Annotated in this window: 44 protein-coding genes and 1 pseudogene (1 of these 45 running past the window's edge); 34 read left to right on the top strand and 11 right to left on the bottom strand. The window is 62.7% G+C overall.

What is annotated here, in order from left to right:
* A protein-coding gene (locus tag KUW17_RS21590) for a hypothetical protein (RefSeq protein ID WP_222482379.1) crosses the window boundary here: on the top strand, positions 1 to 407 show its final stretch. It extends 4,360 nt beyond the left edge of the window; the window shows 407 of its 4,767 coding nt (coding positions 4,361-4,767); the start codon falls outside the window, past its left edge; its stop codon occupies positions 405 to 407.
* A gap of 43 nt (positions 408 to 450) precedes the next feature.
* A complete protein-coding gene (locus KUW17_RS21585) occupies positions 451 to 1,512 on the top strand; it encodes a hypothetical protein (RefSeq protein WP_222482378.1) in 1,062 nt (353 codons plus the stop codon).
* Positions 1,513 to 2,671: 1,159 nt separating this feature from the next.
* Here the strand turns inward: KUW17_RS21585 and KUW17_RS21580 are convergent.
* The gene (locus tag KUW17_RS21580) at positions 2,672 to 3,355 is read right to left on the bottom strand and encodes a GntR family transcriptional regulator (RefSeq protein WP_261397345.1); all 684 of its coding nucleotides are present in this window, start codon (positions 3,353 to 3,355) and stop codon (positions 2,672 to 2,674) included.
* A gap of 96 nt (positions 3,356 to 3,451) precedes the next feature.
* Entirely contained in the window at positions 3,452 to 4,177 is a 726-nt protein-coding gene (locus KUW17_RS21575) for an arylmalonate decarboxylase (protein WP_222482376.1), read from the bottom strand.
* Positions 4,178 to 4,341: 164 nt separating this feature from the next.
* Here KUW17_RS21575 and dctP point away from each other — a divergent pair, with 164 nt between their 5' ends.
* The 5 genes from dctP to KUW17_RS21550 all read left to right on the top strand — a co-directional run bounded on the left by dctP (position 4,342) and on the right by KUW17_RS21550 (position 9,310).
* Positions 4,342 to 5,346, top strand: a complete 1,005-nt coding sequence (gene dctP / locus KUW17_RS21570; RefSeq protein ID WP_222482375.1) for a TRAP transporter substrate-binding protein DctP — start codon at positions 4,342 to 4,344, stop codon at positions 5,344 to 5,346.
* A 62-nt stretch (positions 5,347 to 5,408) separates the two neighbouring features.
* Positions 5,409 to 6,014 carry a TRAP transporter small permease gene (locus tag KUW17_RS21565; RefSeq protein WP_222482374.1) on the top strand — a complete coding sequence of 202 codons (606 nt, stop codon included), beginning with the start codon at positions 5,409 to 5,411 and terminating at the stop codon, positions 6,012 to 6,014.
* 4 nt (positions 6,015 to 6,018) lie between these two features.
* On the top strand, positions 6,019 to 7,314 hold the full coding sequence (locus tag KUW17_RS21560; RefSeq protein ID WP_222482373.1) for a TRAP transporter large permease: 1,296 nt from the start codon (positions 6,019 to 6,021) through the stop codon (positions 7,312 to 7,314).
* A 49-nt stretch (positions 7,315 to 7,363) separates the two neighbouring features.
* The gene (locus KUW17_RS21555; protein WP_222482372.1) at positions 7,364 to 8,521 is read left to right on the top strand and encodes a M24 family metallopeptidase; all 1,158 of its coding nucleotides are present in this window, start codon (positions 7,364 to 7,366) and stop codon (positions 8,519 to 8,521) included.
* A gap of 3 nt (positions 8,522 to 8,524) precedes the next feature.
* Positions 8,525 to 9,310, top strand: coding sequence for a carbon-nitrogen hydrolase family protein (locus KUW17_RS21550; protein ID WP_222482371.1), 786 nt, complete (start codon positions 8,525 to 8,527; stop codon positions 9,308 to 9,310).
* A 90-nt stretch (positions 9,311 to 9,400) separates the two neighbouring features.
* Here the strand turns inward: KUW17_RS21550 and KUW17_RS21545 are convergent, their stop codons facing one another.
* The gene (locus KUW17_RS21545; RefSeq protein WP_261397344.1) at positions 9,401 to 10,321 is read right to left on the bottom strand and encodes a LysR family transcriptional regulator; all 921 of its coding nucleotides are present in this window, start codon (positions 10,319 to 10,321) and stop codon (positions 9,401 to 9,403) included.
* Between the two features lie 182 nt (positions 10,322 to 10,503).
* Between KUW17_RS21545 and KUW17_RS21540 the strand changes: the two genes are divergently transcribed.
* The 3 genes from KUW17_RS21540 to aguB all read left to right on the top strand — a co-directional run bounded on the left by KUW17_RS21540 (position 10,504) and on the right by aguB (position 13,667).
* Entirely contained in the window at positions 10,504 to 11,631 is a 1,128-nt protein-coding gene (locus KUW17_RS21540; protein ID WP_222482369.1) for an extracellular solute-binding protein, read from the top strand.
* A 98-nt stretch (positions 11,632 to 11,729) separates the two neighbouring features.
* Positions 11,730 to 12,773 (top strand): agmatine/peptidylarginine deiminase, encoded by a 1,044-nt coding sequence (locus tag KUW17_RS21535; protein WP_222482368.1) that lies wholly within the window; start codon positions 11,730 to 11,732, stop codon positions 12,771 to 12,773.
* 3 nt (positions 12,774 to 12,776) lie between these two features.
* Positions 12,777 to 13,667, top strand: coding sequence for an N-carbamoylputrescine amidase (gene aguB, locus KUW17_RS21530; protein WP_222482367.1), 891 nt, complete (start codon positions 12,777 to 12,779; stop codon positions 13,665 to 13,667).
* A 206-nt stretch (positions 13,668 to 13,873) separates the two neighbouring features.
* Here aguB and KUW17_RS21525 read toward each other — a convergent pair.
* Together KUW17_RS21525 and KUW17_RS21520 are read right to left on the bottom strand one after the other, a co-directional pair.
* Positions 13,874 to 14,419, bottom strand: a pseudogene (locus KUW17_RS21525) (tyrosine-type recombinase/integrase).
* Positions 14,420 to 14,823: 404 nt separating this feature from the next.
* Positions 14,824 to 15,714, bottom strand: a complete 891-nt coding sequence (locus KUW17_RS21520; RefSeq protein ID WP_222482366.1) for a LysR substrate-binding domain-containing protein — start codon at positions 15,712 to 15,714, stop codon at positions 14,824 to 14,826.
* 105 nt (positions 15,715 to 15,819) lie between these two features.
* Here KUW17_RS21520 and KUW17_RS21515 point away from each other — a divergent pair, with 105 nt between their 5' ends.
* The 8 genes from KUW17_RS21515 to KUW17_RS21480 all read left to right on the top strand — a co-directional run bounded on the left by KUW17_RS21515 (position 15,820) and on the right by KUW17_RS21480 (position 32,135).
* A complete protein-coding gene (locus KUW17_RS21515) occupies positions 15,820 to 17,367 on the top strand; it encodes a trimethylamine methyltransferase family protein (RefSeq protein WP_222482365.1) in 1,548 nt (515 codons plus the stop codon).
* Positions 17,364 to 18,653 (top strand): aspartate aminotransferase family protein, encoded by a 1,290-nt coding sequence (locus KUW17_RS21510; RefSeq protein WP_222482364.1) that lies wholly within the window; start codon positions 17,364 to 17,366, stop codon positions 18,651 to 18,653. The genes KUW17_RS21515 and KUW17_RS21510 overlap by 4 nt, the downstream gene beginning before the upstream one ends.
* Positions 18,650 to 21,130, top strand: a complete 2,481-nt coding sequence (locus tag KUW17_RS21505) for an FAD-dependent oxidoreductase (protein ID WP_222482363.1) — start codon at positions 18,650 to 18,652, stop codon at positions 21,128 to 21,130. The genes KUW17_RS21510 and KUW17_RS21505 overlap by 4 nt, the downstream gene beginning before the upstream one ends.
* A complete protein-coding gene (locus tag KUW17_RS21500) occupies positions 21,123 to 23,534 on the top strand; it encodes an FAD-dependent oxidoreductase (RefSeq protein ID WP_222482362.1) in 2,412 nt (803 codons plus the stop codon). Before KUW17_RS21505 ends, KUW17_RS21500 begins: the two co-directional genes overlap by 8 nt.
* Positions 23,535 to 23,538: 4 nt before the next feature.
* Positions 23,539 to 25,221: a thiamine pyrophosphate-binding protein gene (locus KUW17_RS21495; protein WP_222482361.1), complete on the top strand. Its 1,683-nt coding sequence runs from the start codon at positions 23,539 to 23,541 to the stop codon at positions 25,219 to 25,221.
* Positions 25,222 to 25,226: 5 nt separating this feature from the next.
* A complete protein-coding gene (tcuA, locus tag KUW17_RS21490; protein WP_222482360.1) occupies positions 25,227 to 26,702 on the top strand; it encodes an FAD-dependent tricarballylate dehydrogenase TcuA in 1,476 nt (491 codons plus the stop codon).
* Between the two features lie 802 nt (positions 26,703 to 27,504).
* Positions 27,505 to 30,924, top strand: a complete 3,420-nt coding sequence (locus KUW17_RS21485) for a Calx-beta domain-containing protein (RefSeq protein ID WP_222482359.1) — start codon at positions 27,505 to 27,507, stop codon at positions 30,922 to 30,924.
* A 431-nt stretch (positions 30,925 to 31,355) separates the two neighbouring features.
* On the top strand, positions 31,356 to 32,135 hold the full coding sequence (locus KUW17_RS21480) for a DUF2189 domain-containing protein (RefSeq protein ID WP_222482358.1): 780 nt from the start codon (positions 31,356 to 31,358) through the stop codon (positions 32,133 to 32,135).
* A gap of 272 nt (positions 32,136 to 32,407) precedes the next feature.
* Here KUW17_RS21480 and KUW17_RS21475 read toward each other — a convergent pair whose 3' ends face one another.
* The 4 genes from KUW17_RS21475 to KUW17_RS21460 are packed head-to-tail and all read right to left on the bottom strand — an operon-like array spanning position 32,408 to position 35,137.
* Complete coding sequence (locus KUW17_RS21475) at positions 32,408 to 32,830, bottom strand: nuclear transport factor 2 family protein (RefSeq protein ID WP_222482357.1); 423 nt, start codon at positions 32,828 to 32,830, stop codon at positions 32,408 to 32,410.
* A 51-nt stretch (positions 32,831 to 32,881) separates the two neighbouring features.
* Positions 32,882 to 33,475, bottom strand: coding sequence for a hypothetical protein (locus tag KUW17_RS21470; RefSeq protein WP_222482356.1), 594 nt, complete (start codon positions 33,473 to 33,475; stop codon positions 32,882 to 32,884).
* Positions 33,476 to 33,495: 20 nt separating this feature from the next.
* Positions 33,496 to 34,104 carry a glutathione S-transferase family protein gene (locus KUW17_RS21465; RefSeq protein ID WP_222482355.1) on the bottom strand — a complete coding sequence of 203 codons (609 nt, stop codon included), beginning with the start codon at positions 34,102 to 34,104 and terminating at the stop codon, positions 33,496 to 33,498.
* The gene (locus tag KUW17_RS21460; protein ID WP_222482354.1) at positions 34,097 to 35,137 is read right to left on the bottom strand and encodes a PhzF family phenazine biosynthesis protein; all 1,041 of its coding nucleotides are present in this window, start codon (positions 35,135 to 35,137) and stop codon (positions 34,097 to 34,099) included. The genes KUW17_RS21465 and KUW17_RS21460 overlap by 8 nt, the downstream gene beginning before the upstream one ends.
* An 83-nt stretch (positions 35,138 to 35,220) precedes the next feature.
* Between KUW17_RS21460 and KUW17_RS21455 the strand changes: the two genes are divergently transcribed.
* From KUW17_RS21455 to KUW17_RS21435, 5 genes are all read left to right on the top strand, one after another.
* Positions 35,221 to 36,159: a LysR family transcriptional regulator gene (locus KUW17_RS21455; protein WP_222482353.1), complete on the top strand. Its 939-nt coding sequence runs from the start codon at positions 35,221 to 35,223 to the stop codon at positions 36,157 to 36,159.
* Positions 36,160 to 36,259: 100 nt separating this feature from the next.
* Positions 36,260 to 37,126, top strand: a complete 867-nt coding sequence (locus tag KUW17_RS21450) for a PhzF family phenazine biosynthesis protein (protein ID WP_222482352.1) — start codon at positions 36,260 to 36,262, stop codon at positions 37,124 to 37,126.
* Entirely contained in the window at positions 37,123 to 38,118 is a 996-nt protein-coding gene (locus KUW17_RS21445) for an ornithine cyclodeaminase family protein (RefSeq protein ID WP_222482351.1), read from the top strand. Before KUW17_RS21450 ends, KUW17_RS21445 begins: the two co-directional genes overlap by 4 nt.
* A 91-nt stretch (positions 38,119 to 38,209) precedes the next feature.
* Positions 38,210 to 38,632 carry a hypothetical protein gene (locus KUW17_RS21440; RefSeq protein WP_222482350.1) on the top strand — a complete coding sequence of 141 codons (423 nt, stop codon included), beginning with the start codon at positions 38,210 to 38,212 and terminating at the stop codon, positions 38,630 to 38,632.
* Positions 38,633 to 38,634: 2 nt separating this feature from the next.
* A complete protein-coding gene (locus KUW17_RS21435) occupies positions 38,635 to 39,375 on the top strand; it encodes an SDR family NAD(P)-dependent oxidoreductase (RefSeq protein ID WP_222482349.1) in 741 nt (246 codons plus the stop codon).
* Positions 39,376 to 39,465: 90 nt separating this feature from the next.
* Here KUW17_RS21435 and KUW17_RS21430 read toward each other — a convergent pair whose 3' ends face one another.
* Positions 39,466 to 40,284, bottom strand: coding sequence for a DeoR/GlpR family DNA-binding transcription regulator (locus tag KUW17_RS21430; RefSeq protein ID WP_222482348.1), 819 nt, complete (start codon positions 40,282 to 40,284; stop codon positions 39,466 to 39,468).
* A 218-nt stretch (positions 40,285 to 40,502) separates the two neighbouring features.
* Between KUW17_RS21430 and KUW17_RS21425 the strand changes: the two genes are divergently transcribed.
* From KUW17_RS21425 to KUW17_RS21395, 7 genes are all read left to right on the top strand, one after another.
* On the top strand, positions 40,503 to 41,450 hold the full coding sequence (locus KUW17_RS21425; protein WP_222482347.1) for an ABC transporter substrate-binding protein: 948 nt from the start codon (positions 40,503 to 40,505) through the stop codon (positions 41,448 to 41,450).
* Between the two features lie 106 nt (positions 41,451 to 41,556).
* Positions 41,557 to 42,579 (top strand): glycine betaine/L-proline ABC transporter ATP-binding protein, encoded by a 1,023-nt coding sequence (locus KUW17_RS21420; protein WP_222482346.1) that lies wholly within the window; start codon positions 41,557 to 41,559, stop codon positions 42,577 to 42,579.
* Positions 42,576 to 44,576 (top strand): ABC transporter permease, encoded by a 2,001-nt coding sequence (locus tag KUW17_RS21415; RefSeq protein ID WP_222482345.1) that lies wholly within the window; start codon positions 42,576 to 42,578, stop codon positions 44,574 to 44,576. The genes KUW17_RS21420 and KUW17_RS21415 overlap by 4 nt, the downstream gene beginning before the upstream one ends.
* Positions 44,573 to 45,454 (top strand): phosphotransferase, encoded by an 882-nt coding sequence (locus KUW17_RS21410; protein WP_222482344.1) that lies wholly within the window; start codon positions 44,573 to 44,575, stop codon positions 45,452 to 45,454. Before KUW17_RS21415 ends, KUW17_RS21410 begins: the two co-directional genes overlap by 4 nt.
* A gap of 8 nt (positions 45,455 to 45,462) precedes the next feature.
* Positions 45,463 to 47,910, top strand: a complete 2,448-nt coding sequence (locus tag KUW17_RS21405) for an FAD-dependent oxidoreductase (protein ID WP_222482343.1) — start codon at positions 45,463 to 45,465, stop codon at positions 47,908 to 47,910.
* Between the two features lie 475 nt (positions 47,911 to 48,385).
* Positions 48,386 to 50,440: a putative bifunctional diguanylate cyclase/phosphodiesterase gene (locus KUW17_RS21400; protein ID WP_222482342.1), complete on the top strand. Its 2,055-nt coding sequence runs from the start codon at positions 48,386 to 48,388 to the stop codon at positions 50,438 to 50,440.
* A 128-nt stretch (positions 50,441 to 50,568) separates the two neighbouring features.
* The gene (locus KUW17_RS21395) at positions 50,569 to 51,210 is read left to right on the top strand and encodes an alpha/beta family hydrolase (protein ID WP_222482341.1); all 642 of its coding nucleotides are present in this window, start codon (positions 50,569 to 50,571) and stop codon (positions 51,208 to 51,210) included.
* Positions 51,211 to 51,255: 45 nt separating this feature from the next.
* On the opposite strand, the gene KUW17_RS21390 is transcribed toward KUW17_RS21395, so the two are convergent.
* The gene (locus tag KUW17_RS21390) at positions 51,256 to 52,734 is read right to left on the bottom strand and encodes a sensor histidine kinase (protein ID WP_222482340.1); all 1,479 of its coding nucleotides are present in this window, start codon (positions 52,732 to 52,734) and stop codon (positions 51,256 to 51,258) included.
* Between the two features lie 303 nt (positions 52,735 to 53,037).
* Between KUW17_RS21390 and KUW17_RS21385 the strand changes: the two genes are divergently transcribed.
* The 4 genes from KUW17_RS21385 (at position 53,038) to KUW17_RS21370 (ending at position 57,099) form a co-directional block, all read left to right on the top strand.
* Complete coding sequence (locus KUW17_RS21385; RefSeq protein WP_222482339.1) at positions 53,038 to 54,447, top strand: methyl-accepting chemotaxis protein; 1,410 nt, start codon at positions 53,038 to 53,040, stop codon at positions 54,445 to 54,447.
* A gap of 101 nt (positions 54,448 to 54,548) precedes the next feature.
* A complete protein-coding gene (locus KUW17_RS21380) occupies positions 54,549 to 55,301 on the top strand; it encodes a 5-oxoprolinase subunit B family protein (RefSeq protein WP_222482338.1) in 753 nt (250 codons plus the stop codon).
* Positions 55,298 to 56,329 carry a biotin-dependent carboxyltransferase family protein gene (locus KUW17_RS21375; RefSeq protein WP_222482337.1) on the top strand — a complete coding sequence of 344 codons (1,032 nt, stop codon included), beginning with the start codon at positions 55,298 to 55,300 and terminating at the stop codon, positions 56,327 to 56,329. Before KUW17_RS21380 ends, KUW17_RS21375 begins: the two co-directional genes overlap by 4 nt.
* Positions 56,326 to 57,099 (top strand): LamB/YcsF family protein, encoded by a 774-nt coding sequence (locus KUW17_RS21370; RefSeq protein WP_222482336.1) that lies wholly within the window; start codon positions 56,326 to 56,328, stop codon positions 57,097 to 57,099. Before KUW17_RS21375 ends, KUW17_RS21370 begins: the two co-directional genes overlap by 4 nt.
* Positions 57,100 to 57,671: the final 572 nt, after the last annotated feature.

Raw genomic sequence — 57,671 nt, 5'->3', positions numbered from 1 at the left:
TCGTCGAAGCCGCACCAAATGCCACCAAGCTGGAAGGCGTCAAGAAATTCGGCGACGGGCTGGTTGAATACACGCCGCCGAAATCCACCAAAAAAGCCCGCCCCGGAAGCCGGAAGGCTGCATCCCCAGGCCCCAAGAAAGGCGGCACCTATCTGGCAGAGGACAAAAGCAGTCTTGGCGCTTTCGATGAGGATCAGCTCAAAGCCTACCTGAAGAAGATGGGGCCCAAAGGAGACGACCTGATAAACGCCAATGGTGATCCGTTGAGCGGCGTTATCTATTTTCTGCCCGACATTGACACAGCCCGGAAAGTGCTGCGGAAAATTGAAAAAGTATGTTCAGGAAAACTTCCTCCAAACATGCACCTGGGGTATTTGCAGGATGGGAAAATGGTATGGTTGCAATAGGTGTTGCAGTGATTGTTGAAACCAGAAAGGTAAGGACTTTTCAATGACCTCTACTTATCCTTCAGCAGTACTTTGCAATGTGATTGCCGACCCTTCGGTGCCGGTTGAGACACTGCTTCATGCTGTGCTGGACATTCTGGCCGAACGCGATGGCTTTGCGCCGCTCAGCTGGACCTGCCTGGCAGAGGCGGTGGCAACTTCAACTGATCAGGCCGAACGCCCTGGCTTGCCGCCGCGTGATGCAGTTGCTCAATTTGGCGAGGCTGCCTTCGCCCAAGGATTTGCTATCGATGGCAAGGCTGATGATGGGCTTATCGTAAAGCCCCTGTCTGGAGATCCGGACGCCGAAGCAGTCACCATGCGCGAAATCCACGAAGGCTGGTGGTTGTTTGATCGGCTCTGGGTGGACTCAACAGCCACCGACGCCGGGTTCGTGCAAGGTGTAGGCCAGCTGTGCCAAATGGTGCGCAAGCTGGCGCAGCAGATGCCGCTGCTGGGGGCCGAGGTGCGGCGGCAAACCGAGAGCTACCTGGGGCCGATCCCGCCCCATGCAGACCCGGATCTGGTGATGGCCTGCGTCCAGACCGATGACATCAGCCGCGATTACGCGGATCCCGACGCCTATTGGGAATCCTGGGACGAAGTCCAGTACATTGGCAACGGGCTGGCGCTGGTCACTCGCGGCGAAGGGATCGCCGATGAGACGGAATTCAAGGAGCGGGTGATGAATGCCGCCTTCACAATGGGTCGCGCTGCCTTGCCCGGGCTGACGCAGTACTACCAGGCAGAGCCTTCCAAGGAAGAAGCGGCAATGCTGCAGGCCTTTCCGCGCTATCTGCAGCAGGTCGGCTATGATGCGGCTGCCAAGACGCTCGAATTTACGGCCCTGGTTCCTGAAGATGACCGTCTGACCCCGGCAGATATCTTTACGGTATTGGACTTTCAATGCAATGGCACCGCGTCAGGCGGTGAAGTGGATGAAGTCATCGTGACCTTTCCGAGCCGCTCAATGGCTGAACAAGAAGCTGCTCCATTGCGCGACATTGGAGATGTGCGCATCCAGTATCTGCAACCTGACGGCAGCTGGGCCGCGCTGGAAAACTGAAGGCTTCGAAGTTTGAGAAAGTGTCGCCGCCGGGCCCCCACCTACGTCCTTCATGTGACCGACTAGAAGGGAGTAAAAAATTTGAGTCTCACCTTGCAGCCATCGCCGCGCCGCACAGATTCAGCAAGCGAAAAAGGCCGACTACCGCGCAAAGCCGCCGTATTGGGAAAGATAGATTGCGACTGCAGCGAATGTCCGCTCGGTCCGGCGAAGTGTGAGTTTGGGTTGCTCTTGAATTTGCGCTCGCAGCGAATGGCCGGATCGCGGGCTGCAACCGCAGCATCAGGGTGCTTTTACCAAGGCCGGAAACCGGAAAGGAACTGCACACAATCGCATATGCCTGCCAGCGCGGTGCTGGGACAACGCTCAACTTGGTCTACGGAATACTGTCAGGTGAAACCGCGGCGTGGCGCCGGGACACGCCACCAGGATTGTCGCAAGTTCTGGTATCTCTGACAGATGCTGTCGGTGCCAGATAGCAAATAGCTAAATCAGGATTTGCCGTTTCGAGGGTCCGCTTTGCGGGCCCTTTTCTTTTTCGGACGCAGTGGCTTCGGTGGTAACTCGTGCCAATACTGGTGGAAACTCGCGCCGGACGGAGAATGGGTGATCGCATAAGTATTTGATTTTTAATCAGTAAATTTAGAGTCGGTGGAAACTCGATCAAGATTTCCAGAGTTTATTAATCTTCCACGAGTTCCCACCGTTTCGGCACGAGGTCTCAGCGGGATCTGCATATAGGGCGCCCAGCGGGCGCCTTTTATATTTCTGGATTTGGACGGGAACTGCCCCCAGAGTGTGCCCTTATGGTCCTTGGTCGAGTTTGCAGAAAATCTGTTGGACTGAACTGCTCGACCCGATCGAAAATGGCGCCAGGACCGACCGCTCAGTGCGGGTCGATCACCGGCAGCCTTTAAATAGCATTTGTCTTTGGCCAGCGTACGATAGGCCTTCGTGCCGAAGGGTTGAAAGCGGTAATTTGCCGTAGCAGCAAAACTGATAGCTACGTCCCGCAATACCCGGCCTTCAAGGCGGCAAGAACTCGACGCATGTTTGCGTTAGAAGTGAACTGGCCATTTGGGTAATGCAAGCCGGTGTTTCGGGGTAAATTGGCGTTTCCCGGAAGGGCTGGCTGCATGTCTTTAACCGAGCGAACACGTTAGGTCTGCTCAGTGGTTTCCTTGAACAGGTACTTCTTGATGCGGGCATACCCGTAACCAATGTGGATCCGCTGCACGAAGCCGACAGCCTGAATGTCCTGCTCAGCCAAAGCCGTTTCGAGGTCCACAAGTTCAGCAACCAGGGCATCGGCAACTTCCGGTCCGGCACCGTCCACGACCCTGTGCCACGTGCTGGCGGCCTGGTAATAGGCCTGCGTCCAGAACGAGCGCAGGACTGAGTTTCCGATCAAATCGCTGATGAGAGTGTTGAGCTGATCATTCACGACGACATACTGCCGTGAATCGACTTGCCCGCTGAGCTGATGCGCCTGGGCCAACAGACCGCGGGCGCGCTCGAGATGGCTCCCCTCGATTTGCGCAGGTGCTGTTGCCCCGATCAATCCCGCCAGATGCAGGCGCATGTCATAGACGTGAGTGATCTTCTCCGGCGGCAGTTCCATGACCACATTGCCGACACCGTTGATGGTTTCCACCAGCCCCAGGTGGTTAATCCGGCTGATGGCGTCGCGGACAGGCGTGCGGCTGACGCCGAACTCGTCAGCCAGTTCCGCCTCTTTCAACCGGTCGCCGGGCGTGTAATCCAGAAAGCAGATCCGTTTCAGGATCAGGTGCTGAATATCCTCAACACCCGGTTTGCGGCCGCCCCATCCGGGAGGGGTCATAGATGTCTCACCAGATGCCAAGAAAACTCCCCTTACGGCGCGGCTGCGGTTGCCGGAGTCATATCAAGGCAGCCTGCGGCGCAGAAGGACATAATTTCAGTGATCCCGTAATAGCTGCCCGTATCCGGAAATGCGGTCCTGGATGCCGGCCAGACGCAGAACGTGCCACATCATCACCTGGTTGGAGCAGATCACCGGCTTGCCCAGTTCTTGCTCCAGTTGGCTGGCGATCTCTAATGACCGCAACGCACCGCAGCTGATGAACAGAGCATCGCTGTCTGGCGTGTCTGCCTCTTTGGCAAACTCGGCCAGATACTTGGGGCTGACGCGGATCATGTCACTGTCCTTTTCCAACTGCAGCCCTTGGATCTGCGTCACCTGAAATCCTGCCCTTTTCAGGTATTGGACTTCCTGATCGTTGATCTCGTCCAGGTAGGGCGTGGCAACCGCAACCCGTTTGGCGCCGACAGCGCGCAGCGCCTCAAGGACGGCGGTGATCAGGCTGGTGGCCTTGGCTCGCGGCGCGCCCTTGTTCAGTTCCGCAGCAACCCGGTCTTCTCCGATAACCAGACTGCCGGAAGTGCAGCCATAGCAGATCACATCGAGGCTGCCATCCGGCAGCAGTGTTGAGGCAGCGCGGGCCAGATCCCCGGCATGGCGGCTGAGGCTGTCGACCGTGATGCTGTCCCCGATCCAGGCGCGGGCGAAATGCACTCCAACCCCGTCGGGGCGCAGGAGGAACATGTCGTCCTCAATCGTCTGTTCCGTGGCCAGCAGGACAAAGCCGATTTTGGCCCGGTGGTGGCGGCCTTTATCAAACATTTTCTCTCCGTGACTTGAGGGTGGTGCATGCAGCATGTCAATTTGGAGGCGCAATTTTGGAAAAAATCAAGTATTGACGCAATAGCTGTACACAGCTTAGCAAAATGCAAGGCTGGAGTTTCGATTCGAGCCGCGACTGAAACACGAACAGGGAGGAAACCTTCGTGGGGATCGCAACATTGATAAAAGCGGGTGCCGCGGCGGCTGGCGTTCTGGCTGCCACGCTGCCTGCGGCGCGGGCTGAAGACATCATTCTGGGTCATGTGATGGACACCCAGCACATCTTCCATCAGGTATCCGAACGCTTCTCAGCGCGGCTGGAGGAACTGTCCGGCGGCACGCTGAACGTTGACTACCATCCAGGCGGCGACCTGGGGGATTGGACCTCGATCGTCGAGCAGGTGTCGCAGGGCGCGGTGCAGATGACCATGTCCTGGAACCATTCCGAGCTGGATCCGCGCTGGGATGTGTCGGTGCTGGGCTATGTCGCCAGCGACTGGGAAACCGGGCGCGAGGTCTATGGCCCGGGTTCGGTGATGAACGGGGTCTATGACGGCATCATGAACGATCTGGGCATGGTGCTGCTGGGCACGATCCCGACCGATTTCACCGGCTTTGTGGTGCGCAAGGGCGTTGAGGTGCCCACCAGCTTCCCGGAAGAGGCAGAAGGCTTCAAGATGCGGGTGCCGGGCATGCCAATGGCGATCGAGCGCTACAAGGCAACCGGCTTTGCCCCGGTCCCTATGGCCTTCAGCGAGGTGCATACAGCCCTGCAGACCGGTGCCATCGACGGCCGCGCCTATTCACCGCCGTCCGAGGTGCTGCTGTTCAAGGATGTGGTCAGCGCCTATGTCTTCACCCGCGAGAACTTCGAGCACACTTTCTGGACCGCCAACAAGCGCTGGTTCGACAGCCTGGGCGAAGAGCAGCAGGGCTGGATCCGCACCGCCGCGGATGAAGCGGTGACTTGGGCCTGGGAAAACGCCGAGGCCGAAAGCCCCAATTGGTTTGCCCAGATGAAGGAGGCCGGCATTGAGATTGTCGAGCTGACACCTGAGCAGCTGGAGGCCTACCGCCAGCAAGTGACCGCAGTGGAATACCCCTACATGGAGCAGATCATCGGCGCCGAAGTGATGGGCCAGATCAAGGCTGCCGCGGGCGCCAACTGATCCCCACTTTCCCGTGCCCGGGGGGCTGCCCCGGGCACTGCACCGGCTGAGGAGGACGGCGCATGACCAAAGAACTTTTGCACACAGACAGCCTGGACAACGTCCTGACACCTGAGCCGATCATGCCGGCAGGCAGCGATGCTGCGGCACCGGTTTACCGCGGGCTCGGCGTTTTCTATGCGGCTGAAGACAGGGTTGCCCTGTTGATGCGGGTGATGCTGTTCGGTGCGATGATCTCGCTGGGGCTGTTGATGGCGGCGCAGGTGTTCATGCGGTACGTGATCTCCTCCCCGTTTCTGGGGATCGAGGAACTGGCGCCGATGCTGGCCTTGTGGATCTACTTCATCGGCATGGCCTATTGCACCCGCGAGCGCGATCATATCGAGGGCGGCGTGCTGACCCTGCTGACGCAGAACCGCAAGACCCTGCTGGCGGTGCGCCTGTTCGGCACCCTGGCCTGCCTGGTGACGGTTGCGGTTTTCGCCTGGTTTGCCTGGGACTTTGCCGCCTACAACCTCTCTTTGAACCGCAAGAGCACCTACATGCGGCTGCCCAAGTACATCTGGGATTTCAGCATGGTTTCCGGCTTTGCGCTGATGATCCTCTACCTGGCGCTGCAATTCTTCCTGGAAGCGCGCGCACTGCTGACCGGACAGGGCGGAGACTGACGTCATGACCTTCTTCCTCATTGCCTTTCTGGCCATCATCTTCCTGCTTCTGATCGAGGTTCCGGTTGGCTTTGCCTTCGGCGCCGGGGCGCTTGGCTACGGGCTGATGTCCGGCACCAATATCTCCTTCCATGCCGGCTACGGCTATTCCCAGGTCAGCGCGTTCTCATTGCTGGCAATCCCGCTGTTCATCCTGTCGGGCACACTGATTGGCGCTTCCGGCATCTCCGAGCGGCTTTTGAACTTCGTGAACAGCTTTGTCGGCCGCACCAAGGGGGGCTTGGGAGCGGTGACCGTGCTGACCTGCGCGCTGTTCGGCGCCATCTCCGGCAGTGCCTCAGCCGCCATCGCGGCCATTGGCAAGATCATGGTGCCGCGGATGATCAAGGAGGGCTATCCGCCCGGCCATGCCACAGCTCTTGTCGCGGTCTCCTCAGTGCTGGCGCTGATGATCCCGCCTTCGATCCCGATGATCGTTTTCGCCATTGCAATCCGCGAGTCCGTCGCCAAGTGCTTCCTCGCAACCATGGGCCCAGGCGTGCTGCTGGCGCTGGTCTATTGCGGGCTGAACTTCTTCTTCCTGCGCAACAATCAGACCATCACCACCGCGCCCAAGCTGCCCCTGCGCGAAACCCTGGCCGAGGCCGCAGGCACCGGCAGGAAGGCCAGCTTGGCAATCATCATGCCAGTAATTGTGCTGGGCGGGATCTACAGCGGCATCACCACCCCGACCGAGGCGGGTGCGGTTGCGCTGGTTTACACGCTGATCGTGGGTATTGCGATCTACCGTTCGCTGCCGATGCAGTCACTGTTCAACTCCACGGTCGAAGCCGCCCGGCTGACCGGGGCGATTCTGATGGTGCTGTTCTTCCTGTTCGTGATGAGCCGCGGCATGGTGCTGGCCAAGGTGCCCACCCAGTTCGCCGATCTGCTGCTGACGATTTCCGAGAACAAGATCGTCATCCTGCTGCTGATCAACCTGCTGCTGCTGATCATGGGAATGATCATCGACGATGTGTCCGGCGGCGTGCTGGCAGCCATCATTCTGCTGCCGGTCACTCAGAAAATCGGCCTGGACCCGATCCACTTTGCTGCCATCGTCGGCACCAATCTTGGACTCGGCAATATCTCCCCGCCCTGCGCCCCGCTGCTCTACATGGCCGGCGGTGTAACCCGCCAGCCGCTGTCGGTCTATGTCGGCCCGACGATGAAGTTCCTGCTGCTGGGGCATTTGCCGATGGTCCTGATCGTGACCTTCGTGCCTCCGGTAGCCCTTTTCCTGCCCGGGCTGTTGGGCTGACTTGCCCGCTGTCCGCCACTCAATCCACCTAACAGAAGGAAGTCAGCACATGCTGGAAGAAGCCAAAAAACGCACCCTCGGCCTGCAGGACCGCATGCGTCAGGCGGGTATCGGTAAAGCCGTGTTCACCGATGAAAGCTCGATCGCCTACCTGGCGGGCTTCTGGGGCTATCTCGGGATCGAATTCGGCCGTCCCTCGATGCTGGTGGTCGATGCGCAGGACGCGCCGGTTGTCATCACCCCGCTGATGGAATCCGAGATGGTGGCGGAAATGACCTGGGTCGAGGACGTGCGCACCTGGGAAGACATCGGCCAACGCAGCTGGGGCCGCGCCCTGGCCAATGCCCTGGGCGAGAGCCCCAAGGAGATCTGGATCGAACGCAGCACCATTCCTGCAATCGTGCGCAATCATCTGGATGACACCTATCCCGGCGTGCCGCTCAAGGATATCTCGCCGGTGCTGGGCGCCATGCGCACTATCAAGACACCGTTTGAAATCAGCGTCATGAAAGAAGCCGGCCAGATCGCCGGCGCAATGATGGCAGCGGCGCATGACAGCCTGCGGGAAGGCGCGCGGGAGTATGAATCCGCGCTGGCGGTGATCGAAGCAGGCTCGCGCAAGGCGGCCACCTTCTTGACGGACAAGGGCTGGGACCGTTTCGTTTCGCCGATGATCCACAACCTGCAGATCCTGCAGAGCGGCACCGATGCCTCAATGGTGCATCGCCGCGCCAGCGTCAAAGCCTACGAAAAATTCGATCCGGTCTATTTCTGCTTCTGCAACATGGCGCAGTTCAAGCAGTACAAGCTGGGCTTCGACCGCATGTTCCACATCGGCGATGTGACCGACCAGGCACGTGATGTGCAGGAAGCGGCGATTGAAGCGCAGCAAGCCGCGATTGCTGCCATGCGCCCGGGCGTTTTGGCCGAGGATGTGGCCGCTGCCGCCAACGAAGTCTACCGCACTCGCGGTTACGAGACCGGCTACCGCACCGGCCGTTCCATCGGTGTCGCCTATCTGGAGGCCCCGGAGCTGAAGGAAGGCGACAAGACTGTTCTGCAGCCGGGCATGACCTTTGCGGTCGATGGTGGCATTTCGGTGGACGGCGTGACCGCGGGCCGGATCGGAGACTCGGTTGTGGTGACCGAAACCGGTATCGAATACATCACCAGCTATCCCCGCGAAATCCTGCTGAGCAAGGGCTGAGTCATGACAGGCAACCTGAATATCGCAGTTGCCCAAAGCCCTGCGGACCTTGACGGTCCGCAGGCGCGGCTGGCTTGGTTAGGCAACTGTCTGTCCCGGCTGCAAGGGCTGAACACCGATCTGCTGGTGCTGCCTGAGCTGTTTCTGACCGGATATAACATCGGCAGTCGGGTCTCGGACTGGGCGGAACCGGCGAACGGCCCATCGGCGCAGGTGATTGCGGAACTCGCCCGGGCGCATCAGGTGGCGATCCACTACGGATTTGCGGAGCAATCCGGCGGTGACCTGTTTAACTCGGCCTCTTGCATCGGCAAGGACGGAAACCTGCTGGCAACCCACCGCAAACTGCTGCTGCCTCCTGGCTTTGAAGGTGACCATTTCAGCCCTGGCGAAGCCTACACGCTGTTCGAGCTGGAAGGGTTCAAAGCCGCCACGCTGGTCTGCTATGACGCCGAGTTCCCTGAAACCTTCCGGGCGGTCGCCCAGGCCGGGGCAGAGCTGGTTCTGGTTCCCACAGCCTTGGGCGCTCAGTGGGGTGTTGTGGCAAACACCGTCATTCCCGCGCGGGCGTTCGAAAACGGGGTTTTCACTTGCTACGCAAATTCCTCCGGGCATGAAAACGGCATGGATTATTATGGCGGCAGCTGTGTCATCGCGCCGAACGGGCAGGAGCTGGCAAGAGCCGGGGCGGGCGAGGAGTTGCTGAAGGCAAGCATTGGAAAAGGCGCGGTTCTGGCCGCGCAATCCCGTCTTCCCTATCTTGCAGACCTTAAACGTCTACCTGGTTAGCGCGGCATTTGCTTGATGCTGCCTGTCAATGGAAACGCAGGCGTTTGCCTTGCCGAATAGGATTTCAGGGCATTAGGCGGAGAAGGCCGCTTATTCCTTCGCCGGATACGGTTCATTTCGACGCAGCAAGGCAGTTTCCTCTTCGTGAGACTGCAATTCTCTGGTCAGCCAATCGCGGACCGAGGCTAGACCCGGCAGGCTTTCTTCGGTGCGGAATTGGAGGAAGTACAACGAACTGTTGGACTTCCGCACCAGGCCGACGGGCTTGATCAGGCCGCCGGAGAGCAAAAGGTCCGCGGCGACGATGTCATCTCCCAAGGCGATCCCCTCGCAGGCGATCACCTTGCTGAAAATGGTCTGTGTGGAATGGAAAATGGGGCCATTGCGGATGCCCGGGTGTTGCACGCCAGCAGAGGCAAGCCACTTGGCCCAGCCAGAAGCATCATCTTCGTGAAGCAGCTGGAAGCCGGCCAGGCTGGAAGGATCGGCCATTTGGCACCCCGGCGGCAGCAGGTCCGGGCTGCAGACGGGAAACTCGTAGCCGGTCCGGAGGTAGGCCGACTGATACTCTGGCCAGTCGCCGCGGCCGAAGTGGATGGCTACATCGGCATTGCCCCTGAGATAATCCTCGACGCTGCTGCCGAATGCGACCTCCAGCTGAACCCCCGGAACCGCGGCCTGCAGCGCGCTCAGCCGGGGCCCAAGCCAGCATTCGACAAAACCGGCATTGGCGAACACCTTCAGCTTCTGGTGCTCAGTTTCACCGCGCATAGGCTTGCGGATCAGCCCGGTCACTGCAGCCATTTCATCAAAGGCGGAGGCAATGGTGCCGAAATATGTCCGGCCTGCGTCGGTCAGGACGACTTTCCGGTTGAGCCGCTGAAAGAGCTGAACCCCGAGCCAATCCTCAAGCTTCTGGATCTGATGGCTCACCGACGACGGCGTGACGCAAAGCTCCTCCGCCGCACGCTTGAAGCTGGCGTGGCGGGCGGCGGCCTCGAAGGCGCGCAAGGAGGTTAGAGGAGGCAGATGTCTTTTCATGATCCTTCAGGCACCATTTCAGATGAATCTATTCGATCTGAACGGTTCGATAAACATCGTTTGTTCTATTGCAGCCATTCCGCCACGCTGAAGCCAGCCCCGAAACACAAACAGTCAAAGACGGGCGCTACATGACAGCAGGGAGAACCACCATGTCAGCAAAAACCGGAATCCGGACTCTATACCGGCGGGCGTTGAACACCACTGCGGCGGCGTGTCTTCTGATAGGCGCAGCGGCGTCTCAGGCCAGTGCAGACAGCCAGCAGGTGAATATCACCGCCTGGGCCGAGTATTTCCCCCGCGAGGTGCTCGACAGCTTTGAAGCGGAGACCGGTATTTCCGTTGTCTATGACTATTTTGACTCGCTGGAGCAGCTTGAAACCAAGATGCTGGCCGGCGCCACCAACTATGATGTGGTGTTGCCGTCGGCTCTGGTCGCTAACCGGCTTATGCAAGTCGGTGCGTTGGCCGAACTCGACCAGGAAAAGCTGCCGAACCGGGGCAATCTCGACCCGAAGATCATGGAGTTCCTGTCCCGGCATGATGAGGACAACCGTCACGGCGTGCCGTATCTGTGGGGAACCACCGGCGTCATCTACAATCCTGCCCTGATTGCCGAACGCATGGAAAATGCCCCGGTCGAAAGCCTCCGTATGATCTTCGATCCAGACGTAGTGTCAAAATTCGCCGATTGCGGCGTCGCTATCATCGATTCCCCGGAAGAGATTATGGCGATCGCCTTGAATTATCTGGGCCTGAACCCTTTCACTTCGGACAAAGCGGATTTCGACAAGGCATATGAAATGCTGGCTGAGGTCTGGCCGCACGTGCGCCACTTCAAAACCGCCTCCATCATCAACGACTTGGCCCGGGGCGACCTGTGCCTGGCGCTGGGCTGGAGCGGCGATGCAGGCCTTGCCTATGCCCGTGCGCTTGAAGCCGGCAATGGCGTCGAGATTGCCTACTCCATCCCCCAAGAAGGCACCGAGGTCTTTTTCGACTTCATGTCGGTTCCGGATGATGCCCCGCACCCGGAGAACGCTCATGCCTTCATCAACTACATGATGAAGCCGGATGTCATCGCCAGCGTCACCAATCTTTACTACTACCCGAACGGCAACCAGGCATCGCTCGAATTTGTGGCCCCGGAAATCCGCAACGATCCGAATGTCTATCCCGGGCCGGAACTGATGAGCAAACTGTTCCCGAACCTTCCGCGCGATCAGAAAAGCCTGCGCCTGCTGAACCGCGCCTGGACCCGGTTCAAGACCGGCCGCTAAGCCGCCTCCCACTCAAATTCAGCTGACAGCAAGGAAACAAGCTGCGCCCTCGCGGCCCGGGTGCCCTGTGCCGCGTGCCATCCAAAGGAGAAAACCAGATGACACAGAAGACTGATACCCCCTTCGCCCAAGGCTTCCGTATGCCTGCCCGCTTTGACCGGCACGCCCGAACGCTGCTGACCTGGCCGCCCGCCGAAGAGGCAGTGGGCACCGATGTTGGGGGCTTCCGCAAAGAGACGGAACGCCTTGTTCATGCCATCAGCCGCTACGAACCCGTCACGCTGATCGCCGATCCCAAAGACGCAGCAGATGCACGTAAGCGCTGCGGGGAAGTTGCGGAAATCTTCGAAGCCCCGGTCGATGCTTCATGGATCCGTGACAACGGCCCTATCTTCTTGCGCAACGATGCAGGCGAAGTGGCCGGCGTGCATTTCGGCTTCAACGGCTGGGGCGGCCGGGCTGTCAGCGAAAAGACCCAGGAGATGCCGTCGAAAGTGCTGGAACATCTCGGTATGCCTTGTTTCCGCACTTCTTTCATCGGCGAAGGCGGCGGCATGTCGGTGGACGGCAAAGGCACTCTGATCACCACCGAGCAGAATATGCGCAACGTGAACCGTTACGCCGGAATGAGCCGCAAAACCATTGAACAGAACCTGCATGACTATCTCGGCATTGAAAAAGTGATCTGGCTGCCGCTGGGTCTTTATGAGGATGCCGGCACGGACGGACATGTCGACAATGTGGTTGAATATGTGGCCCCGGGCCGGGTTCTTGCGCAGGTGGTCACTGACAAGGCCAACCCGAATTACGATCTGCTGCGGGAAAACCTTGAAATCCTTAAGAGTGCCCGGGATGCGCAAGGCCGCCAGCTCGAGATCATCGAAATGGATGTACTGCCCTACAGCACTGAACTGCCCGGCCGCCGGCTCGCCACCCCTTATACCAATGCCTATGTCATCAACGGTGCGGTTGTGACACCGGAGGTCGATCCCAAGCTCGACGACCGCGGCTTTACGATCTTGCAGCAGGCCTATCCGGGCCGCGAAATCGTCCCTTGCCGCAGCGAATGGCAAGCTGTGGGCGGCGGCGGTATCGGCTGCGTTACCCAGCAGGTGCCGGCCGGCACGAATGTGGAGGGCTAAGCGATGCGCATGGTTACCGTCGCAGCCACCCAGATGGCCTGCAGCGCGGATGTGAAGAGCAACGTGGAAAACGGCGAGCGCCTGATCCGTGAAGCTGCCGCCAAGGGCGCCAATATCATCCTGCTTCAAGAGCTGTTCGAAGGACACTACTTCTGCCAGGACGAGGACCCGGAGCATTGGAAGCGCGCCCTGCCGGCCAAGGGGCATCCGACACTGGAGCACTTTCAGGGCGTCGCGCGCGAACTCGGCGTGGTGCTGCCTGTCTCCTTCTACGAGAAAGCCGGAAACGCGCGGTTCAACTCGATTGCGATCATTGACGCCGACGGGCGGAACCTCGGCATCTACCGCAAGAGCCATATCCCGCATGGGTTCGGCTACCAGGAGAAGTTCTACTTCTCCCCCGGCGACACTGGCTTCAAGGTCTGGGACACCGCCTACGGCCGCATCGGTGCAGGTATCTGCTGGGACCAGTGGTTTCCGGAACGCGCCCGGTCGATGGCGTTGATGGGGGCGGAAATCCTGTTCTACCCGACCGCCATCGGCTCCGAGCTTGGCAGCGCGCAATGGAACTCCACCGCCCACTGGCAGCGGGTACAGCAGGGCCATGCAGGCGCCAGCCTGGTGCCGCTGGTGGCTTCCAACCGGATTGGAACCGAAGCCGGGCTGAACGGAACTGAAATGACCTTCTACGGGTCTTCTTTCATCGCCAACCAGTACGGCGAGAAGGTGCAGGAAGCGGACCGGGTCAGCGAAACCGTCCTGGTGCATAGCTTCGACCTGGATGAAGTGGCCAGTCACCGCGATTACTGGTGCGTTTTCCGCGACCGGCGGCCGGAGCATTACGGTATCCTGTCAAGCCTGGACGGAATAAACGCCAGCACAGCATCAGGCTGACGCACTTCCTAGTGGCACAGCCAGCAGGCCGCTTCAGCCGACTGGAGCGGCCTGTATGCTTTTCGAGGCCGGGAACCTGGTTGCTACTTTCGATAACCGGGAAAGTTGCACTGAAAACTGAAGGTCCGGTGTTCTATAGTGCAATGCAGAAGGCAACGCGGCCTTGGAAGGCAGCTTCGGGCCGCCATTGAAGGCGGCCCTGATCCTTAGGCTCCCATACTTTCAGTGATCGCCAGAGCATCTTCGAGCTCGAAGCCGAGATAGCGGACAGTGCCATCGATCTTGGTTCGACCAAGCAGGAGCTGAACAGCCCGCAAGTTGCCGGTCTTCCTGCAGATATGCGCAACCTTGGTCTGCCGCATGGAATGTGTGCCGTAGGACGCGGTGTTCAACCCGATGGAACTAACCCTGTCCCGTACGAGGCGGGCGCATTGCCGCGCTGATATGTGCAGACGTTCGTGAAACCGGCCGGGCCAGCGATATTCTGAGCCGACCATCAGCGGTTCGTCCGTTCATCTAGAGAGTAACATGCGCGGGCTTTCCGTGATCTCGAAACGCACGGGCTTCTGTTTCTTGCTTTGGATGATCGAGGCGCGCTCCTTGACGAGGCCGGAGGCATAGACATCAGACGCCTTGACCTTCACCAGGTCACAACCGCGCAGTTTGCTGTCAACGGCGAAGTTGAATAATGCCAAGGCTCTGCGGTTCTCGGCGATCTCGAGGCGAACGCGGATTGCCCAAGAAGCGACAATGAAACCCGACGCCTAACAATCAGCGAGATCAGGTTGCTCTGCGACGGCATCGTGACATAGTGACCGAGGGAATGCCGCCGTAGTCCGGCATGGCACAATCGATGCAGTCATCACAGAGTGGTGCCGTTCCTTTGGAGCTCTCCGGTCCTGTAAGCGGGACAGTGGTCGGGACCAAGATCCCGCCGGATGTGAGGTTTGCAGACAGGGGGGCTGCAGAACGAGAGCTCGCTTCGGGCGCCGATCTTGAGGTCTGCAAACTCTCATATCGCGGGACAAAGCTGCCATAGCCTAAAAGTTACTGAATGTCCGCAATACCACAGTTTTGGCTTTTGCCTTGGAGGAATAGCTTGCTCCTGGCGTTCGTCAGCCCGTTTCAGACAAGCCTATCTGGCCTGGATAGAGGTTCAATAGCGGCCAAAATAACCTTGGGCGCTTTGGGCTGTCAGCCAGTCGATGGCGACCCGTGTTTGCCGGCGCAATTGGTTGCCTTTGCGCACGTCCAGGAAATACCCATGGGTTGGCGTGATGTCTTCGTCAAACAAGCGCACAACTCTGCCTTCGGTTAGATCCTGGTCAATCAGCGGCAGCCATCCAACAATCACACCCTGGCCTTCCGCCGCGCCGCGCAGAAGAACATTGGCGTCCTCAAACACCGGGCCGCGCAAGGTGTCAGGAACCCGCACGCCCATCGCTGAGAACCAGTCCAGCCAGCCCCAATGGTTCCGCTGGTGCAGCAGCGGCAATTGCAGCAGGTCTGCCGGTGATTTCACCGGGCCGAACCGGGTGAGGAAGTCCCTTGACGCAATCGCCACCGGACTTAGTTCCAGCAGTTTGACGGCCCCTTCAGGCATCTCCGACATGCGTTCCCAGCGGATCACGATATCCACGTTTTCCCGGTCTTGCGCGCCCGGCTGATACGTCGGTACCACCTCCAGTCCGGTTCCCGGGTGCTGTTCCCAGAAATCACTGATCCGCGGCATCAGCCAGCGGGCCGTGAAAATGGGGCCGGCGGCAATACGCACGGTCCTGCGGGAGGTGCGCCTGAGCGCGCGGACCGCATCATCGAGCATGCCAAAGGCCTGAACCGCCGTTTCGGCCAGCCGCTGCCCGTCTTCCGTCAGAACCACATCGCGCCCGGAGCGTTTGAACAGCTTGGTGCCGAGCTGCTCCTCGAGGCCGCGGATATGGTGGCTGATCGCGGTGGGGGTCACGGAGAGGTTCTCAGCTGCGGCGCGGAAGCTGCCCGTTTTGGCGGCGGCTTCGAAGGCGCGCAGGGCGGAGAGAGACGGCAGCATGCGGAGTCCATAGATGAGTACAGCTCATTAGTTGCTGAGCAATGACCATTTGTAAATGGCGAGTTCCGGCACCACGATTTGGGAGAACTTAGCTGGACTCATGAAATGGCGGCATCCGGAAAACGAAGGCGAGGGCGCAAGGAGCGGCTCAATGCGGCCAGCGAGGCTGGCAGCGTAAGGCCAGTGTGGCCCGGTGTTGAAGGCGGGCGGCTGAAACCGCTTGCGCCTGCGGAGGTTGCGCTGATCGAAGAGACCGCGCTGTCGCTTCTGGAAACGCTAGGGCTGAGCCAGGCCATTCCGTCCATGATCGACAAGGTCTGCACCGCGGGCGGGCAGCTGACCGAAGACCACAGGCTGCTGTTTCCGCGGGCGCTGGTGCGATGGGCCGTTGAAGGCGCGCAGAAGGCGTTCAAGCTGTGCGGCCAGGAGCCGGAAAACGATCTGCAGATCTGTGGCGCGCGGGTCCACATGTCGACCGGCGGCGCGGCACCGGGGGTGTTCGACCTCGACACCGGGGCCTATCGCGACTCGACGCTGGCGGACCTGTATGACGCGGCGCGGATTGTCGACCGGATGGAGAATATCCACCACTTCAGCCGCTCGGTGGTGGCCCGCGACATCGAAGACAACGCAGCGATGGATCTAAACACCGCCTATGCCTGTCTGATGGGCACCTCCAAGCATGTCTCGATCTCTATCAGCACCCCGGAGAACGTGCGGTCAATCGCGGATCTCTGCTACCAGATCGCCGGCGGCGAAGCCGCGTTCCGGGCGCGGCCCTTCCTGACGGTGATGGTCTGCCATGTGGTGCCGCCGATGCGCTTTGCCGAGGAAGCCTGCGAGGTGCTGGAGGCCGCGATCAACGCAGGGTTCCCGGTGCAGCTGATCAGCGCGGGCCAGGCCGGGGCGACCAGCCCCGCCACAATCGCCGGGTCGCTGGTGCAGGCGGTTGCCGAAACCCTGGCCGGGCTGGTGTTTGCACGGCTGGTGGACCCGGAGGCCAAAGCGATCTTTGCCCCCAAGCCGCTGGTGGCCGATCTGCGTACCGGGTCGATGTGCGGCGGCGGCGGCGAGCAGGCAATCCTGATGGCGGGCGCGGCCCAGATGGGGCGGCATTTCGGCCTGCCGGTCTCCTCCATCGCGGGGATCACTGATTCCAAGTGCCTGGACGCGCAATATGGCGCCGAGAAATCCCTGGCCGTGGCGATGGCTGCCCATGCAGGGGCTAACATCGTCACCCAGGCAGCGGGCATGCAGGCGAGCCTGCTGGGCGTCAGCCATGCGGCCTATGTCAGCGACAATGACCTGCTGGGCAACGTCCTGCGCACGATCCGCGGGGTCGAGGCCACGCCGGAAAACATTGCCGCCGATGTGATCGCCCAGGTGTGCCGCGGTGAAGGCCACTATCTGGGGGAGCAGCACACTTTTGAGCGGATGAAATCCGACTACTTCTATCCGCACATTGGCGACCGCAGGTCTCCGCGCGAATGGCAGGAGGATGGCGCCCGGCCGGTTGGCGAGGCGGCGCGGGACACGGCCCGCGAAATTCTGGGCGCGCATTTTCCGCAGCATGTCAGCGATGAGACCGACCGCGCGCTGCGCGCGGCCTTTGATATCCGGCTCACCCGTGAACAGATTGGCAGGCCCGCATGAGCAACAGCGAACTGAGCAACCGCGCCCTTGCGGCGCTGCCGGGCGGCGTCAGCCACGAGCTGCGCTACCGCGCGCCGCACCCCATCTATGTTGAACGCGCCGCAGGCGCTGAGAAATGGGATGCGGAGGGCCGCCGCTACATCGACTTCAAGATGGGATCCGCCAGCCAGATGCTGGGCCACGGCCACCCTGCAGTCGTCGAGGCGCTGCAGCGGCAGGCCGCCCGCGCGATATTCAGCGCCGATTGCCACGAGGCCGAGATCGAATGGGCGGAATGGGTCAACCGGCTGTTTCCCTGCGCCGAACGCACCCGTTTCACCGCTTCGGGCAGCGAGGCGACCATGCTGGCGATCCGGCTTGGCCGGGCCTGGTCCGGCAGGGACAAGGTGCTGCGGGCCGACGGCCATTATCACGGCTGGCACGACCACACATTGAAAGGGGCCAAGGCGGGCAGTCTGCAAGCTGCGTCGCTGGGCGTACCCGATGCGGTGACGGGCTTGATCGAGGTCTGCGCCGCCGATCCGCTGGCAATGCAAGCGGCCCTGCAGGACAACAGCATCGGCACCGTGATAATCGAAGCCTCCGGGGCCAACTATGGCTCTGTACCGCTGCCCGTGGAAACTTTGCGCGCCCTGCATGACACGGCCCGGGCCGCCGGGGCGGTGCTGATCTTTGACGAGATCATTACTGGCCTGCGCTGGTCGCCTGGCGGGCGGCAGGCGCGAGACGATATCGTGCCGGATCTGACGACGCTGGCCAAGGTCGCGACCGGCGGCCTGCCGGGCGGTGCCGTCTGCGGCCGGGCGGAGATCATGGAGCTGATGAACAATTCCGCTGCGCGGGACGGGCTGTCGCCGCCGGTCAGCCACAAGGGGACCTTTAACGGCTCCCCCCTGATTGCCGCGGCCGCCTGCGCGGCGATGCCGCTTCTGGCCACCGGAGAGGCGCAGGCACAGGCCGATGCCATGGCAGAGCGCCTGCGCGACGGCCTTAATGCGCTGATGGCGCGGCACGGCATCGCGGGATGCGCCTACGGGGAGAGTTCAACCTGCCACCTGCTGTTCGGTGCAGCCGACCCGGCGGGGCTGAACCCGGTTGAAATCCGCAGCGTGCCACCTGTCTTGGTGGCTGGCCTGCGCGGCGGCCTGCTGGCGCGCGGTGTGGATCTGATGAGCCATACCTCCTGCGTGACCTCCGCGGCGCATACCCCGGAACTGATAGACGAGGCGCTGGACGCCTTTGATGCAGTGTTTGCCGCGCTTGTTCAGGACGGAGTGCTGCAATGACTCTGCCTTCCCGCGCCCGGACCGTGATCATCGGCGGCGGCGTTACCGGCTGTTCCATTGCTTACCACCTCGCCCGCGAGGGGCGGACGGACATCGTGGTGCTGGAACGTTCCAAGCTGACCAGCGGCACCACCTGGCACGCGGCAGGGCTGGTGCGCCGACTGCGGCCCTCGGCGACGCTGACCAGGCTGATCAACTACTCGATCGACCTTTATGGCGAACTGGAAGTTGAGACCGGCCAGGCCACCGGCTGGACCCAGACAGGTTCGCTGACGCTGGCCACCAACCCGGACCGGCTGACCAATATTAAGCGGCAGGTGTCGCTGGGCCGTGCCTTTGGCCTCGAGGCCGAGGTGGTGGATGCCACCCGCGCCAAGGAGCTGTGGCCGCTGATTGAAACAGACGATGTGATTGGCGCTGTCTGGTCGCCTGCTGACGGGCGGGTGAACCCCTCGGATGTGGCGCTGGCGCTGTCCAAGGGCGCGCGGGCACGGGGGGTGCAGATTTCTGAGGACACCGCCGTTACAGGCCTGCGGAAGAAAGGCGGGCGGATTGCCGGCGTTGAGATTGGCGGCCATGTAATCGAGGCGGAGGAAGTGGTGATCGCCTGCGGCCTCTGGTCCCGTGAAGTTGCGGCAATGGCGGGCGCCCATATGCCGCTATATGCCTGCGAGCATTTCTACATTCTGACCAAGCCGTTGCAGGAGGTGCAGGCGCTCGGCAAGGGCGCGCATCTGCCGACGCTGAACGATCAGGATGCCTTCCTATACGCCCGCGACGATGTCGAGGGCCTTCTGGTCGGCTGTTTCGAACCCCACGCTAAGGGGCTGCCGTTGGACCGGCTGCCCAAGGACTTTTCCTTTGACCTGCTGGACGAGGACTGGGACCACTTCACGCCGATGATGGAAAACGCCCTGCGCCGCATCCCCGCCTTGGAGAGGGCTGAGGTGCGGATGCTTCTCAATGGCCCCGAAAGCTTCACCCTCGACAGCCAGTTCATGCTGGGGGAAAGCCCCGAGGTGCCGGGGTTGTTCCTGATGGGCGGCATGAATTCCACCGGCATCGCGCTGGCAGGCGGGGCAGGGCGCGCGATGGCGGAATGGATCATCGCGGGCGAGCCGGCGATGGATCTGAATGAGGCTGATATCCGCCGCTTCAGCCCCGAGATGAACGTGCTGGGTGCGCTAGAGGCCCGCATCCCCGAAGTGCTAGGCCGCCACTATGACAATCCCTATCCGGGGCGGTCGATGGAGACCGCCCGCGGCCAGCGCCGCTCGCCCATCCACGCGGGTCTGGTTGCGGCCGGTGCAAGGTTTGAAAGCCGGGGCGGCTGGGAGCGGGCGGTGCATTTCGGTGGCGAGGCGGCGCATCTGCCGCTGACCTTCGGGGTGCCTGCCTGGCGTGATCAGGTGGGCCGCGAGGTGGAGGCCTGCCGCAGCGGCGCCGCCATTCTGGATCAGAGCGCCTTTGGCAAGATTTGGGTGCAGGGGCCGGATGCCTGCGCCTTCCTCAACCATCTCTGCGCCGCGCAGATGGACATTCCTGAGGGCCGTATCGCCTATGCCCAGATCCTGAACCGCAAGGGCGGCATCGAAAGCGACATCACTGTGCAGCGGCACGGGCCGGAGACCTATCTGATGATCGCCGGCGCCGGCGAAGTGGTGCGCGATCTGAAACGGATGCGGGAAACCAAAGGTGACTTCCGCGTGGAGTTCACCGATGTGACTAGCGGCTATGCAATCCTTGGTTTGGCGGGCGCACAGGCTCGCGAGGTGCTGCAAGCCACTTCAAACAGTCCTGTGCCGGACCTGAAACGCTTCCAGTTTGGCCCGGTTGAGATCGGCCTGGCGCGCGGCTGGGCCGGTCGCCTCAGCTTCACCGGCGAGGAGGGCTATGAGCTCTACATCCCCGCCGATATGGCGATGGCGGCCTATGAGGCGCTAGTAGCAGCGGGCGCAAGCCACGCCGGGCTTTATGCCAGCGGCTCCTTGCGGATCGAAAGCGGTTTCCGGGCCTTTGGCCATGAACTGGGCCCCGGCACCACGCCGCAGGAGGCCGGGCTGGAGGCATTCTGCGCCTTTGGTACCGGCTTCGTAGGCGAAGCGGCTTTGCTGGACCACAGGCCGGAGCGCCGGATCGTCTCGATTCTGTTTGACGGCCCGGAGGCGATCCCGATCCATGATGAGCCGGTTTACTACGGCGGCCAAGTTGTGGGCCAGATCACCTCGGCCGCCTGGAGCTACAAATATGGCCGCTCGGTTGCGCTGGCGATGATTGACGTCCCGCCCGGCGGCACCGCCGGGCCGCGCCCGACCCTCCCCACGGGAGGGCGCGATGCGCCCACCCAGGGTCAGGCGCTGCCCTCTGCGCTTCTGGAAGGGGCGGTTGTCAGGGGCTTCGAGGTTGAAATCGCCTGCACGCGCTATGCCGCCCGCGCGTCGCTGAAACCTGCCAAAGAGGCGTTTGCGCATGACTGACATCACCCGCACCACACAAGTCGCTATTATCGGCGGCGGTATCATGGGTGTGGCGGCCCAGTTCCAGCTGGCCGAGAACGGCTGGACCGACACGATCCTGTTTGAAAAGGCTGAGCTGACCTCCGGCTCCACCTGGCATGCGGCGGGGCAAATTGCCCACGCAGTCGGCAGCCGGCTGATGGGCTGGATCAACAAGACCTCGATCGAGACCTACAAGAGGGTTGAGAAGGAGACCGGCCAGAGCATCGGTTGGCATGAGGTCGGCGGTTTCCGCATTGCGACAACCGATGATGAGGTCGACTGGATGAAGTCGATCATGGGGGTCGGCAAATTGCTGGACCTGCCGATGGAGCTGGTTGGCCCGCAGGAAGTCGCCCGGGTGAACCCTTTTTACAAGGTGGACGGCGTCAAGGCGGCCGTGCGCACCTTTGAGGACGGCCATATCGACCCTTCATCCGTCACCATGGCGCTGGCAGCAGCCACCCGGGCGCGTGGCGCGAAGATCGAGCGCCGCAACCAGGTGCTGGGCGCCTCGCGCAAGGGGGGTATGTGGCTGTTGCGCACGGAAAAAGGCGATGTGCTGGCCGAACATGTGGTGATTGCAGCAGGGTCTTATGCCAATCAAGTCGGCAAATGGTTCGGGCTGAAAATTCCGTCTGTCAGCTGCCTGCATCATTATCTGGTGACAGATACCGTTCCTGAGTTCGTGGACCGCCCGGAGCTGCCGGTGATGCGCGACAATGCCTATGGCGGCTATATCCGGCAGGAGCAGAAATCCGGCCTCATTGGCATCTACGAGGGCCATGTCTGCCCCACCGTCTGGGAGATGCCGCAGGGCGCGCCCTGGGCCGCGGAGAATGAGCTGTTCGAAGCGGATTACGACTCCATCGGCGGTTTTCTGATGGTGGCGTTCGGCAAGATGCCGGTGCTGGCGGAGCTGGGCATCAAACGCGTGGTGCGCGGAGCGATCACCCATACGCCGGATGGCGGTATGCTGGTGGGACCGTCGGGCGCGCCGAATGTCTGGCTGTGCTGCGGCTCTTCCATCGGCCTTGCTTGGGGCGGCGGTGCGGGCAAGGTGCTGGCCGACTGGATGGTGCATGGCGAGACCCAGATCAATACGCGCGGTCTCGATCCGCGCCGTTATGGCAATTTCTCGACTGATCATTTCATCGTAGAGCGCACCAAGGACGAGTTCATGCGCCGCCATGACACCCCATGCCCCGGCAAGCAGTTCGAGAGCCTTCGCCCGCTGAACCGCCACCCGCTCTACGACCGGCTGGCCGCCAAGGGGGCGGTGTTCGGTGAGGTCGCGGGCTGGGAACGGCCGCGCTACTTTGGTGAGGTCGGCGAGACAGAGCAGATCGGTTGGGGCCATCAGCCCTGGCATGCCAACGCAATGGCGGAGGCCAAGGCAACAAGAGAGGCGGCCGGCGTCATCGACCTTTGTGCCTTTGCCCAGTTTGAAATCACCGGCAGGGACGCGGGTGCACTGCTGGACCGGTTGTCGGCTAACAAGCTTCCGCTCCGCGACGGGCGGATGAGCCTCAACCACCTGCTGACAGTGAAAGGCCGGTTCGAGACCGAAATCACCATCTGGCGCATCGCGAAGGACCGCTATTTCACCGGCTCGCCGATTGCCCGCGCTAACCCGGATTTTGACTGGCTCAAATCACATATCCACGACGGCGAGGACGTGCGGATGATCAATCGCAGCCAGGATTGGGGCATGCTGGCGCTCTCCGGCCCGGCCTCGCGCCGGATCCTGGCGGAGCTGACGGATGCGGACCTCTCGAACCGGGCGTTCCCCTGGCTGTCGGCGCAGGAGATCACCGTGGCGGGTGTACCCTGTTACGCCCTGCGCGTTTCCTTCGTGGGGGAGCTTGGCTGGGAACTGCACGCGCCGCTGGAGCAGATCGGCGAACTCTACGACGCGCTGTTTGCAGCCGGAGAGAAACACGGGCTGGCCGATCTGGGGTCTTATGCCTTCAACGGCATGCGGATGGAGAAGGCCTACCGTGCCTCCGGCGAGCTGACCACCGACGCGGGGCCGCTGGATGTGGGGCTGGAGCGGTTTGTGGCGGCGGAAGGCCGGGAGTTTCTGGGCAAGGAAGCCTTGCTGTCCCGCGATCCGGGCTGGGAGCTGTTCTACGCCGAACTTCACGCGGACGGCATCGATATCCATGGCGGCGAGCCGGTGCTGCGGGAGGGAAAGCCCGTCGGCCTGACCACCTCCGGCGGTTATGGCTACACGGTTGGCAAGTCGCTGGGCTGGCTTTTTGTCCGCAAGGGCACGCCGTGCGAAGGGCTGACCGTGCAGATCCTGAACCGGGAATTCCCGGTGACCATCCATGATGAAGCAGTTTTTGACCCGCAGAACCTGCGGCCCCGTTCCGAGGATTGAGACCATGACCACAATCAACACCAAGATCACCGGAGGCGAGGCCGTCTACCGCGTTTTGAAGGCCAATGGCATCGATACCGTATTCGGCCTGCTGGGCGGGTCGATGCTGGAGTTGTACGACGCGATGTATCAGGACGGCGAAATTGCCTACATTGGCGCCCGGGATGAGCGTGCGGCGGGCCATATGGCCGACGCCTGGGCGCGGATGACTGGCAAGCCCGGGGTGGTGCTGGGGGCGCAGGCGGGACCGGGCGTGGTCAACATCGTGACCGCCGTGGCCGAGGCGCAACTGGCCTATTCGCCGCTGGTGGTGATCGCTGGCGCCATCACCCGGGCCGACCAGGCCAAGGACACCTTTCAGGAAGTTGACCAAGTGGCGCTGTTTGCACCGATCTCCAAACGCTCGGTCATGGTCACCGATCCGGCGCGTCTGGCGCCGATGCTGGAGGATGCGATCCGGCTGGCCAATTCAGGCCGCCGCGGGCCGGTGGTGCTGCATGTGCCGCGCGACCTGTTTGCCGCCGAAGTTGCGGCCGTAGACCCCAAGCCGGTGAACATCGCCCGCCCGGGGCCTGCGGCGCCGGAAGATATCAGCGCCATCGCGGCAATGCTTTCCACCGCAAAACGCCCGGTGATCTTTGCAGGCGGCGGCTTCAAATGGGGCAGAGGGCGCGCGGCGCTGACCGCCCTGGCCGAAACGCTGGAGCTGCCGGTGGTGGCCTCGACCGGCCACGCGGACGTGATGCGCCACGGCCATCCCTGGTTTGCAGGTCAGGCCGGCCCGCGCGGCAACCGGGTAGCCAGCCGCCTGACCAAGGAAGCCGATGTGATGGTGGTGCTGGGCGCGCGGCTGGGTTTCAACTCCACCTTCCACAGCAACGACTATGTCGGCGCGGAGACACGCATCGCCCATGTGGACATCGATAGCTCTGCCGTGGGCCGCTACTTTCCGGCCGAGGTCGCGGTGCAGGCCGATGCCCGGCTGACGGCTGAGGCGTTGGCCGCAGCCGCGACGAAACCAGCTGCGGATGAATGGCGCGCGAGTTTTAAATCCGATATGGAAAGCCTCGCTGCTGAACGAGCGGAGGAAGCGCGGATCGCCACCCTGCCGATGCACCCGCGGCGGGCGTTGGCAGAGATCCGCGCTGCACTGCCGGAGAGCGCCATCGTTACGCTTGACACTGGCAACACCTGCCTGCAGGCCGCCGACCGGCTGGCGCATTACGAGCCCCTCAGCCTGATCACGCCGCTGGACTTCGGCCTGGTCGGCTTTGGTTTGGCGGCGGCCATCGGCGCCAAGGCTGCCGCGCCGGAGCGCCCGGTTGTGGCAGTGATGGGCGACGGCGCCGCGGGCTACACGATGATAGAGATACAGACCGCCATTCAGCACAGGCTGCCGGTCATTGTGGTGGTCCTGGATAATGAGGCCTGGGGGGCCGAGAAAGCCTATCAGCAGGAATTCTATGGCGGCCGCCTTCTGGGGGCCGAGATCACCTCGCCGCGCTATGACAAATTTGCGGAACTGTGCGGCGGCAGGGGCATCTGGGTGGATGGTCCCGGCGAAATGGGCCCGGCGCTGGAGGCGGCGATCGCCAGCAATGAGACCACCATCATTCAAGGCAAGATTGATCCGGGTGCGCTGATGACCCTGCGCAAGGATCTGTTCACAGCGCCGGTAAAGGAGTGAGTGCCATGACCACTTGGGACACGATCATTATCGGGGCCGGCAATGCGGCATTTTGCGCTGCCCACGCCGCACGGGAAAAGGGGGCAAGCGTGCTGATGCTGGAATGCGCGCCCGAGGCGGAAAACGGCGGCAACTCCCGCTATACCGCAGGCGCCATCCGCTTTGCCTATGATGGCGCGGACGATATCCGCGCGCTCTGCCCCGACCTGAGCGAAGAGCAGATCGCGATCACCGACTTTGGCACCTACACGCAAGAGCAATTCTTTGACGACATGTTCCGCGTCACCCGCTACCGCACCGACCCCAACTTATGCGAACGGCTGGTGACCGCCTCGCGAGAAACTATGCATTGGATGCGCGGCAAGGGCATCCGCTTCATGCCGATCTACGGGCGGCAGGCGTTCAAGGTCGATGGCCGGTTCAAATTCTGGGGCGGGCTGACGCTTGAGGCCTGGGGCGGCGGCCCCGGCCTGGTGGATGCACACACCGGAATTGCCAAAGAGGCTGGTGTCGAGATCCGCTATGAAACCCGTGCAGTGGAGATCTTGACCGACGGTTATGCGGTGACCGGTGTCAAGATTCGCCACAGGGGAGAACTCCGGGACCTGCGGGCAAGATCTGTGGTGATCGCCTCGGGCGGCTTTCAGGCCAGCCCGGAAATGCGTACCCGCTACCTCGGCCCTGGCTGGGAGATGGCCCGGGTGCGCGGTTCCCGCTTCAACACCGGCGAAGGCATCAAGATGGCGATGGCGGCGGGTGCCTCCACCTATGGCAACTGGTCGGGCTGCCACGCGGTCGGCTGGGACTACAACGCGCCGGAGTTCGGCGACCTGGATGTGGGCGACGGCTTCCAGAAGCATTCCTACCCCTGGGGAGTGATGGTGAACGCCATGGGGCGCCGGTTTGTGGATGAAGGCGCGGATTTCCGCAACTACACCTATGCCAAGTACGGCCGGGTGATCCTGAACCAGCCGGACCAGTTCGCCTGGCAGGTTTTCGATGCCAAAGTCACCCATCTGCTGCGAGACGAATACCGCATCAAACGGGTGACCAAAGTGACGGCCCTGACGCTGGAGGAGCTTGCGCAGAAGCTGGAGGGGGTCGACCCGCAAGGCTTTCTCGATGAAATCCGCACCTACAATGCAGCGGTGGACACCAGCACGCCGTTTGACCCGAATATCAAGGACGGCCGAGGCACCCGGGGGCTGAGCGTGCCGAAATCCAATTGGGCGAACACCATCGCCGAAGGCCCGTTCGAAGCCTACCAGGTGGGTTGCGGCATCACCTTCACCTTCGGCGGCCTGAGGATCGACCCGGACAGCGCGCAGGTCCTGGACAATGACCTTGCGCCGATCCCGGGCCTGTTCGCGGCAGGGGAACTGGTCGGGGGGGTCTTCTATTTCAACTATCCAGGCGGGACCGGCCTGATCAGCGGATCTGTCTTCGGCCGGCTGGCGGGGGCGCATGCCTTTGGCGGATAGGGAAGGCTGGCTTCCTCAAACCGCCGGCCATGTTTGCCTTCACTCTTGCATCGAGCTCGTCGATCAGCGGTTCCAGCTTCTCGAAGTCAAATTAGCCAGCCGCCACACCTTCCCTTTTTTGCAGATCAAGGCCGTCCGTCCAAATGTAGCCGTTTGCTTCAAGAAGTGGCGTCCACTTGGGGAGCCGCTGGGCGCCTTTTCAACATCTGGATCTGGAAGGGCAGGCTGGCCCAGCGGTTTTGTGAAGGCCTTGAAACCCGACCGGGCCGCCGCCGCAACCGCGCCCTGAATGCCTTGCGTTTCCGCTTTGCCCAAGCACCCTTTGCAAAGATTCCGGCAGTTTCGTAGCTCCGATCTTGGACCGCGGCGGCACTTTCCGCCGCGACAAGAAGAACCTACTCGGCGCATGCAAGGAGGTACGCGACCACCCGGCGGCAATCGTTGACACAATCAACCGCAGGGCCTTATCATTTTCGGACTATCTCCCTTGTTTGGTGTTGCTGTTTTGTGGGGTATTTGGGGATGGTAATGGTTCCGGTCTCTGGCTGCCTCTGCGCGATGCAGGCATGCCTTGGGGTTCCAGTCAGCAAATAGTTGCGTTTCCCCTGCTGCTCCGGCAGCTGGCTCCGGCGTGTCCGCCCGCCAGGGAAAACACCTGTTCCTCCCGCAGACCTGCGCCCTGGCGAAGGGAGTGTTGTGACTGCCCGCGCATTCCGCGAGGCGGCCATTGTGCTGCCGCGGCCCGCCTGCGGCGGTCTTAGACGCGCGCCTTGCAGGCGCTGCAGTTCGACAGGGGGACACTATGGCGACGATCAGCATTACTTCCGCAGACGCAATCGAAAGCGTGGGAGCCGGGTTTGGCGGGTTCGTGACTTTCACGGTAACCCTGTCCGAGGTGCCGGCTGACGCCGTAACGGTCCAGTACCGCACCATGGGCGGCAGCGCGAATGAAGACATCGACTATCCTGAGGAGTCCGGGACCATCACGTTTGCACCGGGCGAGGACACCCAGACGGTCGAATTCCGCGTCCGTCACGACACGCTTGATGAGACCGACGAGGGGTTTGTCCTGGAGCTGTTCAACCCAAGCGGGGCGTCCTTCCCGGGACGCGCAGCGGTGCTGCGGCAGACCGCCTTTGTGCTGGATGACGACGGCGCGGGCCTGGACCGTGCTGTCTTTGTGTCTTCTCCGGTGATCGTAGAAGCCAACGGAGGAACCCAGAAAGCCGAATTCACAATCCGCCTGTCCGAGGCATCGGCTTCCAGCATCACGCTTGACTACCGGACCGAGGACGGCAGCGCCACGGCAGGTGAAGATTACACTGCAAAGTCGGGCAGCGTGACATTCCAGCCGGGCCAGACCGAAAAAACGGTCAGGGTCGATCTGAACGGTGACAAGGCGGTAGAGCCTTCTGAGTTCTTCCACCTGATTGTCAGCCCTGACGCCAGTCTCGGCGGAACGGCTGAGGGGCTCGCAGGGACCGCCACCATCCTGGACAATGACGGCGGCGGCGGTCAGCCGCTCCTGTCCCTGGTTTCGGCCGATGCGGTTGAGAGCATCGGCGCGGGGTTTGGCGGTATTGTCGTCTTTACGCTGATGCTTTCGCGCCCCGCCGCAGATGCAGTCACCGTGAACTACCGGTCGCTGGCGGGTTCTGCGGATGAGGACATAGATTTTCCCGCCTTTGACGGCACGGTGACCTTCGCCCCGGGTGAAACCGTGCAGAAAGTCGAGGTCCGGGTCCGCCACGACACCGCGGATGAGACGGATGAGGATTTCGGCATTGAGCTGTTCGATCCCAGCGGTGCCAGCTTTGCCGGAAAGGCCAAGGTGCTGCGTGCCTCTGCCTTCATCCTCGATGATGACGGTGCAGGCGTTGACCGCGCGCTGACGGTTTCATCCCCCATGATTGTCGAAGGCAACGGCGGCGCCCGCAGCGCGCTGTTCGAGGTGCAGATTTCCGAAGCCTCGCCAACGCAGCTGGAATACGAGTATGCGACCCGGGACGGCAGCGCCAAAGCGGGTGAGGATTATGCGGCGCAAAGCGGAACCCTGCGGTTTGCCCCCGGTCAGACCAAGGCCGTGGTCGAAGTCGAACTGACCGGCGACACGGCGGTGGAGCTCAGCGAGTTCTTCCACCTGTCAATCACCCCAGGCGCCGGGTTAGGCGCTTCGGCCAGGGGGCTGACGGGAACGGCAACGATCCTTGACGACGACGGCAGCGCCAAGCCGGTGATCTCGCTGGCGGCCGCAAATGCGGTGGAAAGCATCGGAGCAGGCTTCGGCGGCATTGTGGTGTTCACCATCACCCTGTCAAAACCTTCGGCGGACACCGTTGAAGTGAATTACCGCTCGCGGGCCGGATCCGCGGATGAGGATATCGATTATCCCGGGTTTGACGGAACGGTGGTTTTTGCCCCCGGCGAAACCTCGAAAACGGTCGAGGTGCGGGTCAGGCATGACACCGTTACTGAAACCGACGAGAATTTTGGCATCGAGCTGTTCGACCCGGCCGGAGGTATCTTCGCGGGCAAATCCAAAGTTCTGCGCGCGGATGCCTTTATTCTGGACGATGATGGCGCCAACCTGGACCGCGCCCTTATGGTGTCTTCGCCGGTGATTGTGGAAGGCAACGGCGGCGCCCGCAGTGCGCTGTTCGAAGTGCAGCTCTCTGATCCGGCCGCCAGCTTGCTGGAGTTCGACTACACGACGCAGGACGGCAGCGCCGTTGCTGGTGATGACTATACCGCGCAAAGCGGCAAGCTGCGCTTTGCTCCCGGTCAGACCAAAGCAGTGGTCGAAGTAGAGCTGACCGGTGACAGAACGGTCGAACCGTCCGAATTTTTCCATCTTGCGGTGACCCCAACCAGCGATCTCGGCAGCACCGCCGAAGGGCTGGTGGGCACCGCAACCATCCTCGACGACGATGGCGCCGGCAAGCGGCCGGTGCTGTCCGTCTCCGCGGCTGATGCGGTTGAAAGCATCGGAGCCGGCTTTGGCGGCACGGTGGTGTTCACCCTTACCCTTTCGAAGCCCGCCGCAGACGCGGTTGAAGTGGACTACAGCTCGGTAGCAGGATCGGCCACCGAAGGGATCGATTACCCGGCCTTCTCCGACACTCTTGTCTTTGCCCCCGGCGAAACCTCGAAAACCGTTGAGGTGCGGGTCCGGCATGACAATGACATCGAAAGCGACGAGAGCTTCGGTATCAAATTGTCCGGCCTTTCCGGTGCGGAATTTGCGGGCGGAGGCAAGGTGCTGCGCAGTTCGGCATTCATCCTTGACGACGACGGCGTCAACCTTGACCGCACCATTCAGGTGACTGCAACCCAGGCCGAGGAACCCCCGGGCGGCGGCCGGTTCGCGGTATTTGAAATCGCCTTGTCAGACCCATTCAGCGAGACACAGACAATCCGCTACGCCACCAGGGACAATTCCGCTACGGCCGGTCAGGACTATGTGGAAACCAAGGGGGTTCTGACTTTTGCACCGGGCCAAACCAAAGCTGCGGTCAATGTCGGGCTGTTGCCGGACTACCGTGCCGAAGGGACCGAGGCGTTCTCCCTGCTGCTGAGGCCGGGCAGTTTCCCGGCCGAGCTGAATGCGGCCAGCAGCGTGCTCAGGGCCAAGACGCAGATCCTGGACGATGACATCAGGGGCACGGGGCAGAACGACAACCTCAGGGGCACCGGCGGGCCGGAAGGCATCTTTGGGCTGGGCGGTGCTGACACGCTCAGCGGCCTTGGCGGGGCTGACCGGCTGGACGGCGGCAGCGGCGGCGACCGGCTGGCTGGCGGCAAGGGCGGCGACACTTTGCTGGGGCGCGGCGGAAAGGATGTTCTGCTTGGCGGCAAGGGCGGAGACAGCCTGATCGGCGGCCCGGCAGCGGACATGCTGACAGGCGGGGGCGGCGCGGATGAGTTTGTTTTCAACATCGGGGATTCCGGCCCGGGAGCAAACAGGCGGGACACCATCACCGATTTCAGCCGCCAGCAAGGCGACAAGGTCAATCTCAGCGGGATTGACGGCGATCAGGAAACGGCAGGTGTCCAAGCCCTTTCATGGATAGGCCGGGACCAGGAATTCACAGACGCTGCAGAAGTAAGGTACGACACGGCCCGCTCGCTTCTGGAAATCAATCTGGACAGTGACCTGGATGCCGAGATGGCAATTGACCTTGATGGTTTGGCTGTTTTCGGAGTGAATGATCTCTTGCTGTGAGTGCGCTGCAAGTAACGGCTGGAGCAGCTTTGGTTGCAGCGCCCGGTGCCGAAATTGAGCCAGATGCCTCCAGGGTGGGGTATCCGCCCGTTAGCTCGTTAGAAGTTTCCTTTCGCTATGCAGATCGAGGAGCAGATGTCCGTTTCAGGACGGCGAGCGGCGGATTGCTTCGGCAGTATTGCTGCTGCCCGGTAGCCGCGGCTGTGATCTCGCTGCGGCCAAGCGGCAGGCGTTATTGCCGGCCCGCCAAGCGCCTTTTGCACGGCGGCTCAAACCGGACACTTGCCTTGGCCATCGCTGCCGCCCGGTGGAATACGGCCCCATCGGCTGACGTCCTCTCTCAGCGACCGCGTGCATCGTGCTATATTCTTTTCGGGCGTCTCAAGTCCCAGTCCTCAGGGAGTGAATGCTGATGTGAAAGGAGGTTTGTCATGACCGATTCCGAAACCACAAGACCCGCAGGGGTTAACGTTGCCGCGGACCTCAAGTGGCAGGATCTGCGCGCGGCAATTGCGGCAGGTTGGGCCGATTTCAAGACCATGCCATTTTACGGGCTGTTCTTTGCCCTTTTCTACATGCTGGGCGGGATAGTGCTCTACTTCGGAATGATCTCCAGCGGGCAGCTTGTCTGGTTCATTGCCGCAGCCGCCGGCTTTCCGTTGTTCGCGCCATTTGCAGCCATCGGGATTTACGAGGTCAGCCGGCGCCGTGAAGTAGGTCTAGACGTAAGCTGGCCGGCAGTGCTCGGGGCGCTGCGGGGCCGGGGCAATGGCCAGCTCTCGGCGATGGCCGTGACGGTGCTGATTGTCTTTGGTTTCTGGATGGTTCTTGCGCGCGGCATCTTCGCTATTTTCTTTGCACAGTCCGGGATCGGGCAGGAATCGGCCGGTATGCTGCTTTCAGCGCAGGGGACGGCTATGCTGGCGGTCGGGACTTTGGTCGGCGCGATGATTGCACTCGCGCTGTTTTCAGTCACTGTCGTCAGCCTGCCGATGCTGCTTGACCGGGACGTGGATTTTGTGACGGCAATGATCACCAGCCTTGAGGTGGTGCGCCGAAACCGGAATACGATGATGACGTGGGCGGCACTGATCGCGGCGGCGCTGTTCGTGTCGATGCTTCCGGTCTTTGCCGGGCTTTTGATTGCGTTGCCGGTGCTGGGGCATTCTACATGGCATTTATACCGCCGCGTTGTACCAGCGGCTGGGTGAGTGGAACGGGCGCCGGTGCCTGGCCGGCGCAATCAGAAAGGCGAACCTGGCCTTTTTTGTGCCAGCACATCGAACCGGCAAGGGATTAGATGACCGTCCGCGAAGGGCTGTTGCCAGGTGCCTAAACCTGCAACATCCTTGGCACTGCGATCCTCCGGCATTGGCTTAAACAGCTTTTGGCGGATTTTGGGCTGGTTGGGCGGCTCAGCGGCGCAGCACGCCGTTGCGGATACTGGCAGGCACTGCTGCCTGAATGTCCAGCGCACGGCCTATCAATTCTCGTCTTGTCTCCGGTGCCACCACTCGGCCAGGCGGCTGCAGGTCACGCCGTTCCGAGATCTGAAAAAGACCAGCCGGAAAACCCCGTCCAGTTCCACAAAACTCCCAGAGGCTTTGCGCTTGAATGCGGCTTGCCAGCCTGCAATTGCAGTGTTCCCTGCAACAGACCAGACCTGGGCTGAAAACCGGACGTCTTCCTGTGCGTCTGCCGCACCTTCTTGCCAGTACTGTCTGATCTGATCGCGGCCTGTCAGCGGATCGCTGAACGGGGTCTCATGGTATTCTGCTGCGACCGTGAACAGGGCGGCCGCCTTGTCCGGATCGCCATCGGTCCAGGCAGTTCCATAGGCCCTAAGCCAGTCTTCAACATCCTGTTCTCTCATGCCGGCCTCCATTTTTGCGAGTGGCTGGCGCACGATCCTAGACGTACTGCTGCAGGCCGACGGCACCGCCGCCGGCCCGACTGGTCACGCGGCCAGTGACTGCGTTACCTTGACCAGCTTTTCTTTGTCGATGTCGTACATATAGCCGTAGATATTGGCATGCTTGGGTGTTCCGGCGGAGCCGCGCATCAGCTGGACGTCATGTTCGAGTGAGTCTGTGTAGTCGCTGATGCAAATGCTCTCCGCGGGATACAGCGGTGCGATATCGGCATCGTGCTCCTGCCTGTAGGCGTCAATGATCCCCTGTTTTGTGAATGAGGTGGCGCCGCAATGGGTGTGGTGAACGATGACGATGTTCTCGACCCCGAACAGATGCTGCGCCACCGTGACGGAGCGCAGGGCGTCATAGGCCCGGCCGCCGGCCACGCAAACTTCGAACACATTTGTCGTTGAGGCGATCTTGTTGCCGCTATCGTCGGTGACGATGTCCCCGGGGTGGGTCTGGCCGAATTCTTCGGCCACCAGCCGCGGCACCTGGGCGATGCGCGGGTCATAGCAATAGACGACCACGGTTTTCAGCGGCACCGCCTTGGCGAATTCCTTGCGCACCGCCGCTTCGTCAAAGCCGGGCTGTTTGGAAAAGGCATAGGCGTCGAAGTTCTGATCATTGCCACACATGTTAAACTCCTTTCATCAGGTTAGAAAACGGCTGCAAGCGCGCGCTGCACCGCTGCGCGCTCCTGCGCCTCGCGGTGCCAGCGCCGGGTGGCCGGCAAGTCCTTCAGACGGCCGGTGCCAAGCAGATGGATCATGGGAAAGGCGGCACAGTCTGCCGCCCCGAAGCTGCCGCCGCCAAGGAAGCTGCTGGTGTCAAGCCGCTGCTCGATGGCAGCAAGCGCGCGCATTGCCCGCGCCTCGCCAAAGGCCAGGGCAGAGCTGCTGCCCTCTTCGCGCTCCAAGCTGAGGCCAAAATTGACGGGTGCCACTAGGTCGGTCATCACCAGGCTCAGGGTTTCCAGCGCATGGGCGCGGTCCGCCCGGGCGGCTGGCAGCAACTGGCCGGACTTTTCGGCCAGATACAGTAGGATCGCCATGGATTGGCTCAGGGTGATCTGGGCGCCGCAAGGGCCTTCGCTGTCGATGATCAGCGGCACCTGACCCATCGGGTTGAGGGCAAGGAACCCCGGCCTGTCCTGATCCCGCTCGCGAAGGTTCACAGGCACGGTCCGGTAAGGCAGCCCGGTCTCCTCCAGAGCGATCAGCACCCTGTAGGTGTTGCCGGTGGTCCAGCCGTAGAGATCAATCATTGCTCTCTCCCGCAGCCGGTGCCGGGCTGTGATCCAGCCTGATCTGCAGCTCCTTCATAACCGCGCCGTAGCCGCCGGCCATCAGCCCGGTGATCCGGCCTGCGTCGAGATTCAGCTCAACCGTGATCTCGCTGGGCGAAGCGGGCTCCATGAAGTGGCCCTGCTCGATCAGCAGCTTTGGCCTGCGCACGCCGAGGTGGTCATACAACGCGCAGGCCAGCGGTCCGGCCGCCATGCCGGTGGCCGATTCCTCGCTGATGCCGTAGCGCGGCGCGAACATACGGGCGGTTGCATCGGCCGATGTAGCTTCGGGATCCGTCGTGAAGACATAGAAGCCGATCAGATCCAGCGCCTCGCTGATTGCGTCGATCCGGGACAGTTCCGGTTTGACGGCTCTCAGCGCAGCGGCATCCTTGACCGCAACCAGAACAAAGCTGTTGCCGGTGTTTGCAAGCTTCGGCGCAAAGCGCGGATCCAGATCTTCCGGCGCCAGCCCGAGGGCAGCCAGCACGTCCTGCTCCTGAACACCGCGGTCTGCCCAGTCCGACGGGTCTTCGTAGCGCGGCGCCAGCTGTTCCATATAGGCGGCACCGTCGCGGATGATGATCTTGCGCGGGCCATCCACGGTCTCTTTCGAGGTCGCGCCTTCGCCCACCCGGCCGAGCTCGGCGAGATAGCTGAATGTGGCAATGGTTGCGTGGCCGCAATGGGCGATGCGCCGCGCCGGGGTAAAGAAATCCAGCTTGAACCCTTCGGTTTCGGAGCGGGAGACAAAGGCGGTTTCGGACAGGCCGACCTTCTGCGCAATTTCAAGCATTTGCGCGTCGCTCAGACCGTCCGCATCCAGCACAACGCCAGCAGGATTGCCACCAATGGCCTGCGGACGGCCGGCCGCGCCGGTGCCAAGCCGCGCCAGATCCTCGTCACTCAACCCATCGCGCCCAGCTTTCAAAAGCTCAGGGTCGCCATTGTCTTGAAGGGTGACAAATCCATTGACGATACGGGCGGTGACGGTGGTGGCGTTGCGGGTCATGCTTTCAGTTCCTTTTCATGAATTGCCGTCAGCATGATCCATCCCTTGCCAGGAATACATTGATATAACTATGATCCAGGTTCATGAAACAGACCGACAGCCTGCTGCCAAAGCTGATCCAGAGCTCACCCTTGCTGGAGGCAATAGCCGAAGAGCAGAACTTTACCCGCGCCGCGGAACGCCTCGGTATTGAACAGTCGGCAGTCAGCCACAGGATCAAGGCGCTAGAGGAAGCGATCGGGCTGCCACTGTTTGACCGCACAACCCGCCGGATCACGCCGACCGACGCCGGCCGTATCCTGTGTGACGCCGCGCAGCACAGCGGCAGCGCCTGGCGCGCCGCCCTCACCCGGCTGCACGACCTCAAGACCAGCCGCAGCCTGCGCCTGTCGGTGTCTTCTTCGGTGGCGATGAAATGGGTTGTGCCCGCCCTGCAGCGCGCGCAGGACAGCGGGCTGGATCTTCTGGTCGACGTGGATGACCGGCTGGTCGATCTGCACGCAGGCGAGGCCAAAGCCGCAATCCGCTATGGGCTGGGCCCTTATCCCGGGCTGCATTCCGAGCCACTGCTGCAAGCGGTTTTGCTGCCTGTCAGCCGGCCTGGATACCTGGGGCCGGTGCCGCTGCAGGACTATTGCCGCCAACCCGGCGCCCGGCTGCTGGTGGACCGTTTCGGCGAAAGCGACGGCACCGGGTTTAGCTGGCAGGAGTATTTTGGCGGCCGCGGCTGGGCGATTGAGTTCGAACGCTCGATCAATGCCTTTGCCCGCGCCGATCTTGCCATTCAGGCCGCCATCGGCGGCATGGGGGTTGCGCTGGGCCGCAGCCTGCTGGTGGAAAACGATCTTGAGGCCGGGTTCCTGGAAGCCGTTGGCAAGCCGGTGAAATCCCGTGCCCGCTACTGGCTGGTCACCACGCCGGCCAACGCGGCCACCGATGGCTATCAGGCGCTGCGGCAGTGGGTTCATGAGGAGATTTCAGCAGTGAGAGTGCAGCAAACGGAGCTCTTCAGCACGGCCTGATCCCCATATTCATGAGGCGGGCTCATGTACATATGGTTCGCCCCGCTCCCTGTTTCTGAGCTAGCCAGCAGGCAGATGCTCAGTTCAGCGGGGGTGCGGCATGCACTATGTCCTTTGCGATGTCTTCTCGGATGGCCCGTTCACCGGCAACAGCCTGGCGGTTTTCCCTGATGCGAGGGCGCTGAACGGCCGCCAGATGCTGCAGCTGACCCGGGAGCTCAAGCACTTCGAGTCCGCCTTTCTGACCGGTCCTGCTCTGCCGGACGGCAGCCGGCCGCTGCGGGTTTTTGACCTGGAGGAAGAGCTGCCCTTTGCCGGCCATCCGCTGCTGGGCGCCGTGGCCGTGCTGCATCATCTGGAGCGCCCCGCAGAGACGGCTGAGGCTGTCTTTGCCCTGGGAGAAAGGCGGGTCAGCCTGCGATCCGGCCGGCGCGAAGCCGGGTTTGACGTGCAGATGGATCAGGGACAGCCGTTGTATCTGGCAGATTTGAACGGCCCCGCCGCCCGGGAGCTTGCCAGCTGTTTCTCGCTGGCGCCTGAAGATCTGGCCCCGGGTCTGCCGATGGAAGTCATTTCCACAGGGCTACGCTATCTGGTGGTGCCGGTTCACCAGGGCCTGGACAGGGCGGCCATCCGGGTCCCGGATCTGGAGCATCGGCTGGCGGATGTGGGCGCCCAGTTTGCCTATCTGTACGATGTTCATCGGAACGAGGGGCGCCACTGGACAAACGACGGACGGATCGAAGACATCGCAACAGGCAGTGCCGCGGGTGTCATCGGCGCTTATGCTCACAAACACGGGCTGCTGAACGCGGCAAGCGGACTGGAACTTAAGCAGGGGCAGCATGCAGGCCGCCCTAGCCGGATTTCGGTGCGGGTGGACAGCGGACCGGACGGGATCACAGCCATCCATGCCGGCGGCCAGGTCTCGATCCTTGGCACCGGCCGGTTCGAGGTGCTGCCATGACCCCCGTCCTTCGCCATATCACTCGCGAAGAAATCTCTGCCCAGCTGTCCCACACGGCACTGCTGTCACCGGTGCGTCAGGCGATGATCGCCTACAGCGCTGGAAAGGCAACGTCGGCGGCTCAGGTGCTGTTCCCGGCGTCGGGCGCCGATGTGCATATCAAAAGCGCGGTTCTGCCTGGCGCCCCCATTTTCACCGTCAAGCTCGCGGGCTGGTCGGAACGCCTGAAAGCAGATACCGGCAACGGCCATAGCGGGCTGATCCTGGTCTGCGATTCCAGGACCTGCCAGCCGCTTGCGCTGCTTCGCGACGGCCATTTGATTTCCGACTACAGGACCGGCGCCGCCGGCGCTTTGGCCGGACACAGCTGCCTGTCCGCCGGGGCAGTGGATGCGGCGCTGCTGGGCGCCGGAACGCAGGCACGCCATCAGGTCCAGGCACTGGCACAGTTGCGGGAGATCCGCAGCCTCCGCATCTGGGCCCGCAGGCCTGAGGCAGCCAAATCGCTGGCAGCCGCCCTGCAGGCTGAGCTTCCGGCAAGCCGGGTCTCCGTTGAAGGCACCCCTTCAGAGGCAATGCGGGGCGCCGGCCTTGTAGTGGCCGCCACGGCCGCCAGAGCGCCATTGTTCCATGCCGAAGATGTAAAGCCCGGACAGACAGTGATCAGCGTCGGGGGCGATGACGAAATCAAGTGCGAGCTGCCCCCGGGGCTCCTCTCCCGGGCCGACAAGGTCTTTACCGACAGCCTCGGACAGGCCCGCGCCTATGGCAACGCAGCCCGCGCCCTGTCTTCTGGCCTGGCGGAGGCAGAACTTGGGATGCAGGAATTGGGCGCTGCCTGGGCCAGCAATGACCGGCTGCGCAACAGCGAACGCCAAGTCATCGTTTGCAGCCTGACCGGGCTGGGCGTGCAGGACCTTGCTGCGGTTTCAACCTTATTCAACTGGGAAACACCCCGGACACACTCCGCACCCGCTCAAAAGACCGGATAAAAGCGGCGGCCTTGAAGAACCCGCTGCGGCGAGCGGGACCTGCTTCCGCCTTTTCATAATGACCGATGTGAAAAATTAAGGAGACACGAAAATGACCGACACTCTGGGCTGGAAAATCGAAGGCCATTCGTTCCGGGACGGCAGCCTGCTGGCAGATTGGGAAAAGATCTACCAGGACAGTACCTGGCACTGGCAGTACGACACCCACGAGATGACCTTCGCCATCTACAAACACGATGGCCAGTACTGGAAACTGTATCATGCCCGCTTTGTGCAGCCCGGCGCCGATAAATATTCTTATGGCTTTGGCGGCCAGTCATGCCGGATGGTGGAGGTGGAATACACACGCCGTGCGCGCTCGACCCATTCTCACATGCTGATGGAAAAGGGCGACCGCCAGTGGATCCGGACCTATGAGTATGATCCCGCGATCATGACCGTCATCACCGCCGGGGAAGAGAACGGTAAATACGGTGCGCCCTATACCGAAATCCGCAAGAAGCAGCGGGCCTGACCATGGCCGGGCCTCTTTGCATCATCACCGGCGTCGGCGATGCCACCGGCAGCGCCACGGTGCGCAAGTTCATCTCGCAAGGCTACCGGGTGGCTATGATCGCCCGCAACGCGGAACGCCTGCAAGCGCTGGCGGACCAGAACCGCGGTGCGCAGGCCTATGCCTGCGATCTCTCTGACCTGAAGGCCTTCGAAAGCTGCCTGGCCGGCATCGAGGCGGAAATGGGCGTGCCGCGGGTGCTGGTATATAATGCAGTGTCGCATAGTTTTGGCCGGTTCCGCGAACTGGATCCGCTGGAGATCGAACGGAACTTCCGGGTCAATACCACCGCCCTGCTGGTCTTTGCCCGCTTCTTTGCGGACAAGATGGCAGCCAGCGGCGGCGGCGCGATCCTCGCCACCGGCAATACGGCGTCGCACCGCGGGGTGCCGAATTATGCGCTGTTTGCCCCGACCAAGGCGGCGCAGCGCAATCTGTGCGAGGCGCTGGCGCGGGATCTGGGTCCGGAGGGCATTCACGTCTGCTACCTGTCGGTGGATGCCGCTATCGACGTGACCTGGCTGGGCGCCAGCGACGCTGAACGCCCCAGCTGGCTGGTGCCGCCAGCAGACTGGCCGCATGCGCGGGAGGACTTTTTTGCCCATCCGGGCGGCATCGCCGAGGAGATATATCACCTCACTCACCAGCACCGGACCACCTGGTCATTCGAAACCACAATCCGCCCCTTTGCGGAAAAGTGGTGATCCTCTCTGCGCGGCCCTAGAGGCGCGCTCAACCTGGTCAACTGCATACTGCCAGAAGTACTCCCTGCTGCCGCCGGGAAGGGGGCGCCGTTAGCTGCTTGTCGGCGTCTCTGCCTTGCCAGCCAGGCGGTCTTCGCCTGTGACGACCACGGTTTCGATCTCATGCTTCTCCAGCATGGCCCTGATGCCGTCCGGCGGGGGGCTGTCGGTGAAGAACACGTCGATCGCGGACATCTTGTCGAGCGAGACTGGCGCGCGTTTGTTGAATTTTCCGCTGTCCGCCACGACGATGCAGACCTGCGCGTTTTCGGCGGCGATGCGCGCGATATTGGCTTCTTCGAGATCGTGCAGCATGAAGCCCAGCTCGCTGTTCACCGCGCCGACCGAGAACACCGCCAGTTGAACATTGAGGCGCCGCACCAGGTCCAGCGCCTCTGCGCCGAAAGCGCCGCCGTCATGGGCGCGCAATTCGCCGCCCGCCAGGAAAACCCGGTTGTTGTTGCGCATGGCCAGCGTCTGGGCCACGAAAACCGAGTTGGTGACGACAAACAGGTTGCTGTGGTTTCTGAGCGCCAGCGCGACATAGGCGGTTGTCGAGCCGATATCCAGGAACACGGAATCCCCGTCGCTGATCGTCTGCGCCACGGCCTGGGCCAATTCAGTTTTCACATCGGCCTGCGCGCCGAGACGGTTCTCAAACGGCGGTTCGATGACATCTTCGTTCAGATGCACCCCGCCATGCACCTTGCGCACGATATTGCGCTCTTCCAGCGTCTTGACGTTGCGCCGGATGGTTTCGTTGGACACGTTCAGCCGTTCAGCAAGCACGCTGACGCGGCAGGAGCCGCCAGCGCGGTGAAGCTCGCGCAGGATCTCTTCTTCACGCTGATTGGTTGATTTCTGGTTCATCTTGGGCATTCGGGGCGCTGTTGGGGTTTCACTACAGGTGTATTCAGAAAAGCCACATATTGCAACATTAGCCCACGCATCTTGGTGTCGTAACTGGTGATTCTGAATATTTAGTGTTGCTTTTTGTGGTTTTTGTTGACGAAAGGCCCTGCTGCCTGCACGATATTCCCACGCGACGCCAAGAATCGCACATAACGCCACATAACAGGGAAATCCACATGCGACAGAACCTCAGTGTTTTGGGGGCCGCGGCTCTGACAGCCGCCGTTTCCGCATCATCCGCCTGGTCGGCGGACTCCGCTGATCCAATCAAACTGACGCTGCATGACTGGTCCGGCCAGCTGATCAACACCAAGATCATGGGCAGCATCCTGCAGGAGGCCGGATACAACGTCGAATACGTCCAGGCGGATTATATCGCGCAATTTGCCGGGCTGAAGACCGGCGACCTGCATCTGGCCATGGAGATCTGGGAGACAACAGGCCGCGAAGCGCTGGACGAGGCCACTGCGTCCGGCAAGGTGATCAATGCAGGCGAGACCGGTCTGATGGCGATCGAGGAATGGTGGTACCCGGCCTATATGAAGGACCGTTGCCCGGGTCTGCCCGACTGGCAGGCCCTGAAGGATTGCGCCGAGGAATTTGCCACCGCGGAAACCTCTCCCTACGGCCGGTATGTCGGCGGTCCGGTGACCTGGGGCGGTTTTGACGAAGAGCGGGTCGAGGCGCTGGAGCTTGAGTTTGAAGTGGTTCACGCCGGCACCGACGCGGCGCTGTTTGCCGAGCTTGAATCGGCCTACCAGCGGCAGGATCCGATCATGCTGTGGGTCTATGTGCCCCACTGGGCGTCGGCCAAATACGACGGCGAGTTCGTCGAGTTCCCGGCCTATTCGGCGGAATGCTATTCCGATCCGTCGGTGGGGGTGAACCCGGACAAGGCCTATGACTGCGGCAAGCCGCGCGGCCCGATCTGGAAAGCCGCCTGGGCCGGGCTGCCGGAGAAATGGCCGGGTGCCTATGAGATCATCCAGGGCTACAGCCTCAGCAACGAGGAAATGAGCGCGATGGTCGGCAAGGCGGATCTGGAAGGCGTGGATATCGACACCGTCGTCTCTGACTGGATGGCCGCAAACAAGGACCGCTGGTCCGGCTGGATCGGCAACTGATCCAGGACCGCCAGGGCGGCGTTCCGCTCTCACCCGCCCTGGCAGCATTTCTGCCCTGCCACCATGCCCGGCCGCCCTGTGCGGACCGCCGCCGGAGCCGAATTTCATGACACTCAACACCAAACTTTCCTGCCGCAATGTCTGGAAGCTTTACGGCGCCAACGCGGAAGGGTTCCTGAGCCGCAACCCGTCGCCAAGCGGAGAGGACATCCGCCGGGCAGGCATTATCGGAGCGGTGCGCAATGCCCGCATCGACATTGCCGAAGGCGAGATTTTCATCATCATGGGGCTGTCCGGCTCCGGCAAGTCCACCCTGGTGCGCTGCCTGTCGCGGCTGATCGAGCCGACCGGCGGCCAGGTTCTGTTCGACGGTGTTGATCTGCTGACAGCCAGCGAGCAGGAGCTGATCGAGATCCGCCGCCACAAGATGGGCATGGTGTTCCAGCATTTTGCCCTGCTGCCGCATCTGACCGTTCTGCAGAACGTGATGTTCCCGCTGACCGTTCAGGCCGCCCCCAGGGCCGAAGCCGAAGCCAAGGCCCGGGAAGTCGTGGAACTGGTGGGGCTGAAAGGCCGCGAGGATTATTACCCGCGCGAGCTGTCGGGCGGCCAGCAGCAGCGCGTCGGTATCGCCCGGTCGCTGGTGACGGAACCCGACCTGTGGTTCCTGGACGAACCCTTCTCGGCACTTGATCCGCTGATCCGCCGCGAGATGCAGGACGAATTCCTGCGCCTGCAGGCGCGGTTGCACAAAACCATCGTCTTCATCACCCATGACTTCGAGGAGTCCGTGCGCCTGGCCGACCGCATCGCCATCATGAAGGACGGCGAAATCATTCAGGTCGCCACGCCGGAGGAGCTGGTGCTGAACCCGGCCACCGGCTATGTCGCCGAGTTCACCCGCCACATCCCGCGGTCCAAGGTGCTGACTGTTGGCGGCATCATGACCGCCGGCAGCGGCGGCGAGGGGGAGCCGGTTCCCGCGGCAGCCCGCGTGTCGGAGGTCGCGGAGCAGATCATCGCCGCGGATGCACCGCGTCCGGTGTGCGACGCGGCCGGCCGGATCGTCGGCAGCATTGGCCGTATGGCGGTTGCCCGGGTGCTGTTCGGCAAGGAGACGGCGGCATGAGACCGCGGCTGACCAACAGCGGGCTGGCAGCCTGGGGGCTGGTGCTGGCCACCATCTTGCTGGGCTGGTTCGGCCGCGACCTGGCCAAGGCGCTGGATGCGCGCTGGCTGGTCAAGGTTCCGTCCTCCTGGGATTTTGCCTTCAACACCTACATCTCTGCTGCCATGACCTGGCTGGTGGAGGAGGCGGCCATCGGCCCGGTCTCTTTCACCGATGCCACCCGCGCCATCGCCTGGCTGATCGAGCAGCCCTATGAATTGGCATTGAACCTGCTGGCACGTGGTTTCCTGTTCGATCCCGGCCCGGAGCCGCAGGTTCTGCTGCCTGCCGCCAGCTGGATTGCCGTCACCGCCGCAGTGATCGCGCTGGGGCATTACTGCCGCAGTTGGGGGCTGGCCGCGCTTGTCGGCGCCTGTTTCGCCTATCTTGCGGTTTTCGGCCAATGGGACAGCGCCATGGTCACGCTGGCCTCGGTGCTCATCGCGGTGCCGATCGGCGCAGGCGGCGGGCTGCTGGCCGGCATCTGGGCCTACCGCCACCCGCTGGGCGAGCGCATCCTCTCCCCCGTTCTGGACCTGATGCAGACGATCCCGATCTTTGCCTATCTGGTGCCGATCCTGTTCATGTTCGGCTTTGGCCCGGTTTCGGCGCTGGTTGCCACCATCATCTATGCCACCCCGCCGATGATCCGCATCACCATCCTGGCGCTCAAGGCGGTGGACCCGGAAATCCTCGACTTCGGGCGGATGGCAGGCACCACGCAGCGGCAGTTGATGTGGCGGGTGCTGGTGCCCTCAGCCAGCCAAAGCCTGATGGTCGGCGTCAATCAGGTGATCATGCTGACGCTCAACATGGTGATTATCGCCTCGATGATCGGCGCGGGCGGGCTTGGATTCGACGTGCTGGCGGCGTTGCGCCGGCTCGATATTGGCGCAGGTTTCGAGGCGGGCATCGCCATCGTGGTGCTGGCCATTGCGGTGGACCGGCTGAGCCAGGCCTTTGCCGAGCGCATCGGACAGGTTCATCACACGGCGCCCGGTTCTTGGGCGGCGCGGAACAAGCGCACGGTTCTGGTGCTTTCGCTGCTGGCGGTGACCTGGGTTCTGGGCCGCTTTTCGCCCTTGCTGCTGGACTATCCGCAAAGCCAGACCATCACCACCGGCGCGTTCTGGAACGACACCGTCAAATACCTGAACGTGAACTATTTCGATGCGTTCGAGGCGGTGAAGGTGTTCTTCCTCCACTGGTTCCTGCTGCCGATCAAGAAAACCCTGCTGGGCATTCCCTGGCCCTGGGCCATTGCCATGCTGACGCTGCTGGGCTGGCGCGCGGGCGGCTGGAAGCTGGCAGCCATGTGCGGTGCGATGTCTGCCCTGATTGCGGTCAGCGGCCTGTGGGCCAAGGCGATGGTCACCGTCTATCTCTGCGGCGCTTCGGTGATCCTCGCCACGCTGATCGGGGTGCCGCTGGGCGTGCTGGCGGCGCTGAACCGCCGCGCGGGCATTGCCATCAACCTGCTGATCGACACCCTGCAGACCCTGCCCAGCTTCGTCTACCTGATCCCGGTGGTGATGCTGTTCCGGGTCGGCGACTTCACCGCAATGATCGCCATCGTCCTTTATGCGCTGGCGCCGGCCGTCCGTTATGCGGCGCACGGGATGCGCAGCGTCAGCGGCGAGCTAATCGAGGCCGGCCTGGTGTCCGGCTGCACCAAATGGCAGCTTTTGCGCCTGGTGCGGCTGCCGATGGCGCTGCCGGAGATCCTGCTGGGCATCAACCAGACCATCATGCTGGCGCTGTCGATGCTGGTGATCACCGCGCTGGTCGGCACCCGCGACCTGGGCCAGGAGGTCTATATTGCCCTGACCAAGGCCGACACCGGGCGCGGCCTGGTCGCCGGGCTTGCCATCGCCTTTATCGCCATCATCGCCGACCGGCTGGTCAATGCCGGAGCCCGCGGTGCCCGCATCCGCTTTGGACTGGAGAGCAGAGCATGAGCCAATCCGACCTGCTTCACAAAATCCGCGCACTGCCCATCTGGCAGGGGGATATCACCGTTGACCCGTTGAAAGGCGGCATCACCAACGAGAACTACCTGGTTGAGGACAGCGCCGGGAAATACGTGGTGCGGGCGGGCGACGATATCCCGCTGCATCAGGTGCTGCGCTTCAACGAACTGGCCGCCAGCCGCGCCGCCCATGCTGCGGGCCTGTCGCCTGCGGTGCTGCATGCCGAAGGCGGCCTGACGGTGCTGGAGTTCATCGAAAGCCGTACCCTGACCGAAGAGGACGTGCGTGATCCGGCAATGCTGCCGCGGGTGCTGGAGTTGGTGAAATCCTGCCACCGCGATGTGTCCGGGCATCTGCGTGGCCCGGCGCTGGTGTTCTGGGTGTTCCATGTGATCCGGGATTATGCCGCCACCCTGCAGGACAAGGGCAGCCCGCATGCGGCGCTGGCCTTGGAACTGGCGGGCATCGGCAACAGCCTGGAGAAGGCGGCAGGCCCGTTCGACATCGTTTTCGGGCACAACGACCTCTTGTGCGGCAATTTCCTGGATGATGGCCACAGGCTCTGGCTGATCGACTTCGACTATGCCGGCTTCAACTCGCCTCTGTTCGACCTCGGCGGGCTCGCCTCCAACAACGGACTGTCGCAGCAGCAGGAGCACTGGCTGCTGGAAACCTACTTCGAGGCACCGGTGAGTGATGGCTTGCTGCACCGCTACGGCGCCATGAAATGCGCTTCGCTCCTGCGCGAGACCATGTGGAGCATGGTCTCCGAGATCACTTCCGAAATCGACTTTGACTACGCGGCCTACACCGCCGGCAACCTTGCGCGCTTCCGCGCGGCGCTTGACGACTTTCAAAACACCTGAGGACTGACATGACTGAACTTCCTTCTACTGCCAAGGCAGTCATCATCGGCGGCGGCATCATCGGCTGCTCAGCCGCTTACCACCTGGCCAAGCTGGGCTGGACCGATACCGTTCTGCTGGAGCGGAAGAAGCTGACCTCAGGCACTACCTTCCACGCTGCCGGGCTGGTCGGGCAGCTGCGGTCGAACGCCAATATCACCCAGCTGCTGGGCTATTCGGTCGATCTTTATAACAAGATCGAGGCGGAAACCGGCCTTGGCACCGGCTGGAAGATGAACGGCGGCCTGCGGCTGGCCTGCAACGAGGAACGCTGGACCGAAGTCAAGCGCCAGGCCACCACCGCGCATTCCTTTGGTCTGGAGATGGAGCTGCTGACCCCGAAAGAGGCGCAGGAGCTGTGGCCGCTGATGGATATCTCCGACGTCATCGGAGCTGCCTTCATGCCGACCGACGGCCAGGCCAACCCCTCCGACATCACCCAGGCGCTGGCCAAGGGCGCGCGGATGGCCGGAGCCAGGATCTTTGAGGACACAAAGGTCACCGATATCGAGATCGAGAACGGCAAGATCCGCGCCGTGATCACCGAACATGGCCGCATCGAATGCGAGAAGGTGATCTGCTGCGCCGGCCAGTGGACCCGCACCTTTGCCAAGCGGTTCGGGGTCAATGTGCCGCTGGTGCCGATGGAGCACCAGTATATGGTGACGGAACCGTTTGAGGGCGTCCCCTCGAACCTGCCGACCCTGCGCGACCCGGACCGGCTGACCTACTACAAGGAAGAGGTCGGCGGGCTGGTGATGGGCGGCTATGAGCCGAACCCGATCCCCTGGGCCAAGGGCGGCATCCCGCAGGGTTTCCACTACACCCTGCTCGACAGCAATTTCGACCATTTCGAGCAGCTGATGGAGCTGGCGCTTGGCCGTGTGCCCGCCTTGGAGCATGCCGGCATCAAGACCCTGACCAACGGGCCGGAGAGTTTCACGCCCGATGGCAACTTCATCATCGGCGAGGCGCCGGAACTGCGGAACTTTTACGTCGGCGCGGGCTTCAACGCCTTCGGCATTGCCGCAGGCGGTGGCGCCGGCATGGCGCTGGCGGAATGGGTGAAGAACGGCGAGCCGCCTTTTGATCTCTGGTCTGCTGACATCCGCCGTTTCGGCCGGCCGCATTTCGACACCGACTGGGTCCGCACTCGCACGGTAGAGGCTTACGGCAAGCATTACACGATGGCCTGGCCGCATGAGGAGCACGACAGCGGCCGCCCCTGCCGCAAGTCGCCGCTCTATGACACGCTGAAAAGCCAGGGTGCGTGCTTTGGCGAGAAACTCGGCTGGGAGCGCCCGAACTGGTTTGCCGATGCGGCCAGGGGGGAGACGCCCAAGGACATCTACAGCTTCGGCCGCCAGAACTGGTTCGAGGCAGTGGGGCGCGAGCACAAGGCCGCGCGCGGGGCGGCGGTGCTGTTCGATCAGACCTCATTCGCCAAGTTCGCGCTGAAGGGCCCGGATGCGCTGGCCGCGATGAACTGGCTCTGCGCAAATGACGTGAACAAGCCAGTCGGCTCGCTGGTCTATACCCAGATGCTGAACGATAAGGGCGGCATTGAGTGCGACCTGACCGTAGGCCGCGTGGCGCATGACGAGTTCTACATCGTCACCGGCACCGGCTACGCCACCCATGACTTCGACTGGATCCGCCGCAACATTCCCGACGGCATGAACTGCCAGCTGTTCGACATCACCTCCTCCAACGCGGTGCTGTCGCTGATGGGGCCGAAGGCGCGCGACATCCTCTCCGCTGTCACCCGTGACGATGTCTCCAACGAGGGTTTCAAGTTCGGCACCATCCGCACCATTGGCATCGCCGGCTGCCCGGTGCAGGCGCTGCGCGTCACTTACGTGGGCGAACTGGGCTGGGAGCTCCACTTGCCGGTGGAGTACGCCCAGACAGTCTATGCCGCGCTGATGGGCGCGGGGCAGCCGCACGGTCTGGTCAACGCGGGCTATCGCGCGATTGAAACCCTGCGTCTGGAAAAAGGCTTCCGCGCCTGGGGCTCGGACATCGGCCCCGACCACACCCCGTTCGAGGCCGGGCTCGGCTGGGCGGTCAAGCTCAGGAAGGATATGCCCTTCAAGGGCCGCGCCGCCGCCGAAGAACAGAAGGCGCAAGGCGTCAGGAAAATTCTCGCCTGTTTCACCACCGATCCCGGCGTGGTGCTCCTGGGCCGGGAAACCATCTACCGCAACGGCGAGCGCGCCGGCTGGCTGACTTCCGGCGGCTACGGCTACACTGTCGGGCAGTCCATCGGATACGGCTACATCCGCAATCCCGATGGCGTCGATGCCGATTACGTGCTGAGCGGGGATTACGAACTGGAAGTCGCCACCAAGCGGGTCCCCTGCAAGGTGCAGCTCAGCCCTCTTTATGATCCTTCGATGAGCCGGGTGAAGGCCTGAAAAGGCGCTCCACCATCATCAGGGGAAATAATTATTCAGTAATTGAACCAGACCAGGTTCAGTAGTCATGCACCCGTACGAGGCTCTGTGCGGCAGGTATCGGATTGGGGGCTCCTGCAAATGGAGCGACCCTTCATGCGCCGGGCCAGCGCAATCCGCACGCGGCGGGTGCTGCCCGGATTGCCGATGGCAATTGGTTTCGATCGGAAGGCCTCAAAAAATACATGAAAATTGCATGTTTTTGAGGCCTGCTGCGCCCGTTTTGACGCCGGTTTGCTTTGGCACTGACCGGCTGGGAGGGGGTAAAAGGCTTGCCAGTATGCCTCGTCTCCGAGCCGTCAAGGTCCGGCGGGCCCTCTTAAATATTGCAAAAATTGAAACTGTTGCCGTAGGCGCAGCGCCCGCGCATTTCGCCGTTCGTTAAGGATTAGGCCGGACTCTGGGTGCTGGAGTGTTTCACAGCCCGGAGAGTCCGATGAGCCGCATCGTGGATTGCTTAACCCAACAGCACAGTTACGGGCTTGTGGCGGTGGCCGCTCTTGTTTGTGTCACAGGTATCATTCTGACGGTTCGGCTGATCAACCGGCTGCCGGGGGTCAAGGGGCGGCGGCGGCTGGTTCAGCTCGGCCTGTCCAGCATGATTGCGGGGTCGACAATCTGGTCGACGCATTTCATCGCGATGCTGGCTTATGAGCCGGGCTTTGAGCATGGGTTCGAGCCGCTGGTAACAGCCCTGTCGCTGCTGGTTGCGGTAACCGGAGCGCTGGCGTCCAATGCCGTGCTTGCCTATGGCACAGGCCGGCATCCGGCGGTGCTGGCGGGGGCAATGTTCGGGGTGGCGGTTTCCGTAATGCATTATACCGGCATGCAGGCTTACCTGATCCCGGGGCAGCTGGAGTGGGAACCGGGCTATCGCGCCCTGTCCATTGGGATTGCAGCCGGCTTCGGCGCCTGGGGGTACGCCTTTGCAGCCAGGCGTGGGCTGGGCCTGCGCAACTGGGCGGTGGCCTCGGCGCTGCTGACGGCTGCCATCTGCGGCATGCATTTCACCGGCATGGGGGCCATCAATGCCCGTCTCAGCCCGCTGGTTGAGGTGCCCGAACAGGCAATTTCGGACACGGCGATGGGGCTGCTGAACCTGGGGATGATGGGGCTGATCCTGCTGACCGGGTTCGCCTCAGCCATCATTGAAACCAATGTCGAAAGCGAAGCGCGTGATCAGCTGGCGCATGCGGCGCTGCATGACCCGCTCACCGGGATGCCGAACCGGATGTGGCTGACCCAGTACCTGACGGCGCTGGAACAGCGGCTGCAGCATGATGAAACCGGGCATGCGGCAATTCTGACCATCGACCTGAACCTGTTCAAGGAAGTGAACGATCTGCATGGCCATGCGGCAGGCGACAAGGTGCTGCAGGCCGTTGCCCAGCGGCTGATGCGCCAGCAGGGGCCGGATGAACACATTGCGCGGGCTGGCGGCGATGAATTCGTGGCCGTCAAGCAGGAGTTCCGGCGGATTGAGCAGGTGCTGGCTTTTGCGGAGCGGCTGCACGCTGCGATCGTTGAGCCGATCGACATGGAGGATTTATCGGTCCGGGTAGGGGCCGCCATCGGGGTGGCCACCAGCCTGAAGGAAAGCCGGGACCCGCTGGAGCTGCTGCACAAGTCCGACCTGGCGATGTACCGGGCCAAATCCGACCCCGGCGGCGCGATCTGCCAGTTCAGCGAGGAAATGGACCGCCAGAGCCGGGAAAGGCTGCAGCTGGTACACGACCTGCGCCAGGCCTGCGCCGCCGGCCAGTTCGAGCTGGCCTATCAGCTGCAGAATGACCTCAGCACGCTGGAGCCGGTCGGCTTTGAGGTGCTGCTGCGCTGGAACCACCCGGAGCGCGGGCGGGTGCGGCCGGACGACTTCATTCCGGTTGCCGAGGAAACCGGCCTGATCCGGGAAATCGGGCATTGGGTTCTGCGCGCCGCCTGCAAGGAGGCGGCCGGCTGGGACCAGCCGTTTCATGTGGCGGTCAATGTGGCGCCGCAGCAGCTGGTGCAGCCTTCCTTTGTCGAGGATGTGATGGACATTCTTCTGGAAACCGGCCTGGCGCCGGATCGGCTGGAGCTTGAGATCACTGAATCCAGCATTATCGACGATCAGGCCCATACCCTGAAGGTGATGCACCAGTTGAAGGCCTACGGGGTGCGGATTGCAATGGATGACTTTGGCACCGGCTATTCGTCGCTGGCCACATTGCAGACCTTCCCCTTTGACAAGATCAAGATCGACCAGAGCTTTGTGCGGGGAGTACACAGGAACGCGCAAAGCGCGGCGATTGTCCGCTCGACGCTGCTCTTGGGGTCGGCTCTGGACATTCCGGTCCTGGCGGAAGGGGTGGAAGAGCTGGATGAGCTGAATTTCCTGCAGGCCGAGAAATGCGCTTCTGTGCAAGGGTTCTATTTCGGGACGCCGATGACTCAGGAGGAGATGCGGCGGATCGCCTGCGGGCCGGGAGGCGGCATAAAGCGTTCCGCGTGACCCTGGTGGCGTGCAGGCGGTGCGTGACAGTGCGGCCCGTGCCCGTTTGCGGTGCGCTGAGAGAGGCTGCAGCGTGCAGGGGAAGCTGCTAGAAATGCGGCAGGCAGGCGTATTCCGGGAGCAGGGCAGTGGCAGGCAATCCTTTTCTTGTGGACGGCAGTGGCGCAGGCCGCGCAACAGTGCTGCTGGCGCATGGCGCCGGTGCGGCCATGGACACCCCCTTCATGACGGCAATCGCCGCAGGGCTTGTGGAGCGGGGCCTGCGGGTGGCGCGGTTCGAGTTTGCCTATATGGCCGCGCGCCGCAGCGGCGGGCCGAAAAGGCCGCCGCCAAAGGCAGAGAAGCTGCAGGCGGAGTTTCTGGCGGCGGTTGACCGGCTTGCTTGCGACGGGCCGCTGATCATCGGCGGCAAGTCCATGGGCGGCAGGGTGGCAAGCCTGATTGCCGACGAACTTTTCTCCGCGGGGCGCATTTGCGGGCTTGTGTGCCTGGGCTACCCGTTTCATCCGCCAGGCAAGCCAGAGCGTCTGCGGACCGGGCATCTGGAGGCGCTGAACACGCCGGCCCTGATCTGCCAGGGCACCCGTGACCCCTTCGGCACGCAAGAGGAGGTGCAGGGCTATGCACTGTCTGCCGCGGTCCGTCTGCATTGGCTGGAGGACGGCAACCACGATCTGCAGCCGCGGAAAACAGTGACCGGCTTCGGCCAGGAGCATAACCTGGACGCGGCCTGCGCCGCGGTGTCCGGCTGGGCCAAGGGGCTGGAGTGACACCCGCCCGGCGGGCAGGAGGTTCCGCCGCGGCGGCCTGAAACCTCAGCTGGCGCCGGCGGCAAGCTCCGGCTGCGGTTTGGGCCAGGTGAAGCTGAATTCGCAGCCCTCGCCCGGCGCCGAGTGCACCAAGATCTTGCCGCCCGCCTGTTGCACGTGTTTCTGGACGATGGACAACCCCATGCCGCTGCCCTCCACTTGGTCGCGGGACTTCAGCGTCTGGAACATCTTGAAGATCTTCTCATGATACTTCGGTTCGATGCCGGGGCCGTCATCAGCAACTGAGAACAGCCAGTGCCCGCCTTCGTCCCGCAGCGACACATCAACAGTGCCGGCGCCTGTTTCGCTGTGCTTGATCGCGTTGGAAATCAGGTTGGCGAAAATCTGTTTCAGCGGCATATTCACCAGCTGGATACCCTCAAAGCCGGGATCGATGCGGATCGTGAAACCCTCAGGCTGGTCGATCAGCAGCAGCGCCTCCTTCAGCAATTCGGTGCCCGGCATCAGCTGCTGGTACCTGTGGTCGGTCTTGCGCCCGGCGCGGGAATACTCCAGCAAGTCGTCCAGCAGCCGGTCCATACGCAGCACTCTTGAGCGCAGCAGTTGCAAGTTTTCAAGGCTGTCTTCATCCAGCGTGTCCGCCAGATCCTCCTCGAGCCAGCTGGAGGCATTGTCGATCACCCGCAGCGGAGCCCGCAGGTCGTGTGAGGCGATATAGGCGAACTCATCCAGATCCCGGTTCGACCGTGACAGTTCCTCGACAAACTGCTCCCGCTCGGCATCGGCGCGCTTTTGCTCCGAGATATCGCGGACAATGCCGCTGAACAGGATATGGCCGCCGACCCGGATCTCGCTAACTGAAGCGGTAAGCGGGAAGATGCTGCCATCCTTGCGCTGCCCCTGGACCTCGCGGCTGGCGCCTATGAAGTTCCGCTGCCATGTCTGGAAGTAATCCCTCAGGTAGCTGTCGTGCTGCGATTTTTGCGGCTCTGGCATCAGGATGCTGACGTTGCGGCCAATGGCTTCCTCCTTGGTGTAGCCGAAGATTTTCCGGCATGCGCGGTTGTAGCTCAGGATCAAGCCTTGGCTGTCGATGGTGATGATGCCCTCGATGCTGTTATCGCGAATGGCTGTCAGCTCATTCTGTTTATGCTCCAGGGAGATCTGGATGGATTTCTGGCGGCAGACGATGAAGGCAAAGGCCCACAAGGCGCATACTGTCAGGCCCCTGTTGGTCAGCACGATCCATTCGTTAACCCCGCTGCGGTGGAACAGGATGTAGCCGAGAATGGTCAGCCCGGTGCCTGCCGCAGCATAGGAATAAGCGGCGCTGGGCGTGCCTGCCCATACCGCGCACAGGACAACCGAGGTGTAGATCAGGCCGGCCGCGACCCCCAGCGGTGTCAGGTAGTCGAACAGGAAGCCTGCGCAGATCAGCAGGGCGGCGGCCGCTTGCGCCCGCTGGCTGGAACTGACCGGCAGCAGGGGCCGCCGGTGCGTGTCAGCTTGCCTGGCAAATGTCATGTCTGTCAGTTCCCCTGTCTGTGAGCCGGGCGGCACAAAAGCCCGGCGCTGAAGGTGCGGCGCGTTCCGCAAACGGCCGCAGACGGTTCTGGCAGGGTACACCCTTTGCTTTCTTCATCAAGGAAAATACAACCTAAAGTTGCCGATTGCTGGGAGGTGCTGCACGGTTGCGGCACCTGCCGGGATGGCCGGAGCTGACGGCGGCCGGCGCAGTCTTTGCGCGCCGGAGTTAAGAGTTTTCTGTTGTTTTCACGGTATCCGGACGGCGAGCCATTTAGAATCAGGAACGTGCGGAGAAGTTCATTGTTTTTCATATCCAAGGCGGCCAAGGCCGGTGCACAGGATGACAGCGCCAAAATCATTGCTGATGTGGTCGATAGCACCCAGGCGGTGATCCGTTTCAAACCGGATGGCACAGTCCTGGCGGCCAACGGCAATTTCCTGGCAGCCTTGGGGTACAGCCAGGAGGAAATCACGGGCCGGCATCACGCGATGTTTGTGGCGCCTGACATTGCTGACAGCCCGGAATACCAAACCTTCTGGGCGGATCTGGCGGCAGGCCGGGTCAACACTGGTCAGTTCCCGCGGGTGACCAAGGATGGGGCGACGATCTGGATCCAGGCGACTTATGCGCCGGTCAAGGGGCCGGACGGCACTGTAGTGCAAGTGGTGAAAGTGGCCACCGATGTGACAGTGCGCCGCCTTGGCCTGCAGGAGATCGCCAGGGGGCTGGAGGCAATGAGCCAGGGGGATCTGGCGGTCCGTGTGAAACTGTCCGAACAGCCGGACATCGCGGCGCTGGGCGCGGCCTTCAACCGCTCCGCCGAACAGCTGCGGACGGCAATTGGCGCCGTCACCCAGGTGTCCGGGGCGGTGGGCCGCACGGCGGATGAGATTTCAAAGGCTGCCGGCGACCTGTCGCAGCGCACCGAAAGCCAGGCCGCCACGCTGGAGGAAACAGCGGCAGCCATCGAAGAGCTGACCTCCACCGTTCATTCCGCGGCAGAGGGTGCCGGGAAGGTGGAAGGCATCGTCAGCGAGGCCAAGACCGCGGCGGAGCGCAGCGGCCGGGTTGTCGAGGACGCGGTGGCGGCGATGTCGCAGATCGAGAGCTCCTCCGAGGAGATCGCCAAGATCATCGGCATGATCGACGACATCGCCTTTCAGACCAACCTCCTGGCGCTGAATGCCGGGGTGGAGGCGGCGCGGGCCGGCGAGGCAGGCCGCGGCTTTGCGGTAGTGGCCTCAGAGGTGCGGGCCTTGGCGCAGCGCTCAGCCGGGGCCGCTGGGGAGATCAAGCAGCTGATCAGCGAGAGCAAGCAGCAGGTGGCCAGCGGCGTCGATCTGGTGGGCCGCACCGGTGAAGAGCTGAAGCAGATCATTGAAAGCGTCGGCACCATCTCCAGCCATATCAGCGGCATTGCCACCGGCGCCAAGGAACAGGCCACCTCGCTGAGCGAGATCAACCAGGGCGTATCGCAGCTGGACCAGGTGACCCAGCAGAACGCCGCGATGGTGGAAGAGACCTCAGCCGCCAGCCAGCAGCTGTCCTCTGACGCAGGCCAGCTGACTCGCGAGGTGTCCAAGTTCAGCGGCTGCGGCGGCGCGGCGCCCGCGGCAACGCCGGGGGCGGAGGTGATCGCCTTCCGGCGCCCGGCGGTAGACCCTGCACAGGACACACTGCCCGCGGCGCAAGGCTGGGAAGATTTCTGACTCCGGCCGCCGGTGGCATCCCCGCGTGCTTGCCGGAATTGACGTGTTGACACTCTCCGTCTGTGCCGCAACGCTGGCTGCAAAAATGACGGGGTGAACACATGGAAAGCCAGGATGCGGCTGCATATCCGCTGGTCCGCCGGGCCGGGCTGAGCGGCATGCTGGTCAGTTTCGGTGGCAGCCTGAGCGAGGCGTCCAACCGCGCGGCGCTGGCATTCCGCACCGCGGTGGAGGCACTGGCACTGGAGGGCGTGGTGGAGACCATGGCCTCGCTGGCCTCGGTGTTTGTCCGTTTTGAACCCTCGGTGCTGCCGCACGGCCGGCTGGAAGATGCGCTGCGGGAGCTGCTTGCCACGCAGGACTGGCTGCAGGCGCCGTTGCCCGCCGGGCGCCGGTTCTGGCGGGTGCCCACCGTTTACGGCACCGATCTGGCACCCCAGCTGGCAGAGGCCGCCGATGCCGCGGGCATGAGCGAGGCGCAGGCCATCGACAGCCTGGGTGCGGCCCGGGTGCGGGTGCTGACCATCGGTTTCGCCCCTGGCCAGCCCTACCTCGGCTCGCTGGGGCCGGAGTGGAACCTGCCGCGGCAAACCGAGCTGACACCGATGGTGCCGCGCGGCGCGCTGGTGCAGGCGATCAGCCAGTTTGTGCTGTTTTCCAACCCGGCCCCGACCGGCTGGCGCCATGTCGGCCAGACCGGGATGACGCTGTTCAGGGCAGAGGCGGAGCAGCCCTTTGCCTTGCGCCCCGGTGACGAGATGCAGTTTGAACCGGTTTCCAAGCCGGACTTCCTGAAGCTCTGCGAAGACGATCCGCTGCGCGGCGGAGCGGCAGCTCAGGAGATCCAAGCATGAGCGGATTGAAGATCCTCCGCATCGGGCCCGCGGCGTCGGTTCAGGACCTTGGCCGTCCTGGGCTGCTGGGGCAGGGGGTGTCGCAGGGCGGTGCCGCCGATACGCTGGCGCTGGCCGAAGGCGCGGCGCTGTTGCGCCAGGACCCGGGCCTTGCGGCGCTGGAGATGGGCGGTATGGGCGGCGAGTTCGAGGCTGCCGGGCCGGTGCGCATAGCGCTGACCGGCGCGCCGATGGCGGCGGCTCTGGATGGCGAAGCACTGGCCTGGAATGCCTCGCACCGGATGGAGGCGGGGCAGCGGCTGTCCATCGGTGCCGCCCGCGGAGGTGTCTATGGCTACCTGCACCTGGGCGGCGGCATCGCCACGGAACCGCTGCTGGGCGCGCGCGCCGTGCATATGATGGCCGGGCTGGGCCGGGCGGCTGAGGCCGGAGACCTGCTGCCCGCCGGGACGGGCCAGAGCAATGAGGCCGGACTGGTTCTGGATGCCGAAGAGCGGTTCAAGGGCGGCGAGCTGCGGATCGTCGAAAGCTTCCAGAGCCACCTGTTTCCCGCGGCGGTCCGCGCCCGTTTTGCCGCCACTGCCTTCAGCCGCGGCAGCCGCGCCAACCGGATGGGGGTGGAAATGGTCTCGGACGGCGAAGGCTTCGCCGCCGAGGGCCAGCTCAATATCCTGTCCGAGGTGATCCTCCCCGGTGACGTGCAGATGACCGGCGACGGCAAGCCGTTTGTGCTGCTGCGCGAATGCCAGACCACCGGCGGTTATCCCCGGATCGGCACCGTTCTGCCCTGCGACCTGCCCAGGGTGGCGCAGGCGCAGGCGGGCGCGGCGCTGCGGTTCCGCTGGATCAGCCTGGAGGAAGGGCTGGAGATCCAGGCCAAATTCGAGAAAACACTGAAGGCCCTGCCCGCAGCCTGCCGCCCGCTGGTGCGCGACCCGGCGGCGGTCCGGGACCTGTTGTCCTATCAACTGATCAGCGGCGCCGTCTCGGCGGAAGCCGACCCGTTCGCAAAGGGAGAATACGCATGACCAAGACAGTCGACCTGAACGCCGATATGGGCGAAAGCTTCGGCCCCTGGGCCATGGGCGATGATGCGGCGCTTCTGGACATCGTCTCCTCCGCCAATATCGCCTGCGGCTTTCACGCAGGCGACCCAGACGTGATGGCGCAGACAATGGCCCTGGCGCGGGACAACGGCGTCGGCATCGGTGCCCACCCCGGATTTCTGGACCTGCAGGGCTTCGGGCGGCGCAAGATGCATGTGCCGCATGGCACCCTGGCGAACATGATCCGCTATCAGCTGGGTGCCGCCCGGGGCATGGCGCAGGCGGCGGGCACCCGGGTGCGGCACCTGAAACTGCACGGGGCGCTTTCCAACATGGCCTGCGTCGATCACGCGATGGCGCGCGCCTGCTACCAGGCGGCGCTGGATGTGGACCCGGACATCATCATCATGGTGCTGGCCGCCACCGCCATGGAGGAGGTGGTGCGCGAGCTCGGCTGCAACTGGTGCGGCGAGATCTTTGCCGACCGCGCCTATAATGACGATGGCACCCTTGTCGACCGCTCGCTGCCGGGCGCCGTCATTCACGACCCGGCGCTGGCAGGCCCCCGCATCCTGCAGATGGTAGAGGAGGGGGCGATCATCACTGAAAGCGGCAAGCGCATCCCGGCGCCGATCGACACCATCTGCCTGCACGGGGATACCGCCGAGGCGGTGCAGCTGGCCCAGTCCGTCCGCACCAGCCTGACGGCAGGCGGCATCTCCATCCGGCGGTTCCCGGGCCGCCAGGGCTGACGGGGCCGGGCCGGGGGGGGCAGCAACCGGCCGCCAGTGCGGGCGCCGGCACTGCGGCGGCCAGAGAATCCGGGGAATCGGCGGCCAAATCCCCAGGCCGCGAGTCGCCCCGGCAAGTGCGTCTTGTATGGGGGTGAAGAGTGACCCCAACATCTAGTGGCGCGGCCTTTGCGCCCGTTCTTGTTCCCAGTCCGCTTGCAGTGATCAAGCCAGCCCGCGGCGCCGCGCAGGCCTGTTTTGCATCGATTAAATTATTGATTATAAACGATTACTGTCCGGTCTGCGCAAAAAGTCATGGAAACTTCAAAAAAGGGGTTGCGACTCTCCGGCGCTAAACATAGAACACCCCTCACCGGCGGCGCTGAGGCGCTGACGGTCACCACAGAGGGTTAGCTGGAACGGCGGCGCAGCAAGAGATTGGAGCGCAGCCGGATCGTTGTCTCTCAGAGGTGATGCTCTTTGACATTGATGGATGACTGAAGAGATATGCGGGCGGTTTGGGTTCATTTCGATGGATCAGCCTACTGTATATCGCGCTCATAGGGTTTTGCCCGATGATTGAGTGTCAGCTT

The sequence above is a fragment of the Leisingera aquaemixtae genome, assembly GCF_019801145.1.
Lineage (GTDB): Bacteria > Pseudomonadota > Alphaproteobacteria > Rhodobacterales > Rhodobacteraceae > Leisingera > Leisingera aquaemixtae_A.
Note: the sequence above shows the minus strand (reverse complement) of the source record. Positions and strands in the feature narration are given on the sequence as shown.

Coding starts and splice junctions, on each gene's coding strand:
- KUW17_RS21585 (WP_222482378.1), top strand. CDS start 451: ATGACCTCTACTTATCCTTCAGCAGTACTTTGCAATGTGATTGCCGAC.
- KUW17_RS21580 (WP_261397345.1), bottom strand. CDS start 3,355: ATGACCCCTCCCGGATGGGGCGGCCGCAAACCGGGTGTTGAGGATATT.
- KUW17_RS21575 (WP_222482376.1), bottom strand. CDS start 4,177: ATGTTTGATAAAGGCCGCCACCACCGGGCCAAAATCGGCTTTGTCCTG.
- KUW17_RS21565 (WP_222482374.1), top strand. CDS start 5,409: ATGACCAAAGAACTTTTGCACACAGACAGCCTGGACAACGTCCTGACA.
- KUW17_RS21560 (WP_222482373.1), top strand. CDS start 6,019: ATGACCTTCTTCCTCATTGCCTTTCTGGCCATCATCTTCCTGCTTCTG.
- KUW17_RS21555 (WP_222482372.1), top strand. CDS start 7,364: ATGCTGGAAGAAGCCAAAAAACGCACCCTCGGCCTGCAGGACCGCATG.
- KUW17_RS21550 (WP_222482371.1), top strand. CDS start 8,525: ATGACAGGCAACCTGAATATCGCAGTTGCCCAAAGCCCTGCGGACCTT.
- KUW17_RS21540 (WP_222482369.1), top strand. CDS start 10,504: ATGTCAGCAAAAACCGGAATCCGGACTCTATACCGGCGGGCGTTGAAC.
- KUW17_RS21535 (WP_222482368.1), top strand. CDS start 11,730: ATGACACAGAAGACTGATACCCCCTTCGCCCAAGGCTTCCGTATGCCT.
- aguB (WP_222482367.1), top strand. CDS start 12,777: ATGCGCATGGTTACCGTCGCAGCCACCCAGATGGCCTGCAGCGCGGAT.
- KUW17_RS21520 (WP_222482366.1), bottom strand. CDS start 15,714: ATGCTGCCGTCTCTCTCCGCCCTGCGCGCCTTCGAAGCCGCCGCCAAA.
- KUW17_RS21515 (WP_222482365.1), top strand. CDS start 15,820: ATGGCGGCATCCGGAAAACGAAGGCGAGGGCGCAAGGAGCGGCTCAAT.
- KUW17_RS21510 (WP_222482364.1), top strand. CDS start 17,364: ATGAGCAACAGCGAACTGAGCAACCGCGCCCTTGCGGCGCTGCCGGGC.
- KUW17_RS21505 (WP_222482363.1), top strand. CDS start 18,650: ATGACTCTGCCTTCCCGCGCCCGGACCGTGATCATCGGCGGCGGCGTT.
- KUW17_RS21500 (WP_222482362.1), top strand. CDS start 21,123: ATGACTGACATCACCCGCACCACACAAGTCGCTATTATCGGCGGCGGT.
- KUW17_RS21495 (WP_222482361.1), top strand. CDS start 23,539: ATGACCACAATCAACACCAAGATCACCGGAGGCGAGGCCGTCTACCGC.
- tcuA (WP_222482360.1), top strand. CDS start 25,227: ATGACCACTTGGGACACGATCATTATCGGGGCCGGCAATGCGGCATTT.
- KUW17_RS21485 (WP_222482359.1), top strand. CDS start 27,505: ATGGCGACGATCAGCATTACTTCCGCAGACGCAATCGAAAGCGTGGGA.
- KUW17_RS21480 (WP_222482358.1), top strand. CDS start 31,356: ATGACCGATTCCGAAACCACAAGACCCGCAGGGGTTAACGTTGCCGCG.
- KUW17_RS21470 (WP_222482356.1), bottom strand. CDS start 33,475: ATGTGTGGCAATGATCAGAACTTCGACGCCTATGCCTTTTCCAAACAG.
- KUW17_RS21465 (WP_222482355.1), bottom strand. CDS start 34,104: ATGATTGATCTCTACGGCTGGACCACCGGCAACACCTACAGGGTGCTG.
- KUW17_RS21460 (WP_222482354.1), bottom strand. CDS start 35,137: ATGACCCGCAACGCCACCACCGTCACCGCCCGTATCGTCAATGGATTT.
- KUW17_RS21455 (WP_222482353.1), top strand. CDS start 35,221: ATGAAACAGACCGACAGCCTGCTGCCAAAGCTGATCCAGAGCTCACCC.
- KUW17_RS21450 (WP_222482352.1), top strand. CDS start 36,260: ATGCACTATGTCCTTTGCGATGTCTTCTCGGATGGCCCGTTCACCGGC.
- KUW17_RS21445 (WP_222482351.1), top strand. CDS start 37,123: ATGACCCCCGTCCTTCGCCATATCACTCGCGAAGAAATCTCTGCCCAG.
- KUW17_RS21440 (WP_222482350.1), top strand. CDS start 38,210: ATGACCGACACTCTGGGCTGGAAAATCGAAGGCCATTCGTTCCGGGAC.
- KUW17_RS21435 (WP_222482349.1), top strand. CDS start 38,635: ATGGCCGGGCCTCTTTGCATCATCACCGGCGTCGGCGATGCCACCGGC.
- KUW17_RS21430 (WP_222482348.1), bottom strand. CDS start 40,284: ATGAACCAGAAATCAACCAATCAGCGTGAAGAAGAGATCCTGCGCGAG.
- KUW17_RS21425 (WP_222482347.1), top strand. CDS start 40,503: ATGCGACAGAACCTCAGTGTTTTGGGGGCCGCGGCTCTGACAGCCGCC.
- KUW17_RS21420 (WP_222482346.1), top strand. CDS start 41,557: ATGACACTCAACACCAAACTTTCCTGCCGCAATGTCTGGAAGCTTTAC.
- KUW17_RS21415 (WP_222482345.1), top strand. CDS start 42,576: ATGAGACCGCGGCTGACCAACAGCGGGCTGGCAGCCTGGGGGCTGGTG.
- KUW17_RS21410 (WP_222482344.1), top strand. CDS start 44,573: ATGAGCCAATCCGACCTGCTTCACAAAATCCGCGCACTGCCCATCTGG.
- KUW17_RS21405 (WP_222482343.1), top strand. CDS start 45,463: ATGACTGAACTTCCTTCTACTGCCAAGGCAGTCATCATCGGCGGCGGC.
- KUW17_RS21400 (WP_222482342.1), top strand. CDS start 48,386: ATGAGCCGCATCGTGGATTGCTTAACCCAACAGCACAGTTACGGGCTT.
- KUW17_RS21390 (WP_222482340.1), bottom strand. CDS start 52,734: ATGACATTTGCCAGGCAAGCTGACACGCACCGGCGGCCCCTGCTGCCG.
- KUW17_RS21380 (WP_222482338.1), top strand. CDS start 54,549: ATGGAAAGCCAGGATGCGGCTGCATATCCGCTGGTCCGCCGGGCCGGG.
- KUW17_RS21375 (WP_222482337.1), top strand. CDS start 55,298: ATGAGCGGATTGAAGATCCTCCGCATCGGGCCCGCGGCGTCGGTTCAG.
- KUW17_RS21370 (WP_222482336.1), top strand. CDS start 56,326: ATGACCAAGACAGTCGACCTGAACGCCGATATGGGCGAAAGCTTCGGC.